This is a genomic window from uncultured Brachyspira sp. (assembly GCF_944388875.1).
Lineage (GTDB): Bacteria > Spirochaetota > Brachyspiria > Brachyspirales > Brachyspiraceae > Brachyspira.
In genome coordinates, this window is record NZ_CALXKQ010000006.1 from 57,672 (window position 1) to 106,151 (window position 48,480).

Here is a 48,480-nt window from a genome sequence, read left to right on the forward strand (position 1 = left end):
GAAAGTATTATAATAGTTTTTACCTTTGCCATAATAAACTGCTCTACTATAGTTAAAGCCTCTTCTCCATATCCCAATATAATAGCATGATTTTTTTCCATAATAAATGCATTGCCTTTGCTAAGATTATTAATTCTATCCTGTAAAGCTTTATTTATCATGGCTATAAGAGAACCCCATCCGCATACACCGATAAAAGTAACCATTAAAAATGTTATCACTATACCAGTACTTCCTTCTACAGATGATATATTTCCAGTATCTATAAACTGCATTAAACTATCCCAAAATGCATCTTTAGGAGGGTATTGGAAAAAAACTATTATAAATATTGAAACTATTAAAAGAAGTATTATTATAGCAAAAACTAAAAGCATTAATTGATATAATAAGCCTTTATTAAGCATTCTGTCAATTAGATATTTAATGTATTTTGGTATATCTTTAATCATATTTCAATTCTAGTATTAATTTATATATAAAAATTATACTAAAGTATGTAAAAAATTTCAAAATAAATTTTATAAAAAAGGTGCAAACCTAAAGAAGATTTACACCTTTAATATTTGATAAATAATTCAACTATTAACCAAGTATAGCCAAAAGAACTCCTGCGGCAACCGCTGATCCAATAACACCAGCAACATTAGGACCCATAGCATGCATGAGTAAGAAGTTGTGAGGATTAGATTCCTGCCCTACTTTATTGGCAACTCTTGCAGACATAGGAACAGCAGATACACCAGCAGCACCAATAAGAGGATTAATTTTATCTTTACTAACTAAATTCATAAATTTAGCAAGAAGAACTCCTCCTGCTGTACCCATAGAGAAAGCAATTAAACCTAAAACTAATATACCAATAGTTTCAAAACGTAAAAACTTATCTGCAGCTAATTTACTTCCAACTGATAATCCTAGCATTATTGTAACTATATTAATCAATTCATTTTGAGCAGTTTTAGAAAGTCTGTCAGTAACACCAGATTCTTTAATTAAATTACCAAACATTAATGCACCTATAAGCGGAGCAGCATCAGGTAAAAGCAAGGCAACTAGTATAATAACAGAAAGAGGGAAAATAATTTTTTCTCTTTTACTAACAGGGCGTAACTGTTTCATTTCAATTTTTCTTTCTTTTTCAGTAGTAAGCCATTTCATAATAGGAGGCTGAATAATAGGAACTAAAGCCATATATGAATAAGCCGCAACAGCAATAGCACCTAATAGATGAGGCGATAATCTTGAAGCTGTGAATATAGCTGTAGGACCGTCAGCACCTCCTATAATACCTATAGAAGCAGCATCTTTTAATGTAAAAGAAATTACAGGTACATAAGCTGATATGAGCATTGCACCTAATAATGTTCCAAATATACCTATCTGAGCAGCAGCACCTAATAAAGCTGTTTTAGGATTAGCAATAAGAGGTCCGAAATCTGTCATTGCACCAACACCTATAAATATAAATAATGGGAATAAACCAGATTCAATACCAAAATTATATATCTGTCCTAAAAAACCTCCGCTGCTTAAAGTAACTGGTATACCATTAATAACTTCTACAACAGGCAATGCAGCAATATTGGCTATTGGAATATTTGCAAGTATTCCTCCCATACCTATAGGAATTAAAAGCAAAGGTTCAAATCCTTTAGAAATAGCCAGATAAACTAAAAGCAAGCCAACACAAATCATTATAATATTTTGCCATAGAGGAACTGTTTTAACTTTTATGTCGTTTAATTTAGTTTGATATTTTTCTTGTTTGCTTTTTTCAGCTTTAGCCTGAGCTTCTGCTATCTCTTGTTCACTTCTAGGAAAAAGTCCTCCAAAAGCAGTATTTCTCGCTAAAGAAATAAGCGAATCTTTTATATTAAGCGGCTTATCTGCACTTTCCTGAGGCAGTACAATTGATGCTGTCATAAAGATAAGTGCAAATACTAAAAATACTTTTCTCATTCTTTTATCTCCTTAAAACCAGCATCATCTATCAGCCAACTATAGCTAATTCCTGACCAGCAACTACAGCGTCCCCTGGTTTAACTTTAACTTCTTTAACAACTCCGCTGGCAGAAGATTTTATTTCTACTTCCATTTTCATAGCTTCCACAACTAATATTGTAGAACCATCTTGAACTTGTGTTCCAACTGGAGCTACTATTTTCACTACTGTACCAGGCAAACCTGCTGTAATAGGAGTAGCAGAACCACTTGAAGCAGGAGCAGCAGCTTGAGAACTTCCAGCAGCTATACCATCTTTAATAGTATAATCATAGCTTACTCCATCAACTATAGCTTTGCCGTTTTCTATTTTTATACCGTAACTAGAGCCTCCAACAGTAACTGTAACTTCATTGCTTGTAGCTTTTACACCATCAGAAGAAGCACCTCCTGCATTTTTTCTGATACCAAGTTTAGCTTCGCCTTTAAGGAATTGTATACCTTTTTCTTTACAAGCAGCAGCTATAAATACATTTTCATCTGAAAGATCAGTTATTCCAGCATCTTTTAATGCCTGTTCAGCAGCTTTTCTTCCTTTTTTAGGATTTTTATCATCTATATCCATAGGAAGTTCAGTAGTAGGCTGCAATCCCAATTGCTCGCTTGCAATTTTTACTATTTCAGGATCAGGTGTAGAAGGTGTTTTACCAAAATATCCTAATACCATTTTACCATAACCATCAGCTATTTTTTTCCAATCGCCCTGCATTACATTATTAAATGCTTGTTGGAAATAGAACTGTGATACAGGAGTTACAGATGTACCGAAACCTCCTTTTCTAACAACCTCAGTCATAGCTCTTATAACTTCTGGGAATCTGTTCATTACATTAATATCTCTCATCATTTGAGTATTAGCTGTTAAGGCACCGCCTGGCATTGGAGCAAATGGAATCATAGGTTCTACTGTTCTGCTTTCTGGAGGAAGGAAGTAATCTTTCATACATTCTTTAAATACTTCTTCAGCTTCTCTGATTTTATCTATATCTATACCCAAATGATATTCTGTACCTCTTAAAGCATGCCACATAACTATTAAATCAGTCTGACAAGTACCGCCTGATACTGGAGCAGCTGAAAGGTCTATACAATCAGCACCTGCATCTAAAGCAGCTCTGTACTGAACAGCCCCTATACCTGCTGTTTCATGGCTGTGCATTTGTATATGAATATCTTTTCCTAATATTCTTCTTGCTTCCTTAATAGTATCATAAACTACCTGAGGTGTTGCTGTACCTGAAGCATCTTTGAAACATACAGAATCGAAATCTACTTTATCTTTTATTTGAGTTAATACTTTTCCATAGAATGCAGCATCATGTGCCCCTTCACATCCTGGAGGAAGTGCCATCATACTAACACATACCTGATGTTTTAGCCCTGCTTCTTTTATGCATTTACCACTAAAAATAAGATTGTTTACATCGTTTAAAGCATCAAAGTTTCTAATTGTTGTAACACCATGTTTTTTGAAAAGATCAGCATGAAGCTTAATCATTTCTCTAGGCTGAGATTCCAAACCTACTACATTAACTCCTCTTGCTAAAGTTTGAAGGTTTACATCAGGTCCTACTGTTTTTCTAAAAGTATCCATTACATCAAAGGCATTTTCCTGATTGTAAAAGAAAGCACTTTGGAATGTTGCACCGCCGCCTGATTCAAAATATGTAACACCTGCTTTTACAAATGCTTCTACAGCAGGCATAAAATCTTTAGATAATACTCTAGCACCATAAACAGATTGGAAACCATCTCTAAATGCTGTAAGCATAAATTTTATTTCTTTTTTAGCCATTCTTATATCTCCTTAAAAATCACTATTATTTGGATTTATTACTGTGAACATGTGCTAAAGCTATTGCTATAGCAACCATTTTATCATTATTTACTGCTTGAACTGGTGCAGGAGAAGATACAGACGCCTCTTGAGGAGGAGGCATTAATTTATCTACCTGAGCTACAACAGTACTAACAAATTTCATAACGAAAACTAATATAATTAAAAACAATACAACAACGCCCATACCTATGACCATTATTTGCAGAGCTTCCATAATACTACTGTTCATCAAAAATACTCCTATTATCATAAATTTTTAATACTTTATTATACACTATTATCTGCTTAATACAAGCAAATTTATTACAAAATAAAACATATATATCACAATATAATAAAGTATATAGAAATACTGTATATAATAATTTTTATTATTGACATTATGTTAAATACTAATTATAATTAATCATTATTTAGGAAAAATTATACTATGATTACTAATTCAATGCCGATAGCAATTTTTGATTCTGGATTTGGAGGTATAACAGTATTAAAACAGCTGTTAAAAATATTGCCTAATGAAAATTATATATATGTGGGAGATAATGCAAATATACCTTATGGCAGTAAATCTAAAGATGAGATAATAAATTTAACATTAAGAATAGTTAATTTTTTAGTAGAAAAAAAATCAAAAATAATAATCATAGCATGCAATACTATAACAGCATGCACTTATTATATTCTAAAAGAAAAATATGATACCCCAATAATAGAAGTCATATCTAATGGTGTAATTGATGCTGTAAAAAGCACTAAAAATAATAATATATCAATAATGGCTACAGAGTTTACAGTTCATTCTAATGCTTATATAGAAAAAATAAATCAATATAATAATAATATAAAAATTACTCAAATAGCATGCAGGGATTTATGCCCTATGATAGAAAGTGATTGGTACAGCCATAGCAATAGATTTGAAGTTTTAAAAGGATATTTAGAAAAAATAGATTCAAAGTCTGATACATTAATATTAGGATGCACTCACTATCCTCTTATATTGGATGATATACAGAAAGTATTAAATGAAAGCAGCAATAACTCTATAAAAAATATTATAGATCCTGCATTAAATACTTCTTCATCAATAAAAAAATATTTAGAAAATAATAATTTATTAAATACAAATAAAAATGCTGAGCCATATATAAACATATATTCAACTGGAAATATAGAAAGAGTTAAGTTATTAATTAATATGCTTCTTCCAAGAGAAATTTATAATTCATATACTATTGAACATCTAAATCTATAATATATTTATAAAAATAATATATTAAAATGCATGTTTAATACCATTATCGGTATCAAATATCCAGTGATTATTAAACACCTTTTTATATGAATATCCAAATGGAAATTTTCCAATAGATACAGCAAAAAATTTATTTCCTTTATCTTTCTGCTTGCTGCATATTTTTACTAAATTATCAGGCATATCCTCCATTATAAAATCAGACAATACCAACACATCAGCATTTCTAAAATAAGAAGTCTGCATTATTCTGCAAGCCTCATAAAGAGCTTTATATATATCAGAACCTCCATAGTAGCTTAATTTCAAAAATTTAATTAAATCATTAATTCCATCATTTTTAGTAAATTTGCATGTATATATTTCTGTGCTGAAATTAATTAAATACGCATTCCTATTTTCAGATAAAGCCTGCATTACCATTTTTAGCATAATGGCCTTAGCAATATATTCATTTGTACCTTTCATAGAACCGCTTGTGTCTATGCATATAATCATATCACCTTTTCCTTCTTTATACCCAGATTTAACCTTATCAAATTCATTTTCATTAAATACATAGGCACTTTTATCAAAACACATAAGTCTGTTTTCTATATATTTTAATTTAAATAATTTTTCACTATCTTCAGCACATAAGAGTGAAAGCTCTTCAGAAACAACATTTTCTATATCTTTAGCAAAATATATACCAACTATCTCTTCTTTAGAACTTATTTTTTTATTTGTATAACTATAAGTATTTTTAAACTCAGCATTTTTTAAAGACTTTTCTAAATCTACTCTTCTTCCCATAGTATCGCATATAATTTCTATGTCTTTGTATTTGCTTATAAAATCAACATATTTATTTAAAATAGATATATCATTTTCTTCAAGCTCTCCTACTCTAAAATCCCATAATACACCTGTTTTTATTCTTAAAATATTGGACATGTATTTTAATTTCTTTAACAAACTAATCCAAGATTCTATATCAGTAATAAATTTATCTCTCTTTTCTTTTACTGTATGAACAATCCATTCATTATTTTTTTTATAATAAGTTTTCTGCCATAAAGATAAAATATTATTTTTTATGATATTGAGATTTTTAGAATTGTAAAGTTTATCTTTCCAGAACTCCATACTACTATCATCTGATAAAATACTAAAGCTATTTAAATCATTTATAATATCTTCTTTTGTAGTTTTTATATTTTTATTTTTTAATCTTTTTAACTTTTTTAATGATATTTCTAATTCTATTTTATTTTCATCATAAGGATTATTTTCATCAATAAAAGTATCTAAATCTTTTTTCCATTTTGTTATTTTTATTTCAAGTTCTTCTTCTAATCTTTTATCATTAATATTATTAAAAGAGCCGTGAAAAACTCCCCTAGCCATTGTTTCTGTTTTTATTATTTCTTTTTTATAAGAATCATTATCAAACTGTATCATGGTTTTCTATTTCACTTTTTAATTTTTCAGCATCCAATTTTTCACTTTCAATATTATCTATATAAGAGTTAAACATATCTGTAAAAAAATTAAATTTTTCTTCTGATATGAATATACTTTTTGATTTTTTTTCATTTTTAAAAAAATTATCTTTTAAATCTATAATTATATTATCAATACTTGATATAAGTGAATTAATAAGTTTAGTATATTCTTCTTTTTGATATTTTGTTATTTTTTTGGCACTAACTTTATTCATATAATATTCAGCTTCTCCATCAGCTAAATATTCATAATTTTTAGAAAGCCTATTAGATACGAAGCCATTAACAGAGATAGCGGAATTTATCTCTATTGTATATTTATCAGTACCATTAAAATTGCATCTGAATTTTTTTGTTTGATTCCTTCCTATATCTAAGGGGTAAAAATATCCTTTCTTTCCTAATTGTTTTAATGGTATATAAATTATAGTATCTCCTATATTTCCATATTCATCCATATTAATATTTAATGTCTTTGCTATATATTCTTTATCATCTATATTTTCTGTATCATACTTTTTTTCTAAATTATAAAATTCATTATCAACTTTTTCCTGAAGATCTTTGAAACTTTCCCTCCATTCATTAATATTTTCATTATTTAAATCATACGATAATCTAACAGCATTTTCTACAATTTTTTTTACAGTTTCTATATGTTCCTCTAAACTCCATAAGCAATTATCAATTAAAAAAGTTTCATAAATATCAACTTCATTTTTATCATTTAAATACGAAGACATTTTTAACAAATAAGAAATATGCTGCCATCTTCTGTCGGATACATAAATAGCAATATCTCTGTTATCTTCATTAAACTTTTCTATTGAAAGCTTTATATTATGAATTACATCAATAACCGTTTTTGATAATTTAATATTATTAGCTTCATCACGCATTTTTATCCACTCATCTGTAGATATTTTTAAATCATCATCTATTTCTATATAAGAATTAGCCTCAGTATTCTGAAGTATCTTTTCAAAATTATCTTTATTTTTCATAGGACTAACCATTAAACGCATAATAAATCTGTCATACAATGCTTCAAGTCCCTGACCTTCAGGAGGTGTTTCATTGCTTGCAGAAATCAATGCTTTTAATGGAACTTTTATCTCTTTGTATCCGTTTTTAAAAACTCTTTCATTTATTATTGTTAAAAGTGTATTAAGTATGGCAGGAGTACTTTTCCAAATCTCATCTAAAAATGCAAAATCACAGTCTGGAAGATACCCTTCTATCTTTCTAATATATCTGTCATTTTTTAACTCTTCCAAACTAATAGGTCCGAATATATCCTCAGGAGTGCTGAACCTTTGCATCAAATATCCGAAGTATTTTGACTCTTTAAAAGCTGATGAAATTCTTTTAGCTATAAAACTTTTAGCTGTACCTGGCGGACCATATAAAAATACTGGTTTGCCTGCTATAGCACTTAAAAATGTTAATGCAACTATTTCTTCTCTTTCATAAAGTCCATCTGAAAGCAGACTAATAATTTTCTCAATTTTTAATTTAATATTTTTCATATATGTTTTTCTCTCTTAATACTCAATACTTTTTTAGTATAGATATAAAACTTATTATAGCATTTTTATTATAAATTGGAATTCTTTATTTTATGAGTTTATATGCTATAATTAATTTATATATTAAATAATATAAACAAAAATTAGGAATAAAAATGATAAGCTATAACAATATAAAATTATTAATATTCGATATGGACGGTACTTTAATAGATAGTGCAAATTTGCATTACTACTCATACAGCAATGCTTTTAAAGAATACGGTATAGAATTAGACAAAGATTATTATTACAATAAATGTTTTGGGCTGCATTATAAAACATTCACAAATAATATTTTAAAATTAAACAATAAACTTACAGATGATGATAATAAAAATAATGAACTTATAGAAAAAATACATAATAGAAAAGAGTATATATATTTACAAAATTTGAATATGGTTAATATTCACCCTCTAATGCTGGAAATACTAATAGATAATAAAAAAAAATCTAAATATACAGCTTTGGCAACAACCTCATCTCCAAAAGGAGCTTATGCTATATTAAAAGAATTTCAGCTTGAAAAATTATTTGACTTAGTATTAACAGGAAATGATATACAAAATAAAAAACCTCATCCAGAAATATTTTTTAAATGTATGAAACATTTTAATGTAAAAGAAGAAGAAAGCATTATATTTGAAGACAGCGAAGTAGGACTTGAAGCTGCCAATCAAACTAATGCTTGGGTTATAAAAGTAGAAAAGTGGTCGAAGATTTAAGTTGTAATATTTTTATAATTACAGTATAGTTAAAACTTTAATAAAAAATTATTTTTTATATTTGTTTATAAAATTCTCAACTAAATCAAACATATCTTTAGTCCAAAACTGCCAATCTCCATGATCAGCATCTTTAATAGCATAAAACTCATATATTCTGTTTTCTTCTTTTAATTTATCAGCTAAAATTTTACTTTGACTAAAAGGAACAACACTGTCAGCAGTTCCATGTGCCAAAAATATAGGAGGCATATTACTAACTTTTGAAATCTCATAATAAGGGCTTATTCTTTTAGCTTCTTCTGGAAAATCATAAACATTTTTTCTGCCAATCAAAATGCCTTCAGGACTATTAGCATCTCCAGTAGTTGAGCCTAAAGGATCATTTCTCATTTCGAGTAAATCTGTAGGAGGATAATATGATATTATTGCATTAATATTTGGTATTGTATTATCGTCATCACTTAAAGGTATTGCTGTAAATAAAGATGTATGTCCTCCAGAAGAATCACCCCATACAAATAAATTATTCGTATCTGCACTATATTTATCTGCATTATCAATCATAAATTTAATAGCATCTCTAGTGTCTTCAATCTGTGCTGGAAAAACGGCAATGTCGCTTGGTCTGTACTCTACTATTGCTACAACATAACCTCTTCTAGCAAAATCTCCAAGTGCAATTAAATTTCTATATACATTCTGTTTTCTCCATGCAGAACCTTGTATATAAACTATCAATGGATATCTTGCATTAGTATCAACTTCAAGAAGTCTGGGAACTAATATCTGAAGTGTTAAATCTATATTATCTTTGCTAGCATAAACAACATTAGGCTTATAATCAATATTGTAAGTAATATCTTTTTGTTCAAACAGTATGCTTCCGTTTTCATTTGTTGATATTACAAAATTATTATTTTCAGGTGCATTTGAATTATTGCATGAAATAAAAATAAATAAAAAATTTAATATTATTAATATATTTTTCATTTCAGCTCCTTATATAAATTGAAACATCTTTTAATTTATATATTTAATTTAATATAAATTAAATATATAAAAAATCAATGTCATGCGAAACAGTAATTAATGGAATAATAGTAGAAAATTATACATTTTGTTCAATGAATAATATTTGTGCTTGCATTAATTAAAATATATGTTATATTAACCCAATATTACTAATGGATAATAAAATGCAGACAAGACAAGACAAGACAAGACAAGACAAGACAAGACAAGACAAGACAAGACAAGACAAGACAAGACAAGACCTAATGTATATATAAATAAAACATCATATTATTAAAAATAATAACCAATGTTTCAGTTTAGAATTAAATTGATGCATTGGTTTTTTGTATTTTAAATAATTTATGAGGATTATAGAATGGATGAAAAACTAATAAAAAATATCAATAATATAATTTGGTATATACCTTTTAAAACGTTAAGAAATTCTGTTAGAGAATTGTTAATTAAACACTTTACAGTATTAGAACAATTGGACAATATGGTTTATGATGTATATATGAAAGATAAAACTAGTATAACAGATTGTATGGTTGGTTATAAAAATATTTGTAAATTAGCTTCTGAAAATGATAACTATTTTAATATTTTTAGACAAAATCTTGATTATAAAGAAGTTCTTGAGCATGTTGATTATGATACAGGTAAATTATATTTAGATGTAATAATTAGTAGAAACCAATTTGATAATAATGACTTTGAAAAATTTAAAAAAAATGACTTATATGGAGGTGCAACCTTAGAAGATTTTGAAAATGTTGGAAAAATTTGCCCATCTACATTGAGATACATAAAAGTTCTATCTGATTTAATTATATATTTCAAAACTCTAGATAATTTTAGAATATGTGAAATAGGTGTTGGATATGGAGGTCAATCAAGAATAATTATGTCGTATTTTAATATAAAGGATTACACATACGTTGATTTAGAATCTCCTCTTTCTTTAACTTCAAAGTATATGAATAAATTTGATGATATTGATAAAAATAAGTTAAATTTTATAACAATGGATGAACTAAAAAATAATAAATATGATTTAGTTATATCTAATTATGCATTCAGTGAATTAACTAGAAATGTACAAGATATTTATACGGATAAAATAATAAAAAATTCTAGTCATGGTTATATTACGTATAATAATTTTGCAAGATTTGATAATTATAAATTAGATGAATACAAGGTAAAATTTTCGAAAGATATAAAAATCTATGAAGAAGAACCAAATACAAACCCCTTAAATAAAATAATAGTATGGTAGGAAATAAATATTATATTAATTTTTTAATTACAATATATAAAAAATATTGCTTGTAAGTTTATAAAAAATAAATTATCATAATAAAATGTGTAATTTAAAAAATATAAAGAAAATAGCTATATTGCATCCTACATTCGGATATAACGGCGGGGCTGAAAATGTAATATTGGCATCAATAGAAAGCTGGCATAAAATATCAATAGAGGCTGATATATATACGTACAGATTAAGAGATAATGTGCCAGATTATATAAAACAATTTAAAACTGATATAACATTAAATCCATTCTTGTTTAACAAAGCAGCTAAATTTCTCTCTAATGAATTAAAAAATTATGATGCTGTTTTAATACATAATTTTCCAGCTACGATTTTTTTTGGATTAGCTTTTAATTATGCTAAAAAAAACAATATAAAACTTCCTAAAAGTTTTTGGTACTGCCATGAGCCAAGTGTAAGGCTTTACGGGTATGATGATGAGAGTTATAAAAAACTTCAGAAAACTTGGGATATAATTGCAAGATATACAATGCATCTTGACAGGCTTGGAGTAAGCAAAATAGATTATATAATGGCGAACAGCATAAGAACAAAGGAAAGTATTAAAAGAGTCTATAAGAGAGATGCTGAAGTTATATATCCATGCATAACGCAAATAGATTCTGATAATATAATGCCAATAAATAATAGTGAATATTTTGTATATATAGGAAGAATAGAAAAGCCTAAAAATTTAGAAAAAGCAATTTATGCATTTAAAAAATCATTGGAAAAAATAGATAATAAAAATCTTCAATTTATCATAGCAGGTAAAGGAAGACATGAAAATAATTTAAAAAAATTAGTACATAATATAAATATGGAAAATAATATTATATTTAAAGGCTTTGTATCAGAAGATGAAAAACATGATTTGCTTAATAAAAGTTATGCCCTTATAATGCCTGCTGTAAATGAACCTTTTGGTCTTACAGTTATAGAGGCACTTTACTCTTCATGCATATCCATAATATCAAATAAGTCTGGAGTATATGAAGCTGTTAGAGATTATTCTATAAGCTGTGATATGAATAATATTGATGATATAGCAGAAAAAATAATATATGTGTATAAGAATAATTTAAAAGAAAATATATTATCTAAATCAAAGTCTATATTAAAAAACTTTACGGTAGAAACATACTCATCTGAAGTATTAAAATATATAGAAAATAACTTGTAATATATCATTTTTATGGTTATAATTAACTACTATTTTTATATAGTAAGAATTAATTATGTGAGGTTTTTATGAAAAATTACACTTCTATACCTAGTGCTTTTTTTCAAACAGTGCAGAATATACCGCAGAGTCCTGCATACAGATATAGAGATAATGAAAACAACAAACAGACATTAACATATAAAAAATTATATGATAAAATAAATGCAATAGCAAAAGCATTTGAAATAAAAGGTCTTAAAGGAAAGAATGTAGCAATATTTTCTGAAAATAGAATAGAATGGTTTATATCAGATATGGCATTGCTTACATTAGGGTCGCCTGATGTTCCAAGAGGAAATGATTCTACTCCAGATGAATTAAATTATATAATAGAACATAGCGAGGCAAAGGCTGCATTAGTTGAAAATGAATATGTGTATAAAAAAATAAAAAAACATCATAATGATTTATCTTTAATAGTGATTTTGGATAGTTCCATGCATAATCCAGATAAAAATATCTTTGCTTTTGATAAACTTCTTGAACTTGGAGAAAAAGAATTAAATAATGATGAAAACTATGCTGTAAATATGGCATCCAAGTTAAATAATGACAGTATAGCAACAATCATATATACTTCAGGAACAACTGGAAAGCCTAAAGGAGTTGTATTAACGCATAGCAATATTCTGCATAATGTCAGAGTTTTGCCTGATATAATAAAATTAGAAGCAGGAGAGAAATTATTAACTATACTTCCTATTTGGCATATATATGAAAGAACTATATCTTATGTAACAGCTGTAACAGGATGTTTTACTGCAATCACAAATAAAAGAGATTTAAAAACTGATTTTACAGAGGAAGCCCCTAATATATTCATTTCTGTTCCTGCTATTTGGCTTAATATTTATAATACAGTAATGAAAAATATTGATAGGAAAGGTGCATTGGCTAGCCGTATAATAAAATCAATGATAAAGCGTTCTATGAGATATGTAAGAAATTTGAGATATCAAAATGGCTTAGTATATCTAATAGGTGATGAAAAAAAAGAATATAAGAATGTAGAATATCATATAGGAATGTTTGACCCAATTTTTCATTCTATCATAAAAAAAATAGTTTATAAAAAAATAGTGGAATTAACAGGCGGGAAGATGCGTCTTACAATATCAGGCGGCGGAGCATTGCCTATGTATATAGAGGATTTTGTTGAGGCTGCTGGAATTAATTTGGTTGTAGGATGGGGAATAACAGAAACTTCTCCTGTTGTAACTTTAAGATCACCTTTTAAAAATTATAGAGGAACATGCGGAGCCCCTATACCCGAAGTGGAGATTGAAATAAGGGATCATGAAGGAAAAGTATGCAAAGATGGTGAGATGGGAGTATGCTATATAAAAGGTCCTAATATATTTAAAGAATATTATAAAGATAAAGAATTAACTGAAAAGGCAAAGGTTGATGGATATTTCGATTCTGGAGATTTGGGAACATATACTCAGGAAGGAGAAATTGTATTAACAGGAAGGGCAAAAGAAACAATAGTTCTTTTAACTGGTGAGAATGTAGAGCCTCAGCCTATAGAAAATAAAGCATTGGAATCTAAATATATTTCTCAGATAATGCTTGTAGGACAGGATAAAAGTGCAACTGGTGCTATTGTAGTAATTGACAAAGAAACTATTAAAGAATATCTTAATAAACATAAAATGCCTTCTGATGATTTAGTTAATTCTAAAGATGTTTATAAATTAATAAAATCAGAACTCAGTAATTTAATTAATTATAATAATGGATTTAGACCTTATGAGGCCATATCTAAAATAATAATTACAGACAAAGAGTTTACTATAGAAAATGGACTTCTTACTCAGTCATTAAAAATGAAAAGGGCAAATATTATGGAAGCATATAAGGATGATATAGAAAATCTTTATAAAAAACTTGAATAATTATTTTGGGATTAAAAAATGTTTATTACCTCTAAAAATGCAATAACTGAAGCTATATCAAAAAATTTGGTTGAAACTTTATATATAAAATTTCCAATATCAAAAAGAGAAAAAGATATAATAAAATTAGCAGAAAAAAATAAAGTGCCTATAAAAAATGTTGATAAAAAAGAAATGGAAAAAATTATAGGAAAAATATACTCAATAGCTGCTGATATAAAAGAAAATGCAGAAATAGGAATAGAAATTTTTCTGCAAAAAGCATTAGAAAAAAATAAAAATCCTCTAATATTTATATTAGATTCTATAACAGATGTACATAATTTTGGAGCAATAATAAGAAATGCATATTTTTTTAATGCCGCAGGAATAATAATACCTAAAGATAATTCAGCCCCAATAAATGAAAAGGTTTATGAAATATCATCAGGTGCTGCTTATCATCTTCCGATTTCAATAGAAACAAATTTAAATAGGGTTATAGAACTTATGAAAGAAAAAGGTTTTTGGGTTTACTACGCTAGTGAAAAAGGAGAAACTCCTATTGAAAATTTTAAATTTGACTGCCCTACTGCAATAATACTAGGAAATGAACATAGCGGAGTACATGATATACTTAAAAAAAACTCTGATGGGAGCATTATAATAAATTCTAAAACTGATTTTGATTCATTAAACGTATCGGCAGCTTCGGCAATAATATCTTATGCCTACTCCATTTATAAAAATTAATAATTCAATTAAAAAAATTATTATTATCATATATTATATTTTTAACTTGCAATAATAGAAAAAAAGTATATATTAATATATATAGGATATAAATTTAAGGCATATTATACGGAGATTTTAAAAATGCCTATAGCACCTTTGGATTTACAACAATTGTATATGCAGCAATCGCATATAGGAAGGATGGAGCATACTAGAATGGCAGCCAAAACCATAGCTATGCAGTCCGAGGATAGAGATATACATAGAGATTCCTATATAAAAGATTCTACAGTTGTAAAATCTGAAACAGTGTCTGATGAAACAAAAGTTAAAGAAAAAAAGGATGAACAGCAAAGACAAAAAGATCAAGGATATATGTCTTATAGAAAGAAAAATAAAAAAATAATTGCTAATACAAATAATACTGATGAAAACAATTCTATTATAGGCATAGAAGAAGTTGCTATGATGGAGCATACTAAAGGTTCTAAAATAGATACTTTAGGATAAGGTTAATTAATGAAATTCTAACATGCAGATTTTAATAAGTGTAATAATCAATATAGTTATACTGGCGGTTGTTCTTCCGCTTTTTTATATTTATATAGTTTCTAAAGCTAGAGAAAGACTTGAAAAAGAAACTATGTCAAAAGCCAGAGAAGAGATTGAAGCTTTAGTTAAAGAATTTAATAATATAGCGTTATCAAGAATATCAATACTCGAAGATGCAATAGTAAGAGCAAACAGACTTTCAAGCGAATTAAATACTAAAAATAATCATTATGAAGCTAATGAATCTATAAAAGAAAAAGAAGAAAAAATTGAAGAAGATAATAAAATTGATATAGTACTCACAGAAAATGATAATAAAAATTTAGAAACAAAAAATCAAGGAAGCAAATTAGATATAAGAATAGAAGATGAAAATTTTAAAACAGAAACTTCAAATTTAAATTCGTCAAAAAAAGAAGAAAAAGATAATAAAAAACAAACTGCAGAAATAAGAGATATAAAAAAAGAAAAATCTAAAAAAAATAATATAGACACAGCAATAAAAGCCATAGATGATGAAGCTAAAAAAGAAGTTATTGAAAAATTGAGAAGTAAATTAGATAAAACTATAAAAAGCAATATACCAGTACATGATAAAGAAAGCAAAAAAACAAATAAAACAATAAAATTAGAAGAAGATAGTTCTGACAGAAATAAAAATATTATTTATCTTTACAAAGAAGGATTGAGTAAAGAAGAGATTGCTAAAAAATTAAATTGTTCTATTACAGAAATCGATATAGTTATAGATTTAGAATTAGATTAATTTACTTATTATTAATTTTAATACTGAATATAATAAAGCCGCCTAATAATTAGACGGCTTATATTTTTATATTATATTATATCTTTTAATTATGCTTCAGTTTTTATAACTTTTTTCTTGTATATTGTATCTACTATAACACCCAAAGCATTATCACCAGAAACATTGCATGCAGTACCGAATGAGTCTTGAGTAATGTATAAAGCAACCATTATAGCACATAAAGGACTATCTGGAGTACCTAATCCTACCATATAGAGGAAAGGCAAAGCTGTCATTATGGAACCGCCCGGAGCACCTGGAGAGGCAACCATAGCTATACCAAGTATAAGAATGAAAGGAAGTACTATAGTATAAGAAATAGGTATTTGATTCATTAAACATACAGCAGTAGCACATGCTGTAATTGTTATCATAGAGCCTGCCATGTGTATATTAGCACAAAGAGGTACTACGAAGTTTCTTATTTGTTCAGATATTCCGTCTTTTTCGGCACACTGCAAGTTTACAGGTATAGTGGCAGCTGATGACTGAGTACCTAAAGCGGTGATATATCCGCGTATTTGATTTTTGATAAGAAATATCGGACTTTTCTTTCCTATAGCTCCTGCAACAAAGAATACTATAACTAAATATATGAAATGCATTAATATTACAACTAAGAATACTTTCCACAATATTCCTAATATTACAAATGTTTGTCCGCTTTTAGTCATATTTACAAAAGTACCGCAAATATAAAGAGGCAGGAATGGTATTATTGAAATTCTTAAAGTTCTGTCTATTATATTAGATAGTTCACCGAAAGAGTTATACAAATAATCTCCCATTTTATTTTCACTTGCTCTTAAAGTAGAAATACCTAATCCTAATATGAATGCAAATAAAACTGCCGATAAAGTATCAAGTATAGGCGGAAATTTCAAAGAGAGAAAAGGCTCTAAAGACTTTCCTGCAGTTTCAGCTATTTTTTGAATATCTTCCGAATTCATAAAGCTAGGGAATAGATTATAAGCTACTGTAAAAGATGCCGTACCTGATATTAGAGTTGAAGCATAAGCCAATGCACATGTTACAGCCAATAAAAAACCTGAACCTTCTCTTAAACCTGCTATACCCATAGTTACATAAGCTAAAATCATCAAAGGTATTACGAAACTTAAATAAGAACTAAAAATTCCAGAAAGAGTAACGATTAATCTAGATATTACTTCTGGTATAAATTGCTGTCCGAAGAATATACCGAGCAGAATTCCGATGATTAGTCTAGGTACTAATCCAAGTTTAAATTTTTTTTCCATTCATTTCTCCTAAATTAATATTATACTATATAATATATACAAAAATCACACTATGTAAATAGTAAAGTATATTTTTTGAATATTACTAAATTTATACATGTATATTTTTGATTAAAAAAATAAATTTACACTACAAATATAACAAATATATAATTATTAAGTATGATTTACATATTCATACAGTTATTTTCCTAATATGAATATATAATTATTGAAAAAGTATATTTATTTATATATAATTATATTATATAAAACATAAAGAGAGAAAATATATGCATGTCTTAGAATTGGAGAATAAAATTTTATATATATTAGAAAATTTAATGAAAACAAAAAGTCTTTCTTATTCTGAAGGAGAAAATGAAGCATCAGAGTTCATATATAATTATCTAAGTAAAATAGAATATTTTAGTAATAATAAAGAATATCTAATAAGATATAAGATAGATAATGATGTTTATAACAGAGAGATAATATGTGCCATTGTTATGGGAAATAATAATAATACTTTAATACTTAGTGGACATTTTGATGTTGTTGGAATAGAAGAATTCGGAGAGTTCAAGGATAATGCTTTTGACATAAAAAAAATAGAAGATAATCTAAAAACATTGGATCTAAGTGAAAACAATAAAAAGGATTTATATTCTGGAGAATGGATATATGGAAGAGGAAGCTGTGATATGAAAGGAGGACTCTCTGCATCTATTGCCATATTGGAAGAATATTCAAAACAAGAAAATAAGGATGGTAATTTAATATTTTTAACTGTTCCAGAGGAAGAAACTTATTCTATAGGCATGAGGGAATCTGCTAAACTTTTGAGCGATTTAAAAAACAAGTATAACTTTAATTATAAACTTATGATTATACCAGAACCTAATGATAGAAAAAACAACAAACATACACTACATATAGGTACAGTTGGTAAATGCATGCCGACTATAATGGTTCAAGGGGTTAAAGCACATATAATGTCTTATTATAATGGTTTAAATCCGCTTTCAATATTAAGCGGTATATTTGAAGAAACAGAAGGTTCATTAAAATTAGTAGATTCATACAAAAATGAAAAAACTCCTCCGCCATTATGGTCATATTTTAAAGATTTAAAGTATGAATATGATGTATCTATACCTTTTAGAGCTGCAGGTTATTTTACTGTTTTGCATTTCAGCAGAACGCCTGAAGAAATTATAAATGAAGTAAAAAAAATTAGTATAGAGGCATTTAATAAATTTTTAAACAAATTTAAAAAAGATTATAAAGAATACAATAATAAAGAAATAGAAGAAAATTATAATGCTGAAGTTTATACTTTGTCAGAATTAGTAGATAAATTAAAACCTAGAAAAGATTTTGATGCCTTCTATAAAAATTTAAAAAAAGAAATATCTATAAAAATAAGAGAAGAAAAAGAAACCTATCCTAATACTACAATATTTGCAATGGAGAAAATACTTGATTATGCCAATTTTCAAACTCCATTTGTATTAATATCTTTTTCACCGCCATATTATCCTGCAGTTCATAGCGATTTTATAGAAGGCAAAGAAAAATATGGAAGCAAATATTTTAAAATTATAGAAAAAGAATACAGAGAATTATATAATATAGATACAGTATGCAATAATTATATGACTGGTATATCAGATGCCAGCTATAGTGCCATTAATACCAAATATGATTATAAAATATTTTCAGATAATATGATTGTATGGGGTAATGAATACAGTATAGATTTCAAATCTATTGAGGATATAAATATACCTACATTAATTTTCGGTCCTTGGGGAAAGGATCTTCATAGAGTTACTGAGAGAGTTAATAAAAAAAGTTTATTACAGGAGTTTCCAAATATTATTAATTCCCTAATGAAAGAAGTTTTTTCTGACAATTAAAATATTAACTTAAATCAGATGTACAATTAGGGCATTTTACCGCTTTTATATTTATTGATGAACAGCAGTAAGGACAAATTTTTTCATTTGCATCTTTATCTTCTTTTTCTTTTTTTATGATTTTTTCCTGCATTTTATTAAACATTTTTATAATTATAAAAATAGAAAAAGCTGTTATAATAAAAGTTATGATAGTATTTATGAACACTCCAATTCCAATAACTACAGCACCTGCATTTTTAGCAGCCTCTATAGAACTATAATTGCCAATATTATCAGCTCCCTTTTTAATTACTATAAACATATTAGAAAAATCTATGCCGCTTAATATTAAACCTATAGGAGGCATTAGAATATCCTGAACAAATGAATTAACTATACTATTAAATGCTGCTCCTATTATAATACCAATGGACATATCTAATATATTTCCACGCATAATAAATTTTTGAAACTCTTTAATCATAGAAAAATCCTATTTTTAATTTTATCCAATTATATATTAAAAATAAAAAAAGAGGGAGTATAAAAAATACTAACCTCTTATAAATCGTATATATATTTTATAAATTTTTTATCTGTAGTAGTAATATCTCATTCTATAAGTATTTAATTGCTGTAATTGTTCGTCTGTTAAAACTCCTAATATAGAAACATCTTTTTCTACTCTTAAATAATCAATATCCTTTTCTAAATCTTTTTTCTGATTTATCAAATCTTTTATTAGATTCAAGTCTATATCTATTTTTTCTCTTTCAATTTTAAACTTGTAATCTATATTTCTTTTTTGATATTCCAACTCATTGATTTTAAGTTCATATTCATAATCAATAGAACTCATTTCATTAAGCTGTTCATCTGATAAATAAACACCTGCATTTCTGCACATTCTGTATAAATCGCCTCTTGGACCAGGACGATGTCTAGGTCCTCTCGGAGCTGGTCCATAACCTGGCTCAGGAGGAGGCGGAACCTGAGCAAAAACTGCTGTTGATATTAATAAAGATGCTACAAATGTTGTTAGTAATAATTTCATTCTCATTATTCTAATCTCCTATATTTTAATTATTAATTGTTTTTATTTTTATTTGCTATATTAGACGAATATTACAAATAAAAGTTCCTATAAAAATAAAAAAATATAAAACTATTGATAAAAAAATAATATTACTATATAGTAATACTTTATAGCAATATTATAATATAAAAGGTATTAATCATGGAAATTTACGATATTGAAATGATAAGAAATTTTTATTCAAACTATTCTAATAAAGTTAATAATGTGAAACAAAAATTAAACAGAGCATTAACATTATCAGAAAAAATATTATACGCTCATTTATATGATGAAAAAAGTATAAAAGATTTTAAAAGAGCAGAAGATTACGCTGATTTCAGACCAGACAGAGTGGCAATGCAGGATGCTACAGCTCAAATGGCATTACTTCAGTTTATGAACGCTGGAAAAACATCCTCTGCCGTACCTGCTACAATACACTGTGATCACTTAATAGAAGCATGCAAAGGTGCTGAAGAAGATTTGAAAAATGCACTTAATATAAATAAAGAAGTTTATAACTTTTTAGAAAGTGTTGCAAAAAAATACGGACTTGGTTTTTGGGAAGCAGGTTCTGGTATAATACATCAAATAGTGCTAGAAAATTACGCTTTCCCTGCAGGTATGATGATAGGTACAGACTCTCATACTCCTAATGCTGGAGGACTTGGAATGCTTGCTATAGGTGTTGGGGGAGCTGATGCTGTTGACGTTATGACTGGAATGGAATGGGAATTAAAAATACCTAATATAATAGGAGTAAAATTAACAGGTTCTTTAAACGGCTGGGCTAGTGCTAAAGATGTTATATTAAAATTGGCAGGAATTTTGACAGTAAAAGGCGGTACTAATTCTATTATAGAATATTTCGGAGAAGGTGCTTCTACCCTATCCGCTGCTGGAAAAGCTTCTATATGCAATATGGGTGCTGAAGTAGGAGCTACTACTTCAATATTTCCTTATGATAATAATATAAAAGAATATTTGATTGCTACAGGACGTGAAGAGGTTGCAAAACTAGCAGAAGAAAATATTAACAACTTAAAAGCTGATAAAGAAGTATATGATAACCCAAAAAAATATTATTATAAAATAATAGAAATTAATCTATCCGAATTAGAACCGTACTTAAACGGACCATTTACTCCAGATGCTGCATGCACTATAAGTGAGTTTGCTAAAAAAGTAGAAGAAAATAAATACCCTGCTGCTATGGAAGTTGGATTAATAGGGTCTTGTACTAATTCTTCCTATCATGATTTGAGTAAAGCTGCTTCTATTGCCCGTCAGGTTATAGATAAAAAATTAAAAGTAAAATCAAAAATAATAATTAATCCAGGTTCTGAAGCATCATATAATGCTGCTTTAAGAGATGGTATAATAGATGACTTCAAAAAAATAGGTGCTGTTATAATGACTAATGCCTGCGGACCTTGTATAGGACAATGGGACAGACAAGAGAAAGACAACACAAGAGCAAACTCTATAGTAACATCTTTTAATAGAAACTTTGCAAAACGTGCAGACGGCAATCCTAATACTCATGCATTCGTTGCTTCTCCAGAAACTGTAATGGCTTTGAGTATAGCAGGAGATTTAAGATTTAACCCTCTTAAAGATACTCTTACAAATGAAGAAGGTAAAGAAGTTAAACTCGATGCACCTATGGGAGTAGCTTTACCCAAAAATGGATTAAACACAGAAAATAAGAAAAGACAAAGTTCTCCAGACAGCAGTGTAGAAATAGTAATAGACAAAGATTCTAAACGCTTACAATTATTAAAGCCTTTTGATAAATTTAATATTGATGATTTTAATAATATGCCTCTCTTAATAAAAGTAAAAGGTAAATGCACTACAGATCATATATCAATGGCTGGACCTTGGCTTAAATTCAGAGGACATTTAGAAAATATATCAGACAACATGTTAATGGGAGCTGTTAATTTCTTTAATGATAAAACAAATTCTGTATTCAATCAATTAAATAACAATTATGAAGAAGTTTCAAAAACAGCTAAAGAATACAAGCAAAAAAACATATCATCAGTAGTTGTAGCAGAAGAAAATTACGGAGAAGGTTCGAGCAGGGAACATGCTGCAATGGAGCCTAGATTTTTGAATGTTAAAGCAGTTTTAGCTAAAAGTTTTGCTAGAATACATGAAACAAACTTAAAAAAACAGGGTATGCTTGCCATAACTTTTAAAGATAAAGATGATTATAATAAAATACAGGAAAAAGACAAAATAACTATATTAGGACTTGATAATTTTAAGCCTAAACAAAACCTAACTGTTAAACTTATTCATAAAGACGGAAGCGAAGATACATTTGAAGTTATGCATACATATAATGAAGCACAGATTGAATGGTTTAAAAACGGCGGGGCTTTGAATACTTTAATGAAAAATTAAGTTTAATTTATAAAGTTAATTAATTGTATGGCATATCTTAAATGTCAGCTTATAAAACATAGTAAGTTATTTATAGATTATATTAAAAAATTGACAAAGTACAATGTTTTACTATAATTAGTAATATAAAAATTGGGGATCATTTTATGAAAAAAATAATTATCACAGCTTTAATATTAATTAGTGTAATAAATATAATAAGCTGCGGAGTTGGTAAAAGTGAAAAAACAAATAATTCAGAAGTAAATAATAATAATAAAGAAATCTATCAGGGATATGCTTCTAATGATATGTGGAGTACATATAAAACTACAATGTTAGAAGAGGAAGAAAAATTATTTAATGAAATTGATTCTATAAAAGATAAAAAATCTTTCGATGAATGGCAGTCAAAAAATCCGAGTAAATCTTCTTTAGTATTTGCTATTGATAAATTTCCTACAGAAGAAAAGGCTATCGAATTAATATCTTATGGTGCTGATGTAAATATGAAAGATGATAATGATAGTAGAACTCCTTTAAAATTAGCTTCAGAAAAAGGATATTTGAAACTTGTAAAAGAACTTATCAAACAAGGTGCTGATGTTAATTTTAGAGAAGAATATCAAGCAAATATAGACACTTTATATTCTGCAGTAGACTCTGAAAAAAATTATCATTTGGAAGTAGTAAAGGAATTATTAAATGCAGGAGCAGACACTGATATTATTTATGGTACTAAAGAAGAAAATGAAGATAATATATTATATCCTGCTATAAAAAGATGCGATTTAGAAAAGGTTAAACTTCTTACTGAACATGGAGCAGATATAAATTATTCAAATTTTGAGTACGGTCCTGTAATTGCTGCTGCTGTTTCTAAAGGATGTATTGATATAGTAAAATATTTAGTTTCTCAAGGTGTTAACCCTGCTATGACATATACCAATGGTTATTCATACTCAGGTAAAAGTTATTCATTACTTAATGCTGCAGTGAGAAATAAAACTACAGAAATAGCAGAATATTTAATAGAACAAGGTGCTGATATTAATACTCAAACTGATAGTGTTTCTGATTTACCTTTAATATTTGTTGCTCTTAGAGCTGAAAATATTGAACTTCTTAAACTTTTGATAGAGAAAGGTGCAGATACTTCTGTTGTTGATAAAGACGGAAAAACAATTTTTGATTTAGCTAAAGAACAAGGCTATGATGAGATTGCAGCTTTAGAAAAATAATAGACTTGTTTCAAAACTAATTTACTAAATATTTACACTGTTTAATTTTTAGTATTTTTAAATTTATAATTGGGGCTTTGCCCCCGCTGTGCGTGCCTTCGGCAACCCCAGTTCTTTTGGACGCTGTCCGCCTTCGGTGTGGCACAAAGAACCAAAAAGACTGCAATTTTATACATTAAAATTAATTATTATACAATATATAAAACATAGTTTATAGCTAAAATTATTTTGAAAATTACACAACTAATTTTGTCAAGTACTTGTGAAACAAGTCTAATATAAGTGATCCGACAGAATTACATAGAAATAAATAATAAAGTGAGAAAAAGCCCCATCAATAATTTATTATTGATGGGCTTATAGGCTTTTTCGAGCATAACAACAATAAATAAAAAATTGAGAAGCTGGCAGATTTAATTGTCAGCTATATTTAAAAATAAAAAATCGAGCATCTGTCAGCTTTAGCTGATAGATATTTTAAGGCGAGATTTTTTATATATAATAATAAGTTTATCGCTAGCAGCAATAAGAAATTAATGTTTTCTTTACTTTTATATTTAGTTGTGATATGATAATAAAAAATAATAATTAAGGGGTAATTAAATGAAAAAATTAATTATAACAGCTTTAATATTAATAAGTATAATAAGCTGTAATTCTAAAAAAACTGATAATACAGAAGTAACTACATATACTAATGCCATTAATACCAATAATACAGAAATATCTAATAATGATGAATATGTTGAAGATAATAATACTGAAGAAATTAATACTGATACTGCCGAAATTAGTGAAGTACCAGGATGGGATTTAGAGGCTTTTAATGATCTTAAAAATGTAAAGGATGCACAATCTTTAAAAAGCTTTGAAGAGAAACATGGAGAAAGAAGTTTAATAATGGCATTACAATACGGTGATAAAAAAATGGTTACTCAATTACTTTCTTACGGTGTTAATGTTGATCAGACTTATGTTGATAATGATAGTCCATTAAAAACAGCTTCTGCAAAGGGAGATTTAGAACTTGTAAAAGAGTTTATAAAAAGAGGGGCAGATGTTAATTTTAGAGGAGAAGGAAATATTGATGCTTTACATTCAGCAGTAATGTCTACAAATGAAAATAGTTTAAAAATAATGAAAGAATTATTAGATGCAGGTGCTGAAGTAGATATTGAGTACGGCTGGGAAGAACCTTTTCCTATATTATTTGAAACAATTGGATATGTTGGAGAATCAAAATGTGATTTAGATAAATTTAAAATGCTTGCTGAATATGGAGCTGATATAAATTATGTTGATAATTATGGCTATCCTTTAATTCGTTATGCTGTTCAGTCAGGCTGTTTGGATATAGTAAAATATTTAGTTTCAAAAGGAATTGACCCTGCTATGAAATATGAACTTAAAGAATACTATCCAAATGTAAATATTTCATTATTGGCTAGTACTCTTTATAATAGTGATACTTTAATGGCAAAATATTTAATAGAGCAAGATGCAGATGTAAATACTCCTACACCTTCAGAAGATGGTTATCCTTTACTGCTTCAGGCTATTGACAATGGAAAAACAGAGCTTGTTAAACTTTTAATAGAGAATGGAGCAGACACTACAGTTGTAAACAAGGAAAATAAGACGGTATTTGATATAGCTAGAGAAAAAGGTTATGATGATATATTAGCTTTAGAAAAATAATAAAAATTAAAAAATCGAGCTGCTGATAACTTTAGTTGTCAAGCGAGTTTATCACTAGCAATAATAAAAGCGAGCATAACAACAATAAAAGACTTTAGAAAAATAATAAATTATAATATAATGAAATTATGAGTGAAACAAAAAATATTAATGTATTAAATGATTATTTTGTGAGATATCTATTCTCATCTAAAGACAGTAATCTTATATTACTAGATTTTATTAATTCAACAATGCTTGATTCTGGCATGAAAACTTTTAGAAGTGTAGAAATTCTTACTCCGTCGCCAAAGGCGGGCAGTCGCCTTAATTATAAAGAGAATTACGAGGATAAAGAAAGTATAGCACCGAAGGTGGCACGCAAGGTGGACAGATGTCGCAGACGCCCTGATGTTAAATGCATTACTCAAAATGGAACTGTTGTTATTATAGAAATACAATTACAAGGCAATTCAAGATTTCCAGAACGCATATTATATTATTGGGCTTCCAATTACAGTAAATTATTAAAACATGGTGAAAAATATGATGCTCTTACCCCAGTAATAAGTATTAATTTACTTGATTTCAATTTAGATGAATCTGATAATATACATTCCTGCTATATGATTTATGATACTAATAATAAAAGACTTCTTACAGATCATTTGCAGATACATATAATAGAATTAAAAAAGTTTAAATATAATTTACTCAAGCCTGATTTGAATTGCTGGCTTAAATTTTTTACTATGAAAGATAATAAGGAGGCAATTATGTCTGAATTAGTTAAAGAAAAACCTATAATGGAAGAAGTACAAAAAAGATATAACAACTTCATAAAAGATAGGCTAATGATGAACGAATATGATAAAAGACAGGCATATCTATATGGAAATCAAATAATGCTTGAAGAAGAACGAAGATTAGGAAAAGAAGAAGGTATTAAAGAAGGTATTAAAGAAAACCAAATAACAACAGCAAGAAATATGAAAAATGATAAAATAGATTTCAATACTATTTCTAAATATACTGGATTAAGTGTAGAAGAAATAGAAAAATTGTGAAATTTTTATTAATAGATATAAATACTTATTTATTATAATATAATAAAATCAATTTCATTTATAACAATAAATTAATTAAAAGTAATAGGATTTTAATATGAGCAAATTAGAAATGAAAAATGGTAAATTAATAGTACCAAATAAAGTAACGATACCTTTTATAGAAGGTGACGGAGTCGGAGCAGAAATTACACCTGTTTCACAAATGATAGTAAATGAAGCTGTAAAAAAAGCATATAACGGTGAAAAATCTATAGAATGGAAGGAAGTGCTTGCTGGAGATAAGGCACAAAAAGAATTAGGTACTCCCCTTCCTGATGACACCATAAATATTTTTAAGGAATATCTCATAGGTATAAAAGGACCTTTAACTACTCCTGTTGGAGAGGGAATGCGTTCTTTAAATGTAACACTTAGACAGACTTTAGATTTATATGTATGTTTAAGACCTGTAAGATGGTTTAAAGGAACTGATTCCCCTATAAAAAATCCAAGTAAAGTTAATATGGTAGTATTTAGAGAAAATACAGAAGATATATATGCTGGCATAGAGTGGAAGACTGGCACAGAAGAGGCTAAGAAATTTTATAACTTCCTAAAAAATGAAATGGGAATAACAAAGGTAAGATTCCCAGAAACTTCATCTTTCGGAGTAAAACCTGTATCAGAAGAAGGTTCTAAAAGGCTTATACGCTCTGCTATAGAATATGCCATTGAAAACAAACTTCCTTCTGTAACATTAGTTCATAAAGGAAATATAATGAAGTTTACTGAAGGAGGATTTAAAAAATACGGATATGAACTTGCAAGAAAAGAATTTGCCAATGAAACTTTCACTATGGAAGAATATGGTGAAATAAAAAAAGAGTTTGGAGAAGATAAAGCAAAAGCAAAATTAAAAGAAGCCAAAGAAAACGGAAAAATCATAATAAAAGATAATATTGCGGATGCTTTTTTGCAAAACACATTGTTAAAACCTGAAGATTTTTCAGTAATAGCTACATTAAACTTAAACGGTGATTATATATCGGATCAATTAGCAGCAATGGTTGGAGGAATCGGTATAGCACCGGGCGGAAATATCAATTACAAAACAGGTCATGCTATTTTTGAAGCAACACATGGTACTGCACCTGATATAGCAGGAAAAAATAAAGCTAATCCTTGTTCTTTAGTACTTTCTTCTGTTATGGCATTAGAGTATATTAATATGAACAAGGCTTCTGAGTTAATCATAAATGCATTAGAAAGATCTTTTGAAAGCGGATATGCTACTGAAGATTTGGCTAGCTTTATGAATAATGGAGTATCGCTTGGTACCAAAGAGTTTGGAGAAAAGATAATTTCTCTATTATAATTAAAAACAAACATTATATTTTATAAACTAAAAAAATAATTTTAAAAGGAGTTTATTCATGAGAAAAGAATATTTACTTTATAAGCTGTACGATCATTCTAGTAAACGTATAAAGATAGATAGTGAGCTTTTTCAGAAATATAATGTAAAAAAAGGCTTAAGAAATGAAGACGGTACTGGTGTATTAGTAGGGCTTACTAATGTTGGGGACGTTGTAGGATATGAGAAGGATGCAGAAGGTAATGTTTATCCAATAGACGGAAAATTGTATTATAGAGGATACAGTATAAATGATATAGCAGATGATATATTAAAAAATAAGCGTTTAGGTTATGAGGAGATATGTTATCTTCTTCTTTCTGGAAAATTGCCTGATGAAGAAAGACTTAACTCTTTTAAAGAACTTATATCAGATAATATGTATTTAGATAAGAAAACTATTATGAATATAATTGATTTGGAAGGTCAGAATATTATGAATATATTATCAAGAAGTGTACTTGAAATGTATATTCATGATCCTAATCCTGAAGATTTATCATTAGAAAACTTAATGCTTCAGTCTATACAATTAATAGCAAGGTTTCCTGCTGTTATTGCCTATGCTTATAATATGTATAAGTATAGTGTATCTCAGAAATATTTAACTATAACATTGCCTAAGCCAAAATATTCCATAGCCGAAAACTTTTTATATATGTTAAAACAGGAATTTACTCCATTAGAAGCTAGAATGCTGGATTTACTTTTAATTCTTCATGCTGATCATGGCGGCGGTAATAATTCAACATTTACAGTGCGTGTAACAAGCTCTGCAAGAACAGATACATATTCAAGTATATCAGCAGGTATAGGTTCTCTTAAAGGAGATTTGCATGGAGGGGCTAATGCAAAAGTAATGGATATGTTTATACATTTAAAAGAAGCTATAGATGATTGGGAAGATAAAAATGAAATAGATGATTATTTAATAAAAATGCTTAATAAAGATGCTTATGATAACAGCGGATTAATTTATGGCATGGGACATGCTGTTTATACATTATCTGACCCTAGGGCTGTTATATTAAAAGATTTGGCACGTCAGCTCGCTAAAGAAAAGAAAAAAGAATGCGAACTTGAATTTTTAGAGCTTATAGAAGAAAGAGCAGTAGAATGCTTTATGAAAGTAAAAGGAGATAAAAAAAGAGTTTGTGCCAATGTAGACCTTTATTCTGGATTCATATATGATATGCTTGGAATACCTCAGGAAATTTATACTCCCCTATTTGCTATGTCAAGAATTGTAGGATGGTGTGCCCATAGAATAGAAGAACTTAATTTCGATGACAGAAGAATAATAAGACCTGCATATAAAAATGTTATTGAACCTCAGGAATTCGTTAGTATGTCTGAAAGATAATAATTTTTATATTTTGTAATTAAAAACGGACTTTATTTTTTAAGTCCGTTTTTTATGCAAAAAAATTACAGGATATTAAGAATTAACCTAATATCCTGCTTTGTATATGGGATGGAAAGTAAATCAATCGTCAAATTTCTGTCCTATTAATTGCCCATCAGCAGATATATAAAGCTCCATCATATTGTTTAGCTTTATTTCATAAGTACCCCATTTTTTTTCAGCACTAATAATAACAGTTTGTGGATATGTATTTCTTATTGTATTTGCTACATTAGGCGGAAATACATTATAAGGTATCCCCACATATTCTGCATCTATTTCATTCCAATCTCCGTTATATAAAAAATCGATTTTTATTCCATTTGATAATTCCACTTCAAATTTTCCGTCATCGCTTTCTACATACCAAATTTGGGCATCTGAAAAATTCTGAGCTATAAACTGCCTAGCCCTTTCAGGCAAAGATTCTGCAGGTATAACCCAATCTGCAAACAAGCTGCTAAAGGAGATCATTGTTAATATAATTATGACTTTCAATATTCTCATAAACAACCTCCCCCTCTTTCTTTATACCTATAGTATATCATATTTTAAATTATATGTCAATATTTTTTACAAATATTTTACTTCTTATTTACAACTAAAAATAGACTAGCTTAAAAACTAAATTTGTTAATATCTATAGTTTTTTAATTTAATATTTTTTAATTATAGTTGAAGCACACTTATTGCAGGTGTTGGCAGGCGAGAAGCATATGAAGTACGACCGCATATTTATATATTAAAACTATAATTATACAATATATAAAACATAGTATTTGTAAGTATAAAATTATTAATATTGTCAAGTAGTTTTGAAACAAGTCTAATATATGAATTAATTAGCAGTATATAGCTTGTATTAATTCACATATATGTTATAATAAATATATATTAATTATGGATAATAAAATGTTAACAAGACAAGACAAGACAAGACAAGACAAGACAAGACAAGACACTTATCTAATATATAAATTAATAATACATCATATATTAAAAATTACAACCAATGTTTCATTTAGAATGAATCTAAATTGAGGCATTGGTTTTTTTGTGTTTTAAATAACTTTGGGGGATATATATGAAGAATAATAGTGTTGATATAGTATATAAAAAAGAATGTACAGGATGCTCTGTTTGTTATCACGCATGCCCGCATAATGCTATAGAAATGATTGAAACTAAGGAAGGTTTTCATTATCCTGTTGTTTTAGAAGAAAAATGTACTGACTGTGGATTATGTGTAAAAAAATGCCATGCTCTTAATGATAATTTCAAAACTGATTTCAAACAGCAAATATATGATGTTAGAGCAAATGATGAAATAAGAATGAAAAGTTCTTCAGGAGGAATGTTTACTCTTTTAGCTGATTATGTATTTGAAAATAACGGATATGTATGCGGAGCAAGTTTTACTGATGATTGGCTTGGTGTTGAACATATAATTATTAATGATAAAAAAGATTTATATAAATTAAGAGGCTCTAAATATATAGAAAGTAATTTGGGTAATACTTTTATAGAAATAAAAAAATTATTGAATGAAAAAAAACAAGTTTTATTTACAGGCTGTCCTTGTCAAGTGTCAGCTTTATATTCATATTTAGGTAAAGATTATGATAATTTACTTACAGTTGATTTACTTTGTAACAGCATAGTGCCTCAAAAAGTATGGGTAAAATACTTAAAAGAACTTTTTACTGACGAAAAAATAAAAGAGATAGAATATATAAGTTTCAGAAATAAAGAAAAATTCGGCTGGAATTCAGACCATAAAATATATATCAAATTTAAATATGGGGAGTATTTAGTAAAAGGATTTGATAGTATATATATAAAATCATTTCTTACTCATGTATCTGTAAAAGAAGAATGTTTGCATTGTAAATATAGAAAATATGAAAGAGCAGGAGATATTAGTATTGGGGATTATTGGGGAGTAAAAGATAATGATAACAAAGGTGTATCTTTAGTATTAATAAATACAGATAAAGGTAATAATGCTTTTAATAAAATAAAAAAATATTGTAAACATAAAGATGTTACAAAACTTAAACCTTCAAATGGAGGAATAAATGGTAAAACAATAATATTTGGTAGTAGAAAGTACTTTTTTCATAATTTTGATAAAGAAAGTTTTAATGAATTAGTTATAAATTCTAATAAAATAGATATATGTTTAATAGGTTTTTGGTTTGCTAATAATTATGGTGCTATATTAACTTATTATGCCTTATATAAATTATTGGAAAATCTTGGATTTTCAATATCAGTATTAGATTCTTTAGATAAAGATTCTAGTTATTATGATTATCATAGTAAAGGAATTGCTAGAGAATTTGCTGAAAAATATTACTTTAGTATATTTAATAATATAAATAAAGAAGATTTATATGAGTTAAATAATAAATGCAATATGTTTATAACAGCTTCTGATCAATTATGGAATAATGAAATAAAGACATCTTATCACACTAAATATATATATTTTTTGGATTTTATAGATAATAAAAAGAAAAAAATAGCAATTTCCACATCTTTTGGAGATAACATTACTAATTTAGCTGATGATATTAATTCAAAAAGTAGAATTTTTGTTAATCATTATCTTGATCAATTTGATCATATCTCATTAAGAGAAAGCAGTGCTGTAGATTTTTTTAAAAAGGAATTAAATTTAGATGCTGATTTTATTTTAGATCCTGTATTTTTAGCGGATATGGAAGAATATTATAATTTAATTAATACTGTTAAGGAAGAGTGTACAGAAGAGAATTATATATTTGCTTATCTTTACGGCTTAAATTCTCATATAGAAGAAATCAAAAATATTGCAAATAAAATGAATAAAAAATTAATATGCTCTAATTTTAAAGAAACTCCAGAACAATGGCTTCTCTTTATAAAAAATGCTTCTTTTGTTATTACAGATGGTTTTCATGGCAGCTGTTTTTCAATTATTTTTAATAAACCATTTGTATGCGTTAGAAGTGATTATTATTCAAATAATTTATTTAGAATAATGGATTTATTAAGTTTATTAAATTTAAAAGAAAGAGTAATTCCTAATTTGAGTATACTAGAAAATAATTTAGAAAAATATTTAAAAATTGATTATGATGAAATCAATAAAAAAATAAATATAGAAAAAAATAGATCTTTGGAGTGGATAAAAAATGCTATTTTCTCACCTAAAGTTATAAAAAATGATATTCATAAAGAAAATTTATTGAATTTATTAATATCAAAAAATATAGAATTAGATAATGAAAATAAACGATTAAACAATGAAATAAAAGAAAATAAAAATTGGATAAGATTCTTTGGAATATATAATAACAAAAATTATATATATATTTACATATTTGGTATTAAATGCGTAATTAAAGCTACTGAAAAAAATATTAATAGGATAGCTTGGTGGATACCTGTGAGAAAGTGGCGTGAAGCTTTTAGAGATAAATTCTAAAAATTATATTAATAGTTATGAATTCCTATAAAATCACTATTAATAAAATTTAGTATTTTGGTACTACATTTTTAAAATTGAAATATAACATAGACTTATTTATATCATATAATGAAATTTTTACTTAAAAAGTATAAAAGTATATAGTTATATATTTAGTAAAGTTTCTACAGAAAATAATGTACTTGTTTCAAAAGTACTTGACAATATTAACTGTAAAATTTTTATAATTTAAAATTATAAAATACAATATTTTATATGTTGTATAATTTATTATTTTAGTATATAAACATGCATTCCTTCGACGCCGTCGTACTTCTGACAACATCCGCCGTAGGCACGTTTAGAGAGGATACTTCTTCGGCACGCGAATGTGTGCTTCAACTATAATTAAAAATTTATAAATATTAATAAATTTAGTTTTGAAACAAGTCTAATAATAAAAAATAGCCCCTATATGTATAATATAGGAGCTATTTATATATTATTTTTTAATGTTTAAATATTTCTTTTTATATAAATTATTGAACTGACAGCCGATACTATTATAAATATAAACCAGCATATAATAGTGCTGTATAAATATTTTCTATTAGGCGTGAACTCAAATACAACATTGTTATCCCCAGCATCTACATATACTCCCCTAAATAGAAGATTAGCATTTAAAAGCTCTCTTTTTTCTCCATTAACAGTTACAGACCAGTCTTTATTATATCGCTCTTTTGATACAAGAACTCCTGAATCTGGTGTTTTTACATTAAATACTATTTTATCATTGCTCTCTTCAATAAGCTCCACACTATGTATCGAATCTGGATTATTTAAAGTTATATTATTATTAGAATTATTAAGTAAAACAACCTCATTAGCTAAATTAAAATTAGGCATTGTAAGTCTTCCTAGTCCGTCATTAAAATCTCTAGCATTGTATGCATTATTAACGAATTCATATTTATTTCTATATCCTTTAAGCTCATATAAAACAGCAGCAGAAAATTGGTCCTGATATTCTGTAACTTTTGAAACATCATTAGAAATCACAGACTGATCCAAATATGTAGGACTTAATATATATCTTACTCCAAGCAAATCCATAAGTCTAGGCTGATAACCTACATAATCATTTATTCTAAAAGCTCCAAAAGTATCTGTTATATCTTTTGATAATCTGCTTGCTGCAGGAGGCTCTGTTAATGGTATATTATAATATGGCATTGTATGAGTTGTATATCTGTATAAATAAGGAATCAATATAGGCATTGTTGTTTCATTCCCACCCTCTTTTAATATATGATCAACTATAGGAGTAGAATTATACATTTGATTATAATTAGATTTTACTATAAACATATTTCCGCTTTGAGTTAAATCTAAAAATAACACCGCCATAAACATATAAGGCAGATATTTATAAAATAGATTTTCTCTATTTGCAATTATAATATAGAGAAATGCAGCTATACATCCAATTATAAGAAATCCTATATCTCCTGAATCATATACGGAAAATAATATGAAACCTATAAATGGAACTATAACAGCAAACTTATCCTTTATAGTTATCTCCTTTAAAGAAATTGCATTAGTCATCAAAAGTAAAGTAGTTGCAGACATAAGCATCAATCTTATAAATGACATCGATATATTTTTTGCTATTAAAGAAGCATTTTGCTCTTTCCAATCTGCAACAAAACTGCTGTATATAACACCATTTGCAAATATTGTTATCAATGCAAATACAACTGATAGAATAGCTATTATATACATTATCTTTTGAGCAATGGATATATATTTATAATCATCTTTTAAGTATTCTATTAATTTATCATTATCTTTTGCTTCTATTGCTTTGAAAATATAATCAGCAGCAAATGAAGATATTATTGCAAAAGGAATAGGTATAATTTCTATAAATTTATTAGGGTTTCTGGCATCTCTGAATATAGGTATTTGAAATAAGGCTCCGTATATTAAAGGGAAATATCTTCCAAAACTTGCTGTCAAAAAGAATAAAGCCGTACCAATCCAAAAATATTTTTCACTGTATTTTTTTCTGCTTATAAATACTGCGAATATTATAAAAATAAATGTTATATAACCTATATTAGCAGATGTAAGAGAAAAATTTGATGTTTTAGGTTCTCCTTCCATATTTGCTATTCTTCCCCAATAAGGATGAGTTTCGCTTCCAGAATAGTAACCAAAAAAACCTGGTATAAAAAATCCTAATATTTCTTCAGGAGGATATGACCATCTTGTAGCCCATTGCCATAACTGATTCTTATTTTCAACTCCTGCAGCCCCCATATCCTGAGTATTTCTTGTAATCATTATTATCTGTATAGACATCAAAAATGAAAATACTGCAACTAATACAAATTTTGCACATAAAAGAATTATTCTTTTTAAATCCATTTTAATAAAATCTATTAATTTTTTATCATTTTTTTTAGAGTATAGTAAATATAAGAAGTAGCATGCTAAAAATAAAGAAAAATACATAGCAACATCTAAAGCACCGCCTAAAAATGCAATACCTAAAAATGCCCCAGTAAAAAAGAAATCAATACATTTTTCAGTATTCATAGCTTTAGAGAGAAAGTATAATACAAATGGAAAATAACAATAGGTTTCAAATTTTCCTAAATGTCCAGGAAGTATAAGGGTTATGATAGCATTGGAAAACATTAAGGCAATAGCCCCAAACATAGATGCTTTTATTGATAATCTCTTCTCTCTTAAAAATAAAAAAAGTCCGTATCCCATAACAGCTATATGAAAAATTATACTAACTTGAGGATATATATCATTAGGAAGTAGTGCTATAAGTAAAGATTTGGGATGAATTGGAACTGCTGCCGATGTTGCTATTGTAAAATAGGCATTATTCCAAAAATATAAGTTTCCGCTGAATATAGCATCTTTAATATTCTTTATATCCCAAAGAATAACATCTCCCATTTGAAGATATGAAAATGTTAAATTACTGTAGAAAAATAGTATAGAAAGCAATATAAATACAATAGGATACATAATTTCTTTTTTTAATGATTTCATTATTTTATAATTCCTTTGATTAATATGAGATTTTGTTATCATAACTTTTTCAGATAATAAATAATATACAAAAGATTGTCTATTGTCAAGGAGTTTTTTATAAAAATATTACTTAATACAGTATTGTAAAAAACGTATAAATATAATATAATAATACATACCCTATGCTGTATTTAAAATATTTTAAGGAGAATTTAATAATGAAAGATAAAACATTTTTGATGATACCCGGTCCTACACCTGTACCTGAATCAGCATTAATAGAAATGGCTAAACATCCTATGGCTCATAGAAGCAAAGAATTTTCAAATATATTGAAAGAAGTTTATGAAGATTTAAAATACGTTTTTCAAACTAAGAATGATGTATTTTTATTTACAGCAAGCGGAACTGGTGCCATGTGTGCTGCTTTAGAAAATCTTATCAATGAAGGCGATAAAGTATTATGTTTATCTATTGGTAATTTTGGAAGCAGATGGGCAAAAATTGCGGCAAGCAGAGGAGCTGTTGTAACAAAAATAGAAGCTGAAGCTGGAGAAGTAATAAAACCAGAAATGCTGGAAGATGCTTTAAGTAAAGATAAAGAAATAAAAATTGTAACTCTCACACATAGTGAAACTTCAACAGGTGCTGCTAATGATATAAAAACATTATGTTCTATTATCAAAAAACATGGAGCATTATCTGTAGTAGATGGAATAACAAGCTTATGTGCTATGGAGTTTAAAACTGATGAATGGAATATTGATGTTGCAGTATCAGGTTCTCAAAAAGGATTTATGATTGCCCCAGGACTTTCTTTTTTAACTGCAAGCGAAGAAGCTTTTAAAATGCATGAGAAATGCAAGTATCCTAGCTTTTATTTTAATTGGACAGAGCATAAAAAATCTTTATCTAAGGACACTACTCCATTTACTCCAGCTGTTAATCTAATAACTTCTCTTCACACTTCCTTAAAAATGATAAGAGAAGAAGGAATTGAAAATGTTAATAAAAGGCACAAAAAACTTAGCATGGCATTAAGAAATTCTATAAGAAGCATTGGATTAAAATTATTTGTAGAAGCTGATAATAATGCTAGTCATGCTATAACCTCAATACTTCCTCCAGATGGTATAAGTGTTCCTGATATAAGAAAAACATTAAAAGATGATTATGATATAATTGTTGCAAATGGTCAGGGTGCTTTGGAAAATAAAATATTTAGAATTGGAACTTTAGGATTTGTATGCGAACGAGATTTAATAATGGCAGTTGGTTCCTTAGAGGCTAGTTTAATTAAACTTGGATATAAGTTTGAATTAGGAAGCGGAGTTAAAAAATTAATAGAGGAATTAAATAAATAATAAATAGTTTTGATTATTTTATATATTCTAATATAATATAAGTTTATAATATTATATTAGAATATTTTATTTTTTAATAATAATTTATTATTGATGAGCTTATAGGCTTTTTTGAGCATAACAATAATGAAGTGAGCTGAAGCTATCTGACAAACTTATTTGGCAGATAATTATAGGACCTTATAGGTGGGCGAACATAACAATAATAAAGTGAGCCGAAGCCATCTGACAAACTTGTTTGGCAGATAATTATAGGCGTAGGTGAACATAACAATAAAGGAGATAAAAATGAAGGTTTTAATAACTGATAATATAAATGAATGCGTTAAAGATATAATAACATCTGTTGCCGAAGCTGTATTCCTTCCTACAATGAGCGAAGATGAGATTGTAAAAGTTATAGGAGAGTACGATGCCTTAATGGTAAGAAGTCAAACTAAAGTAACAAAAAATATTATAGAAGCTGGAAAGAATTTGAAAATTATAGGACGTGCTGGTGTTGGAGTTGATAACATAGATGTAGAAGCTGCTACCGAGAAAGGAATAATAGTTGTTAATTCTCCAGATGGGAATACTATAGCAGCATCAGAGCATACTATAGCATTGATGCTTGCCGTATCAAGAAATATAGTTCCTGCTGTGGTTTCTACTAAAGAAGCCAAATGGAATAGAGATAAATTTACTGGAAATGAGCTTTTTGGTAAAACGTTAGGCGTTATGGGATTGGGAAGAATAGGAAGAAAGGTTGTGCATATTGCTTTAGCTATAGGAATGAAGGTATTAGTTTATGATCCTTTTGCTACAGAAGATATAGTACAAAAAAGCGGAGCAGTTTATGAAACTTCTTTAGATGATTTTTTACCTAAACTTGATTATCTATCACTTCATATACCCAAAACACCAGAAACTAATAATATAATAAATAAAGATAATTTATCTAAAATGAAAAATAGTGCTATAATTATAAATTGTTCAAGGGGCGGACTTGTTAATGAAGAGGATTTAAAAAATGCTTTGGAAAATGGGATTATAGCAGCAGCTGCAATAGATGTATTTGTAAATGAGCCAAAAATAGAAACATGTCCATTAGTAGAATACAAAAAAGATAATTTGATACTTACTCCTCATCTTGGAGCAAGTACAAAAGAGGCACAAATAAATGTTGCAATAGATGTAGCTAAACAAATAAAACAGGTGCTATCTGGAGGCTATACAGAATCAGCAGTAAATATACCTTCTCTTAATCCAGAGAAGTTGGAGCCTGTTAAAGACTATATGAAGATAGCTGAAAATGCAGGCGAGATGATAATGCAGCTTGCTAATGGAAAAATAAAATCACTTGAAATAACTGCTCAGGGAGATTTAATTAATTTAGATATTCAGCCTCTTGAGGTAGCAATATTAAAGGGGGCATTATCATATATGTTTCAGGATGTTAATTATGTAAATGCTCCTTACCTAGCCAAGCAAAGAGGAATAGAAGTAAAAACAATAAAATCAGAAGCTCCTTCTACTTTCACAGGCATATTAAAAGTAAAATTAATAACTGATAAAGATACAACAAGCGTATCAGTTTCATTAATAGCAAAAAATATTGCCAGAATAGTTAAGCTCAATGATTATGATGTTATAATAAAGCCTCAGCCTCATATATTGGTAGTGCCTCATATAAACCAGCCTGCTATGGTTGCAAAAGTGGCCACAGTTCTTTCAACTGAAGGTATAAATATAGCTTCAATGAGTGTATCAGAAAATATAAAAGGAAGCAATATGTCTATAATGGCTATAAATGTTGATAGAGTTATAGGAAATGATGTTATAACAAAAATTTCAAATATAGACGGAGTACATGAACCTAAATATGTAAGACTCACGGCAGAATACACTTTATAAGGAAAAATAAAATGAAATTAGCAGTTTTTGATTTTGATTCCACATTAATGGATGGAGAAACTCTTGATATTATTGCAAAAGAAACTAACTTTGCAAAAGAGATTTCTGAAATCACCGCTATGGGAATGAGTGGGGAATTAGATTTTTTTGAAAGTTTGCAAATGAGAGTATCATTGCTTAAAGGAATAAAATTAAAAACTGTTAATGAAATTTGCAGTTCTCTTCCTATAATGAATGGAGCAAAAGAAACCATAGAAGAACTGCACAAAAAAGGATATAAATGTGTATGCTTCTCTGGCGGATTCAAAAATGCTACTGTTTTATTTGCTCAGAAACTTAATTTAGATGCTGAGTTTGCAAATATTTTTCATGTAAAAAACAATGTACTTACAGGAAAAGTAGGAGGTGAAATGATGTTTTCTGACAGTAAAGGCAATATGTTATTAACTCTTCAAAAACTTTTAAATGTTTCTTATAATGACACCCTAGTTGTAGGAGATGGGGCTAATGATTTAAGTATGTTCAAATATGCTAAAAATAAAGCAGCATTCTGTGCAAAAGATATACTAAAAAAAGAAGCAAATATAGTAATAGATAAAAAAGATTTAACTATTATATTAGATAATATATAATTCTATATTAATCCTTATAATACTTGCTGTAGTATTCATAACTTTTAATAACACGCTCTACATAATACTCAGTTTCTTCTATATCGATAAATCTGCCTGTACGGTACATATTGTTAGTTCCGTATTCTGCCTTCCACCTTCTTCCGCGTCCTGAACCTGCATTATAACTTGCTGCAACCAATATATAATTGCTTGCTTTCTGACTGCTGAAAAGCCAGCCTAAATGCGAAACTCCCAAATTAATATTTTGTTTAGGGTCTGTTAAATCTAAAGGATTATATCTGTATCTAGCTTTTTTATTTTCAGCTGTAGCCGTTGCGGGCATTAACTGCATAAGTCCCATAGCTCCAACCCAAGACCTAGCTTTAGGATCAAATAAACTCTCCTCACGCATTATAGCATATACAAATGCTGGCTCTATCTTATAATATTTAGCTTCTGGAACAACATATTCATCAAAATATCTAGGATAAACTCTCTTCCTAAACTCATCAGGAAGCAAATCCACATTATCATTATAAGGATATCCAAAATATTTGCCTATATTTGCAGATATCTGCATAAGCCTTTTCGTATTTTCAGAACTTATAAATATTTTCTCAGCAAAATAATATAAAGGATATGTTACCTGAGTTTTTTTTAATACTTTATCAAACTCTGTATATGCATTATCATAATCTCCGTAATAATAAAGAACTATAGCCTTATTAACTTCCCTTCTAGTTTGAAGAGAGAGTTCATTAAAGAGATCATTCTCGCTCATTTTAGAATACATCTCTTTTACAAATCTGCTTTGCATAAGTATATTTTTAGCTATACTTCTAGCCTCTTTTTCTGTTTTATCTTCTTTACCTGTAGAAGCATAAGTTAAAAACTGCACTTTATTAAGCATTTCCATAGATTTAGTAAAATTAGAATCAGCATAATACTTTTTAGCTTCGTTTAAATAATAAGTATTGCTAAGTTTTACATTACTAATCATTTCATCGCTTGCAAGACTTAATGCTCCTTTAATAAAATAATGGCTTTTACTGCTTAAAAGACTTTTCATTATATAGTCATCTCTTTTCTCATCATCTCCAAACTCTTCAGCAGTCCACATATTCCAAGATAGAGCAAAATCATGTCTAAAACTTGGATATCTTGATTCCAAAGCCTTAGTAGCAAAATAAGTTTCTGTTTTATTTTCTAATTTGAATGCAGCCCTTAAATATGATTTTAATGCCAGTTCTGTCTGCCAGCTTTTTGGAAATCTTCTCATAACATTAGTCAAATAAGTTTTTGCCTGAACTAAATTATTATTGTTCAAACTAACCTTTACAAAATTATTATATATCCTTGGAACATAATCATCTTTAGGATATTCCTTCAAGAAAGTATTATACAGTTCTATTGATTTTTCATAATTTTTTAATCTATCATAATTATCTGCAGAATAATAAAGTCCTAATCTTCTATGAGTTTTATTATTATCATTGGATAAATATTCATCAAATAATTTGGAAGCCTCTTCTCTATTGCCTGAAAGCTGATTTATTCTTGCCATATAATATGCAGAATTGGCTTTATTAGAATTTTTATTGTATAAATCCTCAAAATATTTTAAAGATGCTTTTCTGTATCCAGCCTCATAAAGCTCTGCAGCAACTTTAAATTTTAAAGCATTATTAAATGACATTATATCATCAGGATAGTTATTATTATAATAAATTACAGCTTCTCTATTTAAAAATCTGGTAATAAGTTCATAAGCAATCATTTGTTTTTTATCTTCATCATCAGTATTTCTTAAAGCTCTTACCCCAACAAACTCTTTAATCCATTTTTGAGTTTTTCCATTAAAAAAGTTGCTTATAGGATAATCATCTCTATAAAATTCTGCAAGTGCTTTATACTGCTCAGAATAAGGATACAATGATGAACGCGGATATTCATTCATAAGAAGATCATATAAATATATAGCTTCATCATACATATTAGTAGAAAATGCACTTTTTGCTCCGTAATATATGATATAATCTTTTATAAGTAGATCCTCTTCTGTATTCATTATATTTGTAAATTGATTATAAGCCTCTAAATATTTTCCTCTATTATATAATTCTAATGCTGTACCGTAATTTATTTTACTCTTTGATATTATATTTTCTTTTAATGATATATCTTCAGCAACAAGCATGGAAGTCATTATTATAACTATAGTTTCAAAAACAATGGCAAATATTAAAACTCTTTTATTAAAAATTTTTAGAACCTTATTTTTCATTTAACCTCATTCCATAATAATTTTTATATAGTAATTGTTATTGTATTATTTTTTTGATTTTTTGCAAATAAATTTTACATTTTCGATGCTTATTATGATTATATATTGCTTTATATAATAAAATAATATAAAAAAAATTATAGAATTTTATAGTGATTTTTATATATTTAAAAATAAAAAAAGGAGGAAAAATGAATATTATAGAATTAAGGGATAAGCAAAAACAATTTTTCAAAACTTCAAAAACATTATCATACGATTTTAGAATAGAGCAATTAAAAAAATTAAAATCAATACTTGTAAAATATGAAAAAGATTTCATAAATGCAATATATAAAGATATGGAAAAATCTGAATTTGAAGCTATAGGAACAGAACTTTTCATTGTAATGGAAGAAATTAATTTATTTATAAAAAATCTAAAGAAATGGATGCATCATAAAAAAGTAAAAAGCAATATGGTAACAATAGATGCAAAAACTACTATTATAGATAAGCCTTTTGGAGTATCATTAATAATATCTCCATGGAATTATCCAATACAGTTAACATTTCTTCCGCTTGTAGGTGCAATAGGAGCTGGAAATACAGCTATAATAGCACCTTCTCAGTTAACACCTGCTGTTTATGATGTAATATACAATTCTATTAAAAATACATTTGATGAAGAATATATTGCTGTTGTAGATAAAAGCATACCGCCTGAAAATGTAAGCAAGATAGAATATGATAAAATATTTTTTACAGGTTCTCCTAGAGTTGGTAAAATTATTATGTCGAATGCATCAGAATTTCTAACATCCGTAACATTAGAGCTTGGGGGAAAATCTCCAGTAATAATAGATGATATAAAAGAAAACAATTTTAATAAGGCTGTTAAAAGAATTATATGGGGAAAGTTTATAAACTCTGGACAGACATGTGTATCTCCAGACTATATACTGATAAGAGAAGATTTAAAAGAAAGATTTTTAAAAGCATTTGATGATGAAATAAAATTATTTAATGATGAAAAAAAGCTTCATAGGATAATAAATGAAAATCATTATAATAGATTAAAATCATATTTGAATGACGGAAAAATTATTTACGGCGGAGAATATGATGACAAAAATCTGTCAATTTCAATAACTTTAGTAGAGCCTAAAGATTTAGAAACTAATATTATAAAAGATGAAATATTTGGAAGTATATTCCCTGTACTTTATTATAAAACAAAAGAAGAAGCAAGAGATATAATAGAAAAAGTATGTTCTAATCCTCTTGCTATGTATATATTTTCTGAAGATGTTCATTTTAATTATTACTTTATAGAAAATATAAGTTATGGAGGATGTGCTGTTAATGACACTATAAGTCAGATATTAAATCCTAATGCTCCATTTGGAGGTGTTGGAAACAGCGGTATGGGTCAGTATCATGGATATTACAGCTTTAAATGTTTTTCAAAAGAAACAACAGTTATGACTAAAGGGTATGGTTTTGAAGTAAAAACAAAATATCCTCCGTATTCTAAAAAGATGAAAGAAGTTAATTTCTTATATAATCTAGTAAAAAAATAAAATAATAAAAAAGGCTTATATTGAAAAAAATCAATACAAGCCTTTAATTTTACTTAATTAATAAATTATTATTTTCCCCAAACATCTGGTTCAAATTCTTTATTGACTCTATTATAATCTACAATATCAACTCCATTATAATAGAATTTTAAAATTTCTTTATAATCTTTTTTAACCTGTGCCATACCATAAGCACCCCATTGACACATACCTACTCCATGTCCGCTTCCTTTACCAGTAATAATTATACCATTATCAACTTTTTTAATAGTAAAATTAAGAGAAGGAACTAATTTCGGAGAAAGTGTGCTTCTAAAATCTCTTGAAGTAATATCATTATTATCTATTTTAATATTAGTAGCTTTGCCTGATTTAGGATCAGTACTTATTCCAATAGAAGATTTTTCGCTGGCATGTACAGAATAATTAGCTAAATCATTATTAAGTTCATTGTAGCTTAAAGCATTAGTCCAAGGCTTAATTTGGGCATTGCAGTATGGACAAGATACTCCTTCCAAATAAGGCACAGCAACACCAAATAAATTTTCAGCACTGTCAGTATGTCCGCCGCATAAAGCACTGAAATATGTAGCTATAACTTTACCTTTATAAACAGCAATCTCATATCTTGTTCTGTCAACTGCCTGTTCAACAGACCAATTCATTTTTTCTTTGCCGTTATAAACTTGGTACTTTGTAGTATTATCAACATCAAAAGGAAGTTTATTAGCATTTTTTAATATATGGTACATAGCATAAGTACGTGCTGCAACTGCCTGAGCTTTTAATGCTTCCATAGGCCAGTCTGGAGACATTTCATGAGGTAAAACACCTTTGACATAATCTTCAATATTAAGCTCATTAACTACTATCATAGTATCATTATATGGAATAAACATCAAAGAACCATAATACTCAACACCATTCAAAGTAAATCCGTCCTGTGTTTCAAATACTATACCCTCTTTATAAACACCAACATCATTAACTTTTAATCCCAATCTATTTTCTACAACCATTACTTTTTCATTTGTAAGAGCAGAAATTATTTCGCTTTCATATTTATAGTTGTATGCTTTATAAGGACCTTTAATATCAATAGTATATGGAGCTTTTACATCCGTTAATTGTACTCTTATAATATTTTGATTTGCGAATGCATATATACTATTTAAAGCTAATAAAACTAGCAATAAAAAGAAATGCTTTTTGACTCCCATAATTTTACGCCTCCTTGCGATTTATAAACTTGTTCGTCAAAATTATCGGCTGTTTTAAAACTTACTTTATTTATTTTAATTCTATCTCTTTTGATTCTTTTGTATTCCAATCCATATTAAATCTCTTCCAATTATTTATATCAAATATATTATCTTTAACATAATAATAATTATCAAAATTATAGTAATTATAAAATTGTTTATGAATTTCCCATTTATTTAAATTGACTATATAAACACCATTTGTTTTATAATCATTTGTGATAATTTTATCATTAAATATATTCTTAATATTAGGTATATGTTTAACAGCCATATAAGGAAGATCTGCTATAGTCATAAAGTTTGTATCTATTTGTATATTTCCCTTGCTGTTAAAATCCTTATATATGAGCAGCGAATTAAATAAAGAAATAAACTTTGAACTATCGTTCGTGAATACTGTTGTATTAACATTTTCACCATGATCTGAAATTAGTATTATTTTTGTATTATCATAAATATTATTATCTTTTAAATATTCTATAAAATCAATTAAAATATTTATAGAAGCTATATTAGCATAAAAATGCTTAACACTCAAAGCATTTTTATAAATTAATAAATCTTCATCTTTAATATTTTTAGATTCTGAATAAGGTAAATAGTCTGAAGCAAAAAACTGAGGTTCATGTGTTATCATATTATGCAATATATTATAATAATTACCTTCTTCTTTTATATTAATAAAATCTTTAGTATTTGATAAAATAGCATAAGTATATACACTTGAATTAACATTAAAAATATCAAAATTAAACCAAGTTCCATTTTTATAAAAATCATATCTCAAATTTATAGGCAGCATTCTAAAGATGGAAAATCTAATCATTCTATTTTTTTGATTTATCTTCTTCTTATTATTAATATTAAAGTTAGTTATATTAAGATATTTAGAAATACTATAATTATCAATTCTATTATTATTATACGCATTTATATTACTATAACCATCAAATATGCTTAAATCAGGTACATCATTAAAATTAGCATAAGCTGGTTCTAATATAGATGATTTATAGCCATATTTTTCTAATGATAAAGGGAGCATCAAAAGAGCTTCATTATGTTTATCTTTTATACTATAATTCCCATTAGTACTCAATTCATAAGGCATATAACAATATCCTCCATAAATTGAAGCTATAGTAGTTGTATGTGATGAAAATGATGCTGTGTTAGGATAAATAATAAAACCATCTAATTTTTCTTTATACTCTGTAAACCTTTCCAAAGCGTCCATCCAATAAGAATTTATTGCTCTGTCAAGTATAAAAACAAATATATTATCACCTGTTTTTGATAAATTAAATATTTTTATATCATTTTTATTATATGAATTATCATACTTTACAATATGGCTATGAGATTTAATAATTGCATAGACTTTAAATATTGAAATAGATATAAATACTATTAATATTATATAATAAATATTTATAAGTATAATGCTTTTTTTATTCCTTAAAATAAAAATAACTAACATACTAGATAATACAATTAATATTATCATCAATAATATATCTTTAAAAGATGAAATCAATAATGAAGAATTATCAAATATAAAATCTGAATTTATATTTAAATAATTACCAACCATAATAAATGTATTTATTAATACAATAAATACTAAAAACATTAATAATAATGCTAAATAATTCTTTATTTTTTCAGAAAATAATAAATATATAAAAATTGGATAGAATAAAAAAAGGCCTAAACTTATTGATAAAGTATTCAATATTAAGAAAAAAGGATCAGTAAACTCCTGAGGGGAGGTACTTATTAAAGAAGTTGGTATAAATAAACCTGATAATAAAGATATTATTAAACAGGATAAAACTAATAATTTATTTCTATGATTAATAAAAAAATTATTAATATATGAATCTTTGAAAATAAATTGATAAATATTTCCTAAATTTATTATAAAAGCTAATATTAATAAAAAAATATATATATTAATAGAATATGATTTAGGTTTTAGATTATAATATATATCTATATTTCCATCTATAGAATCTATATCATTATCTAATTCTGCTATAGCATATTTAGTATTAAACCCATTAAATTCTATTTTTTTTACATGCTTTGTGAGTTTATTAATATTACCATTAAATTCAAATATATCACTGCTTTTAAATATTTTACTATAATATTTAACTTTAGCTGAATATAAATAATTATTGTTTTTAATGAAAATAAAATTAAAATCTGATAAATAGGCTTTTCTTTCTATTCCAGCTAAAGAAATAAGTAATATAAATAATACTGTAATAACAATAAAAAATATATTATAAAATTTTAATAATTTATATCTGTTAACTACAAATATATTATATAATCTATATTCTATAAATATATTTTTTACTAAAGAAAATAAACAATTAATAGTCCAGTAGAATAAAAGTGCAGAAGGTGAATTATAAAGAAGAACTAAAAATATTAATGACACTGTATATAATGGCAAACTCTCTTTAAATGTTAATTTTTTAGCATAAACTAATCCAGCAAGCAAACTAAATAAAGTCATTAAAAAAGGAAGCAGATTAATGCTAAAATCTCCAATATGAATTAAAGAGTCTGGTTTTGATAAGTCATTAATAAATAAAAAAGAAACCTCATTTAATCCTGATAAGCTATAAACAAAGTTATATGCAGCTATAAAAAATGGTATTTGTATTAACAAACCTAAAGTACCTCTAAAAGCATATATAGTCTTGTAACCATTAATTCTTTGGCAAGCTCGAATTAATAAATATCTCTGATCTCCTTTATATACTGCCTTGATATTGTCTATCATTGGCTTCATCTTATCCTGTATAGCCCTCTCTTTATCCTGCCAAGATTCTGCTATATTATATAATGGAAGCGAAATAAAATTTATACATAAACTAAGGAAAAATAAACTCATACCATAGCTGGATTGAAAAACTGTCTTAAATAAATAAAATAATGTTTCTATTATAAACTCTATTGGATATATTGTAATATTGTATAGAATATCAAAAAACATCACAAAACCCCCAAATTATTTTTTTGGAGTTTGTAATATTTTTTAATTTTATTATATAAATAAAATCTATGAGGTGTTGACTGTTGACTGTTGACTGTTGACTGTTGACTGTTGACTGTTGACTGTTGACTGTTGACTGTTGACTGTTGAC

At 27.3% G+C, this 48,480-nt stretch carries 36 protein-coding genes (1 of these 36 cut by a window edge); 21 read left to right on the forward strand and 15 right to left on the reverse strand.

Annotated elements, in window-relative coordinates:
* From Q0J69_RS06070 to Q0J69_RS06085, 4 genes are all read right to left on the reverse strand, one after another.
* Window positions 1-452 carry the start of a hypothetical protein gene (locus tag Q0J69_RS06070; protein WP_297205115.1) on the reverse strand. Its footprint begins 1,309 nt before the window's first position, so the window shows 452 of its 1,761 coding nt (coding positions 1-452); its start codon is at window positions 450-452; its stop codon lies off the left edge, out of view.
* A gap of 133 nt (window positions 453-585) precedes the next feature.
* Window positions 586-1,962, reverse strand: coding sequence for a sodium ion-translocating decarboxylase subunit beta (locus Q0J69_RS06075; RefSeq protein WP_297205116.1), 1,377 nt, complete (start codon window positions 1,960-1,962; stop codon window positions 586-588).
* 31 nt (window positions 1,963-1,993) lie between these two features.
* On the reverse strand, window positions 1,994-3,799 hold the full coding sequence (locus Q0J69_RS06080) for a biotin/lipoyl-containing protein (protein WP_297205117.1): 1,806 nt from the start codon (window positions 3,797-3,799) through the stop codon (window positions 1,994-1,996).
* A gap of 25 nt (window positions 3,800-3,824) precedes the next feature.
* Window positions 3,825-4,073 (reverse strand): OadG family transporter subunit, encoded by a 249-nt coding sequence (locus tag Q0J69_RS06085; protein ID WP_297205118.1) that lies wholly within the window; start codon window positions 4,071-4,073, stop codon window positions 3,825-3,827.
* A 201-nt stretch (window positions 4,074-4,274) separates the two neighbouring features.
* Here Q0J69_RS06085 and murI point away from each other — a divergent pair, with 201 nt between their 5' ends.
* Window positions 4,275-5,102, forward strand: a complete 828-nt coding sequence (gene murI, locus Q0J69_RS06090) for a glutamate racemase (RefSeq protein ID WP_297205121.1) — start codon at window positions 4,275-4,277, stop codon at window positions 5,100-5,102.
* Between the two features lie 21 nt (window positions 5,103-5,123).
* Here murI and Q0J69_RS06095 read toward each other — a convergent pair whose 3' ends face one another.
* Both Q0J69_RS06095 and Q0J69_RS06100 read right to left on the reverse strand, forming a co-directional pair.
* Window positions 5,124-6,545 carry a VWA domain-containing protein gene (locus Q0J69_RS06095; RefSeq protein WP_297205122.1) on the reverse strand — a complete coding sequence of 474 codons (1,422 nt, stop codon included), beginning with the start codon at window positions 6,543-6,545 and terminating at the stop codon, window positions 5,124-5,126.
* Entirely contained in the window at window positions 6,532-8,118 is a 1,587-nt protein-coding gene (locus Q0J69_RS06100; RefSeq protein ID WP_297205124.1) for an AAA family ATPase, read from the reverse strand. The genes Q0J69_RS06095 and Q0J69_RS06100 overlap by 14 nt, the downstream gene beginning before the upstream one ends.
* Window positions 8,119-8,273: 155 nt before the next feature.
* On the opposite strand from Q0J69_RS06100, the gene Q0J69_RS06105 reads away from it, so the two are divergent.
* Window positions 8,274-8,885, forward strand: coding sequence for an HAD-IA family hydrolase (locus Q0J69_RS06105; protein WP_297205126.1), 612 nt, complete (start codon window positions 8,274-8,276; stop codon window positions 8,883-8,885).
* Window positions 8,886-8,933: 48 nt separating this feature from the next.
* On the opposite strand, the gene Q0J69_RS06110 is transcribed toward Q0J69_RS06105, so the two are convergent.
* On the reverse strand, window positions 8,934-9,878 hold the full coding sequence (locus tag Q0J69_RS06110) for an alpha/beta hydrolase (protein ID WP_297205128.1): 945 nt from the start codon (window positions 9,876-9,878) through the stop codon (window positions 8,934-8,936).
* Window positions 9,879-10,278: 400 nt separating this feature from the next.
* On the opposite strand from Q0J69_RS06110, the gene Q0J69_RS06115 reads away from it, so the two are divergent.
* From Q0J69_RS06115 to Q0J69_RS06140, 6 genes are all read left to right on the forward strand, one after another.
* Complete coding sequence (locus Q0J69_RS06115; protein WP_297205130.1) at window positions 10,279-11,184, forward strand: putative sugar O-methyltransferase; 906 nt, start codon at window positions 10,279-10,281, stop codon at window positions 11,182-11,184.
* A gap of 85 nt (window positions 11,185-11,269) precedes the next feature.
* Entirely contained in the window at window positions 11,270-12,406 is a 1,137-nt protein-coding gene (locus Q0J69_RS06120; protein ID WP_297205132.1) for a glycosyltransferase family 4 protein, read from the forward strand.
* Between the two features lie 68 nt (window positions 12,407-12,474).
* Window positions 12,475-14,346: an AMP-binding protein gene (locus Q0J69_RS06125; protein ID WP_297205133.1), complete on the forward strand. Its 1,872-nt coding sequence runs from the start codon at window positions 12,475-12,477 to the stop codon at window positions 14,344-14,346.
* 18 nt (window positions 14,347-14,364) lie between these two features.
* Window positions 14,365-15,078, forward strand: coding sequence for a 23S rRNA (guanosine(2251)-2'-O)-methyltransferase RlmB (rlmB, locus tag Q0J69_RS06130; protein WP_297205135.1), 714 nt, complete (start codon window positions 14,365-14,367; stop codon window positions 15,076-15,078).
* A 123-nt stretch (window positions 15,079-15,201) separates the two neighbouring features.
* Entirely contained in the window at window positions 15,202-15,570 is a 369-nt protein-coding gene (locus Q0J69_RS06135; RefSeq protein ID WP_297205136.1) for a hypothetical protein, read from the forward strand.
* Between the two features lie 22 nt (window positions 15,571-15,592).
* A complete protein-coding gene (locus Q0J69_RS06140) occupies window positions 15,593-16,378 on the forward strand; it encodes a hypothetical protein (protein WP_297205137.1) in 786 nt (261 codons plus the stop codon).
* 89 nt (window positions 16,379-16,467) lie between these two features.
* On the opposite strand, the gene Q0J69_RS06145 is transcribed toward Q0J69_RS06140, so the two are convergent.
* Window positions 16,468-17,679, reverse strand: coding sequence for a dicarboxylate/amino acid:cation symporter (locus tag Q0J69_RS06145; protein WP_297205139.1), 1,212 nt, complete (start codon window positions 17,677-17,679; stop codon window positions 16,468-16,470).
* A 323-nt stretch (window positions 17,680-18,002) separates the two neighbouring features.
* Here Q0J69_RS06145 and Q0J69_RS06150 point away from each other — a divergent pair, with 323 nt between their 5' ends.
* Window positions 18,003-19,580 carry a M20/M25/M40 family metallo-hydrolase gene (locus Q0J69_RS06150; RefSeq protein ID WP_297205140.1) on the forward strand — a complete coding sequence of 526 codons (1,578 nt, stop codon included), beginning with the start codon at window positions 18,003-18,005 and terminating at the stop codon, window positions 19,578-19,580.
* Window positions 19,581-19,584: 4 nt separating this feature from the next.
* Here Q0J69_RS06150 and mscL read toward each other — a convergent pair whose 3' ends face one another.
* Both mscL and Q0J69_RS06160 read right to left on the reverse strand, forming a co-directional pair.
* Window positions 19,585-20,046: a large conductance mechanosensitive channel protein MscL gene (gene mscL, locus Q0J69_RS06155; protein WP_297205142.1), complete on the reverse strand. Its 462-nt coding sequence runs from the start codon at window positions 20,044-20,046 to the stop codon at window positions 19,585-19,587.
* A 108-nt stretch (window positions 20,047-20,154) separates the two neighbouring features.
* Window positions 20,155-20,622, reverse strand: coding sequence for a hypothetical protein (locus Q0J69_RS06160; RefSeq protein ID WP_297205144.1), 468 nt, complete (start codon window positions 20,620-20,622; stop codon window positions 20,155-20,157).
* A gap of 177 nt (window positions 20,623-20,799) precedes the next feature.
* On the opposite strand from Q0J69_RS06160, the gene Q0J69_RS06165 reads away from it, so the two are divergent.
* The 6 genes from Q0J69_RS06165 to Q0J69_RS06190 all read left to right on the forward strand — a co-directional run bounded on the left by Q0J69_RS06165 (window position 20,800) and on the right by Q0J69_RS06190 (window position 29,778).
* Window positions 20,800-23,055: an aconitate hydratase gene (locus tag Q0J69_RS06165; RefSeq protein ID WP_297205146.1), complete on the forward strand. Its 2,256-nt coding sequence runs from the start codon at window positions 20,800-20,802 to the stop codon at window positions 23,053-23,055.
* 146 nt (window positions 23,056-23,201) lie between these two features.
* Window positions 23,202-24,275, forward strand: coding sequence for an ankyrin repeat domain-containing protein (locus tag Q0J69_RS06170; RefSeq protein ID WP_297205148.1), 1,074 nt, complete (start codon window positions 23,202-23,204; stop codon window positions 24,273-24,275).
* 603 nt (window positions 24,276-24,878) lie between these two features.
* A complete protein-coding gene (locus Q0J69_RS06175; protein WP_297205150.1) occupies window positions 24,879-25,973 on the forward strand; it encodes an ankyrin repeat domain-containing protein in 1,095 nt (364 codons plus the stop codon).
* A gap of 128 nt (window positions 25,974-26,101) precedes the next feature.
* Window positions 26,102-27,019, forward strand: coding sequence for an Rpn family recombination-promoting nuclease/putative transposase (locus Q0J69_RS06180; protein WP_297205152.1), 918 nt, complete (start codon window positions 26,102-26,104; stop codon window positions 27,017-27,019).
* A 97-nt stretch (window positions 27,020-27,116) separates the two neighbouring features.
* A complete protein-coding gene (gene icd, locus Q0J69_RS06185) occupies window positions 27,117-28,376 on the forward strand; it encodes an NADP-dependent isocitrate dehydrogenase (protein WP_297205153.1) in 1,260 nt (419 codons plus the stop codon).
* A 58-nt stretch (window positions 28,377-28,434) separates the two neighbouring features.
* Window positions 28,435-29,778: a citrate/2-methylcitrate synthase gene (locus tag Q0J69_RS06190; protein ID WP_297205154.1), complete on the forward strand. Its 1,344-nt coding sequence runs from the start codon at window positions 28,435-28,437 to the stop codon at window positions 29,776-29,778.
* A gap of 123 nt (window positions 29,779-29,901) precedes the next feature.
* On the opposite strand, the gene Q0J69_RS06195 is transcribed toward Q0J69_RS06190, so the two are convergent.
* Window positions 29,902-30,327 (reverse strand): PepSY-like domain-containing protein, encoded by a 426-nt coding sequence (locus tag Q0J69_RS06195; RefSeq protein WP_297205155.1) that lies wholly within the window; start codon window positions 30,325-30,327, stop codon window positions 29,902-29,904.
* A 405-nt stretch (window positions 30,328-30,732) separates the two neighbouring features.
* Between Q0J69_RS06195 and Q0J69_RS06200 the strand changes: the two genes are divergently transcribed.
* Together Q0J69_RS06200 and Q0J69_RS06205 are read left to right on the forward strand one after the other, a co-directional pair.
* Entirely contained in the window at window positions 30,733-30,861 is a 129-nt protein-coding gene (locus Q0J69_RS06200) for a hypothetical protein (protein ID WP_297205157.1), read from the forward strand.
* A 43-nt stretch (window positions 30,862-30,904) separates the two neighbouring features.
* Window positions 30,905-33,292 (forward strand): polysaccharide pyruvyl transferase family protein, encoded by a 2,388-nt coding sequence (locus Q0J69_RS06205; protein ID WP_297205158.1) that lies wholly within the window; start codon window positions 30,905-30,907, stop codon window positions 33,290-33,292.
* A 498-nt stretch (window positions 33,293-33,790) separates the two neighbouring features.
* On the opposite strand, the gene Q0J69_RS06210 is transcribed toward Q0J69_RS06205, so the two are convergent.
* Window positions 33,791-36,352, reverse strand: coding sequence for a hypothetical protein (locus Q0J69_RS06210; protein ID WP_297205159.1), 2,562 nt, complete (start codon window positions 36,350-36,352; stop codon window positions 33,791-33,793).
* A gap of 200 nt (window positions 36,353-36,552) precedes the next feature.
* On the opposite strand from Q0J69_RS06210, the gene Q0J69_RS06215 reads away from it, so the two are divergent.
* The 3 genes from Q0J69_RS06215 to serB all read left to right on the forward strand — a co-directional run bounded on the left by Q0J69_RS06215 (window position 36,553) and on the right by serB (window position 40,223).
* A complete protein-coding gene (locus tag Q0J69_RS06215; protein ID WP_297205161.1) occupies window positions 36,553-37,698 on the forward strand; it encodes an alanine--glyoxylate aminotransferase family protein in 1,146 nt (381 codons plus the stop codon).
* Window positions 37,699-37,986: 288 nt separating this feature from the next.
* Window positions 37,987-39,591 (forward strand): phosphoglycerate dehydrogenase, encoded by a 1,605-nt coding sequence (gene serA / locus Q0J69_RS06220; protein WP_297205162.1) that lies wholly within the window; start codon window positions 37,987-37,989, stop codon window positions 39,589-39,591.
* Between the two features lie 11 nt (window positions 39,592-39,602).
* Window positions 39,603-40,223 (forward strand): phosphoserine phosphatase SerB, encoded by a 621-nt coding sequence (gene serB, locus Q0J69_RS06225; protein WP_297205163.1) that lies wholly within the window; start codon window positions 39,603-39,605, stop codon window positions 40,221-40,223.
* 7 nt (window positions 40,224-40,230) lie between these two features.
* Here the strand turns inward: serB and Q0J69_RS06230 are convergent, their stop codons facing one another.
* Window positions 40,231-42,489: a transglycosylase SLT domain-containing protein gene (locus Q0J69_RS06230; RefSeq protein ID WP_297205165.1), complete on the reverse strand. Its 2,259-nt coding sequence runs from the start codon at window positions 42,487-42,489 to the stop codon at window positions 40,231-40,233.
* 173 nt (window positions 42,490-42,662) lie between these two features.
* Between Q0J69_RS06230 and Q0J69_RS06235 the strand changes: the two genes are divergently transcribed.
* A complete protein-coding gene (locus Q0J69_RS06235) occupies window positions 42,663-44,051 on the forward strand; it encodes an aldehyde dehydrogenase family protein (protein WP_366030331.1) in 1,389 nt (462 codons plus the stop codon).
* A 68-nt stretch (window positions 44,052-44,119) separates the two neighbouring features.
* Here Q0J69_RS06235 and Q0J69_RS06240 read toward each other — a convergent pair whose 3' ends face one another.
* Both Q0J69_RS06240 and Q0J69_RS06245 read right to left on the reverse strand, forming a co-directional pair.
* Entirely contained in the window at window positions 44,120-45,271 is a 1,152-nt protein-coding gene (locus Q0J69_RS06240) for a SpoIID/LytB domain-containing protein (protein ID WP_297205168.1), read from the reverse strand.
* Between the two features lie 70 nt (window positions 45,272-45,341).
* On the reverse strand, window positions 45,342-48,329 hold the full coding sequence (locus Q0J69_RS06245; RefSeq protein WP_297205170.1) for a YidC/Oxa1 family membrane protein insertase: 2,988 nt from the start codon (window positions 48,327-48,329) through the stop codon (window positions 45,342-45,344).
* Window positions 48,330-48,480: the final 151 nt, after the last annotated feature.

Excerpts from the sequence above, each read along its gene's own strand:
- Q0J69_RS06075 (WP_297205116.1), bottom strand. The coding sequence starts at position 1,962 with ATGAGAAAAGTATTTTTAGTATTTGCACTTATCTTTATGACAGCATCA.
- Q0J69_RS06080 (WP_297205117.1), bottom strand. The coding sequence starts at position 3,799 with ATGGCTAAAAAAGAAATAAAATTTATGCTTACAGCATTTAGAGATGGT.
- Q0J69_RS06085 (WP_297205118.1), bottom strand. The coding sequence starts at position 4,073 with ATGAACAGTAGTATTATGGAAGCTCTGCAAATAATGGTCATAGGTATG.
- murI (WP_297205121.1), top strand. The coding sequence starts at position 4,275 with ATGATTACTAATTCAATGCCGATAGCAATTTTTGATTCTGGATTTGGA.
- Q0J69_RS06095 (WP_297205122.1), bottom strand. The coding sequence starts at position 6,545 with ATGATACAGTTTGATAATGATTCTTATAAAAAAGAAATAATAAAAACA.
- Q0J69_RS06100 (WP_297205124.1), bottom strand. The coding sequence starts at position 8,118 with ATGAAAAATATTAAATTAAAAATTGAGAAAATTATTAGTCTGCTTTCA.
- Q0J69_RS06105 (WP_297205126.1), top strand. The coding sequence starts at position 8,274 with ATGATAAGCTATAACAATATAAAATTATTAATATTCGATATGGACGGT.
- Q0J69_RS06110 (WP_297205128.1), bottom strand. The coding sequence starts at position 9,878 with ATGAAAAATATATTAATAATATTAAATTTTTTATTTATTTTTATTTCA.
- Q0J69_RS06115 (WP_297205130.1), top strand. The coding sequence starts at position 10,279 with ATGGATGAAAAACTAATAAAAAATATCAATAATATAATTTGGTATATA.
- Q0J69_RS06120 (WP_297205132.1), top strand. The coding sequence starts at position 11,270 with ATGTGTAATTTAAAAAATATAAAGAAAATAGCTATATTGCATCCTACA.
- Q0J69_RS06125 (WP_297205133.1), top strand. The coding sequence starts at position 12,475 with ATGAAAAATTACACTTCTATACCTAGTGCTTTTTTTCAAACAGTGCAG.
- rlmB (WP_297205135.1), top strand. The coding sequence starts at position 14,365 with ATGTTTATTACCTCTAAAAATGCAATAACTGAAGCTATATCAAAAAAT.
- Q0J69_RS06135 (WP_297205136.1), top strand. The coding sequence starts at position 15,202 with ATGCCTATAGCACCTTTGGATTTACAACAATTGTATATGCAGCAATCG.
- Q0J69_RS06140 (WP_297205137.1), top strand. The coding sequence starts at position 15,593 with ATGCAGATTTTAATAAGTGTAATAATCAATATAGTTATACTGGCGGTT.
- Q0J69_RS06145 (WP_297205139.1), bottom strand. The coding sequence starts at position 17,679 with ATGGAAAAAAAATTTAAACTTGGATTAGTACCTAGACTAATCATCGGA.
- Q0J69_RS06150 (WP_297205140.1), top strand. The coding sequence starts at position 18,003 with ATGAAAACAAAAAGTCTTTCTTATTCTGAAGGAGAAAATGAAGCATCA.
- mscL (WP_297205142.1), bottom strand. The coding sequence starts at position 20,046 with ATGATTAAAGAGTTTCAAAAATTTATTATGCGTGGAAATATATTAGAT.
- Q0J69_RS06160 (WP_297205144.1), bottom strand. The coding sequence starts at position 20,622 with ATGAGAATGAAATTATTACTAACAACATTTGTAGCATCTTTATTAATA.
- Q0J69_RS06165 (WP_297205146.1), top strand. The coding sequence starts at position 20,800 with ATGGAAATTTACGATATTGAAATGATAAGAAATTTTTATTCAAACTAT.
- Q0J69_RS06170 (WP_297205148.1), top strand. The coding sequence starts at position 23,202 with ATGAAAAAAATAATTATCACAGCTTTAATATTAATTAGTGTAATAAAT.
- Q0J69_RS06175 (WP_297205150.1), top strand. The coding sequence starts at position 24,879 with ATGAAAAAATTAATTATAACAGCTTTAATATTAATAAGTATAATAAGC.
- Q0J69_RS06180 (WP_297205152.1), top strand. The coding sequence starts at position 26,102 with ATGAGTGAAACAAAAAATATTAATGTATTAAATGATTATTTTGTGAGA.
- icd (WP_297205153.1), top strand. The coding sequence starts at position 27,117 with ATGAGCAAATTAGAAATGAAAAATGGTAAATTAATAGTACCAAATAAA.
- Q0J69_RS06190 (WP_297205154.1), top strand. The coding sequence starts at position 28,435 with ATGAGAAAAGAATATTTACTTTATAAGCTGTACGATCATTCTAGTAAA.
- Q0J69_RS06195 (WP_297205155.1), bottom strand. The coding sequence starts at position 30,327 with ATGAGAATATTGAAAGTCATAATTATATTAACAATGATCTCCTTTAGC.
- Q0J69_RS06200 (WP_297205157.1), top strand. The coding sequence starts at position 30,733 with ATGTTAACAAGACAAGACAAGACAAGACAAGACAAGACAAGACAAGAC.
- Q0J69_RS06205 (WP_297205158.1), top strand. The coding sequence starts at position 30,905 with ATGAAGAATAATAGTGTTGATATAGTATATAAAAAAGAATGTACAGGA.
- Q0J69_RS06210 (WP_297205159.1), bottom strand. The coding sequence starts at position 36,352 with ATGAAATCATTAAAAAAAGAAATTATGTATCCTATTGTATTTATATTG.
- Q0J69_RS06215 (WP_297205161.1), top strand. The coding sequence starts at position 36,553 with ATGAAAGATAAAACATTTTTGATGATACCCGGTCCTACACCTGTACCT.
- serA (WP_297205162.1), top strand. The coding sequence starts at position 37,987 with ATGAAGGTTTTAATAACTGATAATATAAATGAATGCGTTAAAGATATA.
- serB (WP_297205163.1), top strand. The coding sequence starts at position 39,603 with ATGAAATTAGCAGTTTTTGATTTTGATTCCACATTAATGGATGGAGAA.
- Q0J69_RS06230 (WP_297205165.1), bottom strand. The coding sequence starts at position 42,489 with ATGAAAAATAAGGTTCTAAAAATTTTTAATAAAAGAGTTTTAATATTT.
- Q0J69_RS06240 (WP_297205168.1), bottom strand. The coding sequence starts at position 45,271 with ATGGGAGTCAAAAAGCATTTCTTTTTATTGCTAGTTTTATTAGCTTTA.
- Q0J69_RS06245 (WP_297205170.1), bottom strand. The coding sequence starts at position 48,329 with ATGTTTTTTGATATTCTATACAATATTACAATATATCCAATAGAGTTT.